Genomic DNA, 40,712 nt, shown 5'->3' on the forward strand with positions numbered 1-40,712 from the left:
TTCCACATCGGTCATGGTGGCTTGAAGCCATTGAAAAGTTAGCACAATTTACAAAGCTGAGCGCCAAGTCAACACACTATTTGGTTAGTCTCGTTTCACATACAGAGGAGCTACAATCTTCACAGAAAGAAGAAGCGTTCATCACCTATCATAAAAAGTTTTTCGGTATATTCCTTTACATACACCGAATAACAAACAATAATGGCGTCGCTCTGTTGTTCAGAGTTATTAAATGAAAAATAAAGTTTTAAAGTAAAACCCTCAGAATTCCTTTGTTGTTTTCCTCAGTGTTTCCCTTAGCTTCATCGATACATTAAATAATTCAAGCTGCAAGCGCATCGCATTTTTCGCGATTAAATTTTTATTAATTATATAAGGGACACAACATGTCTAAAACAACTGGTTCAGTAAAATGGTTTAACGAAACTAAAGGCTTCGGTTTTCTTACTCAAGACAACGGCGGCGATGACGTATTCGTACACTTCCGTGCTATCGCTTCTGAAGGTTTCAAGACTCTAGCTGAAGGCCAAAAAGTGTCTTTTGAAGTAGAGCAAGGCCAAAAAGGTCTTCAAGCTGCAAACGTTGTAGCTATCTAAGTTTAAAGTCGGCGTAGATGAACTCGTTTATCTACGCCAACCTTCTCAAGTCTATTTTTTTATAAACCCCATATAAAGCATCCAACACTTCCTAATAGCTCTTCCGTATTTATCGTTACGTTACCCATTCAATTCGTTCCATACTAAAAAAAATCACTAATTATCCGTTTCAAGAAGTATTTAAACTTCTGTATTCGATAAAAACACCGATATTTCTTGAGTAATGTGCACATCCCCTATTAGTCATACCTTGAAGTACGCCTCCGCTTTCTTTCCAAACGAAAAAAGCCACTCCCAATTTCTCAGAAGTGGCGTCGAAGTACGACAAAGTATTTAACTAAACGTAATGGACATAAGTAAAAACTTTACGCGGTTTCTGCAACCTTAACAGGTGCAGGGTTGCGGATGAGGTAATCAAAGGCACCCAAACTCGCTTTCGCCCCTTCGCCCATCGCAATGATGATTTGCTTGTAAGGAACGGTGGTAACATCACCCGCCGCAAACACGCCGTTCATTGAGGTTGCACCATTAGCGTTGATTTCAATCTCACCACGTGGTGACAGCTCAACTTTGGTGCCTTTTAACCATTCGCTGTTCGGCATTAAACCGATTTGTACGAAGATGCCCGCAAGTTCGATTTGTTTTAGCTCATCCGTGTTGCGATCTTTGTATTCCAAACCGATTACTCGGTTACCATCACCCAGCACTTGAGTTGTCTGAGCCATCTTGATGATTTCGATGTTTGGCGTTGCGTTCGCTTTGTCGATAAGCACTTGGTCAGCGCGCAATGTGTCGGCAAATTCAAGAACGGTGACGTGTTCTACAATACCCGCTAGGTCAATCGCCGCTTCAATACCCGAGTTACCACCACCGATAACTGCTGTTTTCTTGCCTTTGAACAGTGGGCCGTCACAGTGTGGGCAGTACGCAACACCTTTGTTACGGTACTCTTGCTCACCTGGTACGTTCATTTCACGCCAGCGAGCACCAGTACTGGTAATCACAGTGCGAGCACGCAATACCGCGCCGCTTTCTAATTCAACATGAATGTAGCCATCTTTCGTGTCTTCCGCAGCAATGATGTTTGCAGCGCGCTGCTCGGTCATCACCTCTACACCATATTCTTTTACGTGCTCTTCAAGGCTCGCCACCAATTTAGGGCCTGTGGTCGCTTTCACTGAGATAAAGTTCTCAATCGCCATGGTATCCATCACCTGACCACCGAATCGGTCAGCAACTACGCCTGTACGAATGCCTTTACGTGCTGCATAAATCGCCGCTGAAGAACCGGCTGGGCCGCCACCAACCACTAGAACATCGAAAGGTGCTTGTTGGTTTAGGTTCGCCGCTTTCTTTTCTGCTGCACCTGAATCGACTTTGTTCAAGATTTCAGCCAATGACATACGGCCTTGACCAAATAGCTCACCATTAATGTAGACACTTGGTACTGCCATGATATCGCGAGACTTCACTTCATCTTGGAAGGCTGCGCCGTCGATCATCGTTGTTTTGATCAGCGGGTTAATCGCCGACATCATGTTGAATGCCTGAACCACTTCTGGACAGTTCTGACAAGATAGAGAAATGAAGATTTCAACGTTTAATTCGCTATCTAATTCTTTGATTTGTTCAATCACATCCGATTCAAGCTTGATTGGGTGACCACCACTATGAAGCAGAGCAAGAACAAGAGAGGTAAACTCGTGACCCATTGGTAAACCAGCAAAGCCAATCGCCGTGCCTTTTTCTTGATTGACCACCTGCATAATCGGGCTGCGAGTACTCGCGTTGTCATCGCGAACAACGGACACTTTATCGTTTAACGAGGCAATATCATTCGCGAGATCTTGAAGTTTGTTCGCCGTTTCGCTGCTATCAAGGCTCAGCACTAGCTGAACGTCTGTTTTAAGGTTGTCTAAATATGCTTTTAGCTGCTGCTTCATCGCTTGATCTAACATAATACTTTACTCTCACTTCTTATTCGGGAACCGCTCAATTGCGTTGTTGAGGTAATTTTGCCCCAGCCCTCTACCTAGGTAAATTCGGACGTTTCTATCACTTTGGTAGATAAAACCTATCAACTAAAACTCGTCATTATACGTCGAGATGTAAAAGGCAATTCACATCAAAAAAAGCCACATCACATTGTGATACGGCTTTATCAATGAGGGTGGCACGCTCCTGCTTTTTAGGAGAGAACGGAAGCGTGCCTGTAGAAACGTTTGGCGTTTTCTAATCAGTTATTATTGATTAGATTTTACCTACTAGGTCTAGAGATGGTGCTAGTGTCTCTTCGCCTTCTTTCCATTTAGCTGGGCAAACTTCACCAGGGTTAGCCGCTACGTATTGAGCTGCTTTCACTTTACGTAGTAGGTCTTCAGCGTCACGGCCGATGCCTTCTGCAGTGATTTCCATAGCTTGGATAACACCTTCTGGGTCGATTAGGAAAGTGGCACGGTCTGCAAGACCTTGACCTTCACGCATTACGTTGAAGTTGTTAGTGATAGTGCCTGTTTGGTCGCCTACCATGAAGTACTCGATAGTACCGATTTTGTCTGAAGTATCGTGCCACGCTTTGTGAGAGAAGTGAGTGTCAGTCGATACTGAGTAAACTTCTACGCCGCGAGACTGTAGGTCTGCGTATTTTTCTTGTAGGTCAACTAACTCAGTTGGACATACGAAAGTGAAATCTGCTGGGTAGAAGAAGAAGACAGCCCACTTGCCTTTAACGTCTTGCTCTGTGATTTCTACAAACTCGCCGTTTTTGAATGCCGTTGCGTTGAATGGTTTGATTTCTGTGTTGATCATGATTTTACTCTCTTTCTAATTAATCGTTGTTGACGCTCCGTTGCGTCGATGGAGCTATATTGCATCCACAGCGTAAATTTTAGAAATCGAACATTTCTATCGATTTGATAGGCAAAATCTATTTTTAAAAGAAACCATTCATAGGTAGCGGCAATTAACGGTTAATTAGTAGTCGGACAGCATCTCAGAGGAAGTTTAGATGTGATCACATTGAATAAGAGAGCAATTGGATAAAAGAGCTATCCAAATCAAAAAAAGCATCGTAAACGGGTAAATATAAGGAGCCCGTAAATAGTAAGATAACAAAGTAGACCCTGCCCAATCCAATTTATGATCTATTTCCAAGGTCTTCGGGTTCAATATAAAAAACAGTAGAGATTATTCTATCTCTACTGTTTCATGGTTCATATGCCGCAATAAGTAAATCAAAGCACAATAGCGGCGGGAATTTTAGCGAAATTGTGGCATGTAATCTAAGTTAGCTTCAATTGTTTCATTCAGGGCAGTTTCTAAAACGGTACCTGTAGTGACAAGTGGGTTCAAAATTAGCGCTCGGTGGGCTGTATTTCGATCTCCAGTAATCGCGGCTTCAACCGTCAATGATTCAAATTCTTTCAATACCTGAATCAGACGCAACGTATCTTTCGGGAATGGTGCAACGTTGAGAGGAAGTGGCCCTGATTTAGTGATCATGCTACTCACCTCTACGGTACAGTCATTTGGGAGACCTTCAATTGCGCCATTGTTTCTAGTATTCACATGCATGATGGTGCGTTTGTCATTGAAGATAGAGCTCATTAGTTCACAAGCGGCTTCTGAATAATATTGACCGCCACGTTTTTCCAATTCCTTCGGCTTTTCGTTTAATTCTGGATTTCGATAGATATCAAATAATCGATTTTCCATCGCTTTAACGACTTCACCGCGTGTCCCTTCCCCACTCGCTTCTTCCAACTCTTGACCCATAATGTCTTCGCTGGTGTAGTAGTAACGTAAATACGCACAAGGAATCATGCCCATATTTCGCAAGAGTTCCTCTGGCCATTTAAATTTTGGGATATTCTGCGGCACAAGTGGATCATTGCCTGAGAGTATCTCTTCAACCACTTCTTGCAGTTTGTCACGCCCCTCATGCAGCACTTGACGAGCCCAGATGAAATGGTTTAACCCTGCAACTTGCAAGATGAAGTCTTCTTCATTGGCATCAAGCATTTTTGCTATGCCTTTTTGCATAATGACGGGAACATTACACAAACCGACAGCTTTCACTTTTGAATGCTTCAAAATAGCTTCTGTCACCATACCTGATGGATTGGTAAAGTTAAGTAACCAAGCTTCAGGACACAGCTCTTCCATCTCTTTTGCTATTTCCAAGGCAATAGGTATCGTGCGACATGCGTTGGCAAACCCACCTAATCCATTGGTTTCTTGACCAATCATTCCATATTTAAGAGAAATACGTTCATCACGAATTCGACCTTCCAAACAGCCAGCTCGGAATTGCGAACAAACAAAGTCAGCCCCTTCAAGTGCTAGTCTTCGATCTAAGGTCACATGAACATCAATATGCGACATATTATTCTTGGCCAACATTCGGCGAGTTAAGTCGCCAATTATGCTCACTTTTTCTGCGCCATCTTCAATATCAACCAACCACAACTCGCCAATCGGAAGTTCATTGTTGCGCTTAATTAGACCTTCAATCAGCTCTGGTGTGTAACTTGAGCCTGCGCCAATAATGGTAATTTTTAAATTTTTGTTCATCGTGAAGCCTCACATGGATAAGATGAATTAATTTAAAAGCAGAATAGACTGGTTTACAAACCAGAATTTAATTGCTATGAATTAGCTTAACTAATCCATATAAAAGTATTTACCATGAATCAAAAACAGCTCATGCTATCTAACATGTACACCTTTGCTATCGCAGGAAAAACCTTAAGTTTTACCAAGGCAGGCGAAGAGCTGTTTATCACACAAGGGGCCGTGAGCCAGCGTATTAAGTCTTTGGAAAAGCAACTTGGTTTTAACTTATTTGTAAGGTTGACTCGTAGACTTGAACTGACTAGAGAAGGAGAACGCTTACTCCATGCATTGAATCAATCTTTCGATGTCATATTCTCAGAACTAGACGATATTAAATTTAATGAATTACGAGGGGAACTGTACATTGGCGCAGCGCCAACTTTCGCACAAAGGTGGATTCTAGAAAGGCTTCCAGATTTTCAACAACGCTATCCCAACCTTAATATCAAATTAAGGGTCAAGGCGAGTCGATTAGACTTTCAACATGAACCTGTCGATATTGCCATTTATTACAGTAATAATGAGCACCCGGGGTTCTACCACCAACGTTTATTTGATGAAGTATTGGTACCCATATGTAGCCCTGATTATTTCGATGAGTATTTTACTACTGATGAGTCTGCAGCAACGCAACTATCCAACTCAACATTCATCCATTGTACCGAGTCATTAGAGGGTCATGAACCAAGTACAGAATGGTCCGTATGGTTAGCAGAACAAGGGGATGAAGACATTCAATCTCTAGATGTAATGAAAAAAACGTTCCTCATTAATCACTCTGATATGGCTATGAATGCCGCTAGAAATGGTATTGGTATAGGTATTGCGAGAAAATCATTAGTGCAAGAATATTTGAAAAACGGCGATTTAATGGTGCCATTTTCCGAAGTACCTTCAGGCCTAGGGTACGATTTAATATGTATGCCAGGACAAAAAAATAGGCCTAAAATATCGGCGTTTATTAACTGGATTTCATCACAGGTAAGATTGTCAAATACTTAGGGAACTCGCTAATCACCATTTCTTAACGTGTTTTGTTCGGCTAACGTTTAGTAGGGCAGCTTACACGGACTAATCATATAATACTTCTTTCTTATACTTTTTCACATTACACCTTTAGTGGTTAAGAATACTCTGAAAATGTGTCACTGTTTTAATGGCTACCGTCAATACAACTGCGCTAGTCAGCATTAATAACACATGACCTATCCACAAAAGATCAAGACTATAGGTTGCAGTAGTGAATGCGGCCAGCGGAAAGGTAAAGGCCCACGTCGCAACTCCAAAACTCACCTTCATAAATTCATTTCTATACATTGCTAGAGCGAAAAATACGAAGAATGCCCAAGCGTACATAAATATGACACCTACTCCAATCTCACTAGTTATCTTGAGATAACCCAATAAAAACATTGATGGAGTAGCAAGGCCAATAAAGAACGTTGGGTACAAAGGAGTTGGGGGAGTTTTCCTTTGTCGCGTTTTCAATAATATTGTGATGTAAATTACAATACCAATTGCAGCCCCAGTAAAATACATCAGGAGACTTAGATGAAGGTATTCCGCTGGGGAAAGTATGGAGCAAACGACGCAGGCCAATGGTGGAATCAAAAAAGTGGGATTGAGCTCTTTCATGACTTTGTCAATATCAGAAATCCAGCACAATGCGATGACGACCAAAAGTGGTATCTGAATCGCCACGCCCACTTTCCATATAGTGACAGAGTAGGATTCATACCCAGACATGAGCCCTGAGAGTAGAAACATTGTAATCGTGAGGCACGCAAGAAAGTTCCTTTTAGTCGCAACTCGAACCTCGTCAATTATGTCACTCGGTTTAATCACGATTCTTACCAACACGCTGATGAGCATGCCGATTAGTATCAGAGCAGCTATAGAGGCAATAGGCACAATCAACGGCTCTATAATACTAATCTGAGACGCTTGTATTGCAGTTGCGAGACCAGCAACACCCATAGAAGAAGACAGCAGTGCAATTGGTAATCTAATAAGTGTGTTGCTGGACATAGTCAACTCTTATACCGTTTTCATCAATAAGCTGATAGATTCAGCTTCAGTGCCAATAATGATCTGCATATTGCTCTCACCAACATGGACGATGCCAAGTGACCCTAATGCTCTGATTTTCTTATCGCAAACAATTGATTTATCTTTCACTGTTAATCGCAGTCGAGTGATACAGGCGTTAATTTCAGTCAGGTTCTCTTTTCCACCTAACGCATCTACGTATGATCGAGCTAAGTCGAGAGCTTCTGTTGGCACAGGTGCAGCATCCACATCTACCGTATCATTAGCATCTTCACGACCTAGAGTTTTAAGGTTGAACTTAAGAATCGCCCAACGGAAAGTGAAGAAGTAAAGTAGCGCAAATACCGCCCCCTGAGGGATCAACATGTACCATTGAGTCGCTAATGGATTGTGAGATTGCAACACTAAATCAACCAATCCTGCCGAGAAACCAAAGCCTGAAATCCACTGCATGGAAGAGGCGATATATAGCGATAACCCCATAAATACTGAGTGAAGAATAAATAACGCAGGAGCCGCAAACATGAACGCAAACTCAAGAGGCTCACTCACACCAGTAAAGAACGAAGCAAACGACGCTGCAATCACCAAAGAAGCAACACGTGGCTTGTTTTCTTTCTTAGCGGTTACGTACATTGCTAACCCTGCAGCAGGTAAACCAAACATAAGAACAGGGAAGAAACCCGCCATGTAACGACCTGTTACGCCAATCTCAGCTCGGCCTTCTGCCAGTGATTGTGCACCACCCAGAAAGTTAGGCATATCATTAATTCCGGCCACGTCGTACCAGAAAACAGGGTTAATTGCATGGTGTAATCCCGTTGGTATTAACAGTCGGTTGAAGAAACCAAATAAACCCGAACCAATTGCACCTTGGTTGTACATCCAAGTACCGAAATTGGTCATGCCGGAAAATAGGCCGTCCCAAATCTCCATGAACACTCCCGCAATCACAATGCCAGCCACTGAAGCTAGGATTGGTACCAGACGCTTACCGCTAAAGAACGATAGGGCTTTAGGAAGCTGTGTTTCTGAATATCGGTTATAAATCACAGAGGCAACAATACCGACAACGATCGCAACAAACTGGTTATCCGCTTTGTTGAAGGCAGGGGGTACCTCGCTTACATCAATACCTTTGATAACGGCGATCGCGGCAGGATCAAGTAGCGCCATCACCACGAGCCAACAAACAAGACCAGACAAAGCAGCGGCACCGTCTCTGTCTTTAGACATGCCAAAGGCTATTCCCACGGCAAACAGTAGCGGGATGTTTTTTAAGATGGCACCACCAGCTTTTATTAAAAAAGCGGCGATTTGACTATCATTTCCCCATCCTACAGGGTCAACCCAATAGCCAACGCCCATTAAAATAGCGGCAGCGGGTAAACACGCGACTGGTATCATTAAGGCTTGACCTACCTTTTGTAGATACCCAAATACGTTAATATTCTTCATTGTGATTCCTAGTAATATCATTAAAGCTGATAAGTCCTACACCTTGGCTGTCGAGCCACTCTCGTAGGGTTGGTGATAACAGAACATTCAATTCAAGCTCACGCTGAGCTGTGTACGAGGACACGGCATCAAGCTCTGAATCGTAATACGCAGGATGCGCCATGATTTCTGCCGTTCCGTTGGGAGCTATCTCTTTAAGTTCCAAAATTGTCTGTTTAAACCCTGCTTCAGTTGCGCGACCTGCGTAAAAATGACTGCTAAATTGGTCGGTAGTGGGCACATTCAATGTGGTTAAATCTTGATCGTAATAGTCAGGTCGCCTTGTTGGTAAACCAACTTCATTGGCAAACTGAACAAAACCGTTTATTAGGTTCGGTAAAAAAGCGGCAAAATGATGAGAGTCAACATGGGCAAGCTTAACTCCTTTGCTTATCGCTGCCTTGTATTGGTTCATTGCCTCCAAGTAAACCTGAGACGATGGAATGGATTCGCACTCGAGCACCAAATGACTACGGCCCAAGAACCTCCCATTTTCATCAACGAGATCAGGGATATCCTTTGGATCCGACACCGCTTTGCCTGACGTAATATTCACGTGCAGACCGATGTTTTCTAATTCGTGCTGGTGCATCAACTCAATGGCATCATCGGTACCCTCTTGATTCACCATCAACGTTGTGCTGGTGACTAGCCCGCTTTGCATTGCCTCTACTATGGCGGAGTTGATTCCTGCCGTAAGACCAAAATCGTCGGCATTTATAATGAGCTGCATGAGAAATCCCCTTTTAATAGGTCGATATCTTGACGCTGAAACGTCGGCAACATATCTAGGTTTTGCAGTAAGATATCTTTAAGCGCAAGTTCTAGCTTTTCGCCTGTTCCAACCAGTGGATTCATCACGAGCGCACGAAGTGCCGTTCCGACTTCACCATTAATTGCTGCTTTAATTGTTAAGCTTTCAAATGATTTCATTGTTTGGATCAAGCGAAGTGCATCTTCTGGGAAGGATTCAACACTTAATGGGTAAGCACCTGATGATTTTATGATGGCACTGACTTCTACGGCACAGTCATCAGGCAGCCCTTGAATAGCCCCCTTGTTAAGGGTATTAACGTGCATGATTTCACCGGTATTGTTATGGATAGCATTCATCATGCGACAAGCCGACTCTGAGTAATATTGACCGCCTCGCAACTCAAGTTCTTTTGGCTTTTCAGCAAGATTTGGGTCGCGATAAACCTCGAACAGTTTCGTCTCAATGTCTTTAACAACATCAGCTCGATTGACACCATCGCATTCTGTAGGCGCTGACTTAGCCAATACATCGTCACTTGCGTAGAAGTAACGAAGATACGAGCATGGAAGCATTCCCATATCTTTAATCAGAGCGCTAGACCACTCAAATGGAGCGATGTTTTGCGGTCTCATTTTGTCGTTACCTGCCAACACTTCATCAATAATGAACTGCATCTTGTCTTCATTTTTGTACAGGATTTGACGAGCCCAAACTAGGTGATTGAGGCCTGCTATTTGAATGAAAAAGTCTTTTGGATCGGCTTCTAGCAACTCCATAGCGCCACGTTCCATGTTAACGGGAACATTGCATAGACCAATAGTTTTGGTTGAGCTGTTTTTAAGAATGGCTTCGGTAACCATGCCCGATGGATTGGTAAAATTGAGGAGCCAGGCATCAGGGCAAAGGGTTTCCATCTCGTGGGCAATATCAAGTGCAACAGGGATGGTACGACATGCGTTTGCCAAGCCAACAATGCCGTTCGTTTCTTGGGCAAGCATTCCGTATTTCGCGGCAATACCTTCATCACGGATACGGCTCTCTAGGCAACCTGCACGAAATTGAGAACAAACGTAATCCGCATGTTTCAGCGCCACAGTTCGGTCTTCGGTCATGATCACTTTCATGTCGCTGCCAGATTTCTCGACCATACGCTTAGTCAGTTTAAAAATAATCTCGGCTTTCCAACGACTCTCTTCGATATCAACCAACCAAAGCTCACCAATTGGTAAAGATTCCGTTCTACGCAATAGCCCTTCGACTAGCTCGGGCGTGTAGCTTGAACCTGCTCCAATGACAACCACTTTTAATGCGTTCTGCACTGTATCCACCTTAGAAATTAATACACTTAACTTGATTGACATTAGAATTACAGGGTCTAATGGGGTTTACAAATGGTGTATATTGGTGGAATCATTAATATAAGTAATCCATAGAGCTGATATGTCATGATAAGAACACCCATTAATCATAGTAATGTTTACTTATTTTTAAGTGCTGCGAGAACGCTGAGTTTTACGAAAACGGGTGAGATATTCGGGATAACGCAAGGCGCAGTAAGCCATAGAATCAAAAGTCTGGAAGAGGAGGTCGGCTGTAAGTTGTTTGTAAGAAGACCAAGAAACATAGCGCTGACTCCTGAAGGAAGCCTGCTTTTCTCGTCCGTCTCTCAGTCATTTGAGCTCGTTGATAATGTGATCTCAGACTTAAAAAATCCAAACCCCACAGGTGAATTGCGTATTGGGGCCTCCCCATCTTTTGCATCTCAAGTCCTTATCCCCAATTTGCCAAAGTTTTTAAGTAAATACCCAGACTTAGATGTTCGTATTATTACGTCGAGGGAATCAAAAAGATTTGACGACGAATCGATGGACCTTGCGATTGTTTATGATGAAGCAATTGCCAATCTACATAGTGAAGCAATTGTGCGTGAAAGTATCATTCCAGTATGCAGCCATGAATATGCACACAAGAACAATTTGTTGAATGGTCGTTCGACGATTGAGGGGTTAACACTGATAGACAATGTAACTTCTACCAACTGGAAGCAATGGAGCTCGCAAGAGTGTTACGAGATCAAAGATAATCGTACGATAAAGGTTGATGATTTTCACTCATCCACCTCCGCTGCAATAAGCGGTGTTGGTATTGCGATCGCCCGTTGGATCTTAGTTAAAGACCTATTGAAATCAGGCGCACTTGTTTCACCATTTAATGCGATCCTAACGGACAAGCACTACTGGTTGGTGACCGTCAAAGGAATGGAGCACCGGCCTAAATATCGCTTATTCTCCAATTGGATATGTGAAGAAATCTTTGGTAAAAAACCATAAGGGTATGCTAAAAGATCTATCGACCAGCTAATATCAGAAAAAGTATATTGAAGCCTTAAAGCTGAGAGGTTTATACGGTAATGTTGAACAAGGAGTCTTAGATCTCTAATCAGTCACGTTAGTATGAGTGAAGCCTTAAAGTGATAGGCACAGAAAAGCGTATTAAAAATAACCAACAAAAGTCTAGTAACTGTGTTACCTTGGTTTTATCCCCTCCGCTTAGTGGGGACTTCTTTTCTTTTCCGAACTCGCATCTCGGCATTCCTTAGTTGCCCTCCTAAGCCTCACAGCAGGCTTTAGTTATGTCCATTTCGGTCAATAAATTAAGAAGCATCTTCAAACTCACTAGAATTGAAAATGTAGAAACTAATAACGACGTACCCCATTTCGCACCTTGGTTACCACTTGCCCAGAAAGTACAACCTGTCATCCCTTCAGCGATTATATATTGCGAAGGTAATTTTGGTAAAATTGATGGTAAAACCGCTAATGGGTTAGTGAGGCATTCGTTAAGCTATCGTATTCTATCGGTTATTGATAGTGAGTCTGCTGGCTTAGATGCTGGTGAACTTCTTGATAACAAAGCCAATGGAATACCGATCCTTGCCAATGCTGAAGAAGCTATCATTCACGCGGAAAGCATTCCCGATTACTTCATTTTTGGCATTGCGCCATCAAGTGGTTTTTTATCTGACTTAGATAAAAGCATCATTTTAAATGCCATGTCATTAGGAATGAACATCGTAAATGGCTTACATGAATTCCTAACTGATGATCCTCTATTTTTAGAAGCTAGCTTAAAGAATAACGTTCGAATATTCGATACTCGCAAACCCAAAAGTAAAGGCGATCTGAAAACGTTTAGCGGGAAAATACACAACGTTAAATGTCCAAGAATTGCTGTGTTGGGGACGGATTGCGCGCTTGGCAAACGAACAACAGCAACAATATTGGCGAATGAACTGACTAGAAAAGGCCTTAACGTCATTCTAATTGCCACTGGTCAAACAGGTATTATGCAAGGCGCACAATACTGCGTTGCACTCGATGCTGTCCCTTCACAATTTTGTGCCGGTGAGTTGGAATCTGTCATTGTACAGGCCTATGAAAAAGAAAATCCAGATCTGATAATTATTGAAGGGCAAGGAGCCTTGAGTCACCCTGCGTTTTCAACCAGCGCTTTTATCTTACGTGGCAGCTGTCCAACGGGTGTGATATTGCAACATGCCCCTAAACGTTTACATCGTAGTGACTTCCCTGATTGCGCAATGCCTTCGATTGCCTCAGAAATCAACCTTATCGAAACATTTTCTAATACCGATATTATTGGGGTAACACTGAATCATGAAGGAATGTCTTTGGATGAAACACGTTGTGCGATAGACGCTTACACTACCGAATTTGGTGTACCTGTTACTGATGCCTTGTCACAACCAGTCGAACATCTACTGCACATCGTAACGTCAGCCTTCCCTGTGATAGCAAGTAAACTGGCCGCAAAAGGGTGAACTACCCTAGATTAGACATTGATTGTGGGAAGATTCACCATAACGCTCAGTTCCTGATTACTCAGCTCTCACTAAAGAATATATCCGTCACGCCTGTAACAAAAGCCTTCCTCGGCCACCCTATCATCGCACAAGTTCTTATTGATGCTGGCGCAAAAATGTTAGCCGATTCAAGAATCGAAAATCTTCAAAAGATGACTGAATCTGGCATTGCTATCCCTAAAATGCTGATACGTACACCCATGCTCAGTCAAGTGGCGAGCGTAATAAAATACAGTGATATGAGTTTAAACTCTGAAGTTGAAGTGATTCAGGGGCTTTCACATGCAGCGGAACAACAAAATTGCTGTCACGATATTATTATTATGGTTGAGCTTGGCGATCTAAGAGAAGGTGTGATGCCTAATCATGTGATTGATTTTATCCGTGAGATTGTTTCTTTACCGAACATCACGATAAAAGGAATTGGTACGAATTTAGCCTGTCGGTATGGTGTCGCTCCAGATGAGCAAAATATGAATGTTCTTTCTGATCTTGCCGATGGAATTGAAGCTACATTTGGGATCAGTCTAGAAATTATTTCAGGGGGTAATTCTGCTTCAGTTAACTGGGCTCTTCAGAGAACAGGCTTAACTCGAGTAAATAACCTTCGTATAGGAGAAGCCAATTTTTTGGGCTGTGAGCCTTTAGAGCATGAAAATATCAAAGGCTTACATACGGATGCGGTTTCTTTGACCGCTGAAGTGATTGAATCCAAGATTAAACCGACTTTGCCTTGGGGAAGTCGGGGGTTAAATGCTTTTGGTGAAAAAGAAAGCCTTCAAGATAGAGGGAAGGTCTCACAAGCTATTGTAGCATTAGGCCGCCAAGATGTTTGTGTCAGTGGGCTTAAGGCTCCGAATGGGATTAAGATAATGTCTTCAACCAGTGATCATCTTGTCCTTGAATCCTCACAAAAACCACTATTTGTAGGGGAAAAAGTCACATTCAGTTTAGATTACAGTGCGCTCTTATCTTCTATGTCTTCACGTTATATCTATAAATATTTTAAGGCACCTAAAGGGAGAAGAAAGGAAGAAGGAGCGCATAATGCTACGAACAACTGTAATTATATTCGTCAGTGTCATGCTTAACGGTTGTCAGATAAGCCCAATAAAATCTAATGGGCTTGCCGATTATAGAGCGACAGTTATCTCAAGCCAACTGCCACAAGAGTTAGGTCCACTAACACTTGTTGATGCAAAGTCGAAATCCAATATTGTCACTCTTGTTTTTGTAAAAAAGAAAACGTTGAATATGGACAGCTTAGTAGAAAAAATCGTCGTTAGTTTTTGTGGCAACATCGAAATAAGACCACTATTAGAGAGTGGGATCTCTTATCGAATCATTACCTTAGGAAAGAATGAGAAAGTAGAAAGCCTTAACGTCATATCTCTAGCTAAGTGCTCTAATTGAATGCTTAGCAGGCGAATGGATAAAAGCCAATACGAGTTGTTCAATGTACTCAATGACATTATTTTATTGAAGTTTGACCGTCTTACGCCTTGGGAAAAAAACTTTATCACAGGGTTACACCATAAGGTCTTAACTAGACAACTCATTTCAATTAAACAAAAACAGCTTGCTTTAAAAATTTCAATGAAAGCCTATAAATCAAAGAAGAAAAACGCGCGTTCCAACGTTTAATTTAAGCTTGTGTATACCTAATCTGTTCAAGGTCATCTAAACCTTGGACAGATTAGTAGTATTTACTTAAATGCATTAACGTATTGAAAACAATCAAGTGTAGCGTTGAATGGGTAACAACTTTCAAAGTAATGGCAATTGAAATACCTAAGTATTTAGGTTTCTTTTCGATTAACACTCAGTACCTTCTGAAAGCAACAATGCATCTTCTAATTCAACCCCAAGATAGCGGATTGTATTATCTACCTTGGTATGACCAAGTAGTAGCTGCACCGCTCGGATATTTTTCGTTTTTGCGTAGACTAACGTCGCTTTTGTTCGCCTCATCGAGTGTAATGTAACCTTACGTATGTTACTCCCTTCTGAGCGCTGTACTTCATTATCGTTTCGCCTTTGGCTTGGGAAAATAAAATTGCTGTCATGTAGCGAAGCCATCAAAATCCATTTCATTAGACTCTGCTGAGTTCTTGTCGTTATCTCAAATTGAACTTCAATATCTGTTTTGCGCTGAATATGCTTAACGCGGTTAAATATCCTATCTTGCGAAGATACATCGAAAATCCTGAGGGAAAGCAAATCACTCGCTCTAAGCTTGCTATCGATGGCTAAGTTGAGCAAGGTAAGTTGCATTAAATTATTTTCAATTTCTAATCTGGTTCTGATCCGCCAAATTTCCTCAAGCCGAAAAGGCTTTTTGACTCCACTTCGTTTCGTTTTGTAGAAAACCACCATAATGACCTCCTTATTGATTGGTCATCACATGGTCATCACAGTCGGACAGCATCTCAGAGGAGGTTTAGATGTGATCACATTGAATAAGAGAGCAATTGGATAAAAGAGCTATCCAAATCGAAACTGGACAAAACTATTTTACAGGTCTTACTAAATTTGCACTTAACGGATTAGCTAATGTATAGCAAAGCCGATAAACGGTAGGTCGAAATCAGTCCCCCACCACAGAACGACTGCAACATCTTCTTTATCAAAGTGAAATATTAATATAACGATTGCATATTAATTTAACGCATGAATTTTTATTTTATATATAGAAGGACTTATGAATAAAACTAGGATCTTTGTCACAATTGGCGCTCTGGCTATCTTCGCTTTACCAACTCACGCAAGCAATGTCTCTGAAGGAGATGTTATTAACGTTGGTCTCCATCAGTTAAAACCAACTCAACCATCTGTGGGTTATGATCAAATTATGTACAAGTTAGGTCGTTACCAATTTGACCAAGAAAAGATGTTTGATGAAATCTGTGAAGCCAACGGCCAAAAAGGCGTAGCGAGCATCAAAGACCAAGCACACCCTAATATTCCATCGACTTTCGTCTGTGAAATGGAAATAGGTGCACGTAAAAAAGACATGAAGACAGCAGTTATCGCACCCAACGGTGAATACTACCTGACTGACGGTCACCATACGTTCAATGTGTTCTACCGCATGCCGCAAGGTGGCGCATCGTTCAATGTAAATGTGGTGGTTGATAAAGATTACCGCAATCTCAAAAACATGGATGCATTCTGGAACCAAATGGCAAAAGACGGCAATACATGGCTATTTGACAACAACGGCGAAGTGATTAGCTATCAACAACTTCCAACCTCTCTTGGGCTAACCAACTTCGCTAACGATCAATACCGCTCACTGATGTACTTTTCTCGTGATGTGGGCTGGAACAAGCCAAATCAGCCAGTTCCGTTCTTAGAGTTCTACTGGTCTAAAGAAGTACGCAAAGCGATTGATGCAGCAGACTTTGATCTAAATTCTACTGAAGGTTACGCAAAGGCAGTCAATACGGTGAGCAACCATATCCTATCTATGGATATCAACAACGTTGGTGGCTCAAAGCTTTCGGTTAAGCAGATGGGTCAGTTTAGTGCATACAACCAAAAAGGCTTCGATAAACTGTTCAAAGAGCGCGGTAAGGTTGACTACATGCTGCGTTACAAAACAACATCTACTGCCAATGGTTTAAGCTATGACTTAGCAGCGGCGTCAGCTCCTGTACTAAAACAATTAGACCAATTCACCCTTGAAGCAAACTCAAGCTTTAATGATTACCTAGCAGCTTCTACTAATGGCATCGTCAATGCAATTGTAGAGATCCCAACAGGAACTTCCGCTAAGTGGGAACTAAGCAAAGACAATGACAAGCAAGTTATCTGGGAACACAAAAAAGGCGCACCACGCGTGGTTAACTACCTTGGCTACCCAGGTAACTACGGCTCTATCCCACGTACAGCACTACCAAAAGAGTTTGGTGGTGATGGCGACCCGTTAGATGTGATTGTTCTTGGACAGTCTGTACCACGTGGTGAGGTTGTTCCTGTTCGACTAATCGGTGTGATAAAAATGCTAGATGATGGCGAGCAAGACGACAAACTCGTTGGCGTTCTCACTAACGACTCACCATTTAAAGATGTTACTTCTCTCAACGAGCTAAACACTACCTACCCAGGTGTTCAAGACATTGTTGGTCTATGGTTTGTAAACTACAAAGGCCCAGACGGTGGCATGGAACTGAAAGGCTGGGGTGACGAAGTGGAAGCCACCAAGATCCTTAATGCAGCAAGAAAACACTACGCTATGAATTAAACTGCGGTTAGATTATTGGAATTTGATTTAAGCCCTCGTTGCGTTGCAATGAGGTTTTTTTCTTGGAGCTGTGGAAATGTAGCTACATATACTGGGAGCTACAAATACCGGGTTTATGAAGATTTTGGACATTTCCAAGTTAGCGATTCTGCTAATTTAGCAAATCATGAATTACTTCATGTATGGCTAAGTTGGCTATTAGATTTTCAATATTGATAGTGAAACTTACTTAGGGTGCTGAGCTTTACTTTTACGGTATTCACTTGGGGTCATTCCCACGACTCTTGAAAACTCACGATTAAAGTTAGACTTGGTCTGAAAACCAGAATTCATGAATATTTGTGTAATAGTATCTTGTGACGTATCCAAGGAGTGCTTGGCATGCTCTATGCGATACCCATTTATGATCTTAGAAATATTCTTTTCGTGTACCTGATTAACTGCAATTGAAATTTGTTTTGCTGGTATACCTAACTTTCGTGTCAGTTTTGAAAGGGTTAGCTCAGGGTCTAAGTAAAGTCTGTCTTGTCGGATTTTGGAGTCTAACAGAGAAGTGATCTCGTGAGCCCTCTCAATGGTCATTACCTGGGAACTGCTTGTCTCGTCATTGGAGCTGATTTGTTTAGATTCTAACTCATCTGAAACAGGTGTATTAATACCAACTACAACTACAGCTATCGATAACACGGGTAGAAGAATCAAATGTGCTGCAGTAAGGATATACAGTGAAAATCCACCTTGATTAAAAGTGAAATCTAACGACATGAGCGTGTCTACACACGCTGAAAACATCAACATCCATCCCGCAATATTCTCCGCTTTCTTTACTCCTTCCCAATTCCCTAATGAGACATTAATCAGTGCTGTTTCTTTTGACGAAAAGCGGATTAGTGCCACTCCATAGCAAGCGTAAATTAAAGTAAGTAGGACATCTAGTGGAAGTGCTAACCAAGGTTGAGATACCGCGCTAATAACGACGAATAATGGCGCAACAAAATGCTTAATAGGCAAGGTGCCCAAATCACGATTGGCATGTGCAAACGCATACCACGCAGCAACAGGAATTATGGAGGCCAGAATAGGTTGCGCGATGCTGAAAATGCTAAGTCCAAATGTCCATCGTAAACCAACAATTGAGGTGGTCACAGCACATAACCCTAAAAACATGCTAGCGACTTTACCCTGCAGGGAAAGCTGAGCATAAAGTGATATCGCAAGTAGTCCAAGTAACATGGAAACAACGAACGGAACAGGTATCGCAAGCATAGCAAGTCCTAGATTGATAAATGAGTTCTCACTTTCGGTGAATATCAAGGATAACTCGATGAAATACAATTGAAAACGCAACATAGACCAAAACAGGTTTAAGAACGACCTAAAACCTGTTTTGAGACGTATATACCACTTGTTCCGAGGCAAAATATCACCATCAGTAAAATATTGAGGTGGCATTTATGAAATACTATTTTTTAGCTTGGAAGCGAAGTTTAGACTTTTCTGGTTGTTCGTCCCGCAAAGAATGTTGGATGTTTCTTTTAGTACACACATTGGTAGCGATAGGCTGCATTACGGCAGATATTTCTATGAATATGACAACATGGTTCGACACTATTTATAGCGTTGTAAGTTTCATCCCTATGCTTTCAGTAATTGTTCGTAGACTGCACGATATCAACAAATCTGGCTATTGGGGACTAGTCTTTTTCATACCGATAGTAGGACCGTTCTGGTTGATATATTTGTTATCTCAATCGACCAATACTCACCTCGACGGGGAGGCTTTAGTATGAAAAAAGTAATCATTCTGCATATTTTTTTATCAGTTTTTGTTTCTGCATATAGCTGGGCCGCAACTATATCACCCACAGGTAGTTTTGGAACTCTGTCTGTCGACAACATGACTCAAGGACAACTCCTTTGGCTTAATGGTCGAGTTGGGGTTGCAACCTACTCATTTACTCGTCAAGGTGAGAAGGCATGCACTTTAAAGGTACCAGTTGCTGTAGGTCGTATTTCTGAGCCAGGTTTGGGTATCAGTGAAACAAAAGGCCTAGCTATCGTCATTAAGAGCCAACTCCTCAATGACGCTCTTCTTCAAGGGAAACGGATAAGTAGTGAAGAATGGAATTTCACCACGAAAGCGTATGATGAAAATATTGACGGATTGATTACCAATGGAATTAGCCTTGGGGAGGGCTTCGTTTTAAACTCCAAACGAAAGTGGATTTCTTGGTTTCTAAGAGATGATCAAAACGTTGTTTGTCATTAATCTATAGCTTAGTGAATGAATACGAGCTCATTCAGCGACTCAATGGGCTCACCTTAAGACAGGGCATTTTCGTGTTTCATACCCCGTCAGCACACATCTGGACATTTCCAAGTTAGCGATTTTTCTAAATTAGCTGCATGCAGATAACTTCAAATATCGCAAAGCTGATTTGGCTTAGTCCAAGTTAATCCTTTTTATAAACCAGAAAAGATCTCATTTTGATGTATTACCAAAATGGGAAATGAAAATCATATTAATTACTAACCATTAATTTCGCGCCTAACACTCCAATGACAGAGGCGGATAGATAGTCAAACAGTTTTTTAAACCTCAAATACGTACAGCGTGGTCCCTTGACAGACAGAATTAAAGCTACAGCAAGATACCAACCTGTGTTGCTCAAAAATGTACAGATCGGAATAGCAATATAAAAAGATGTGGGGATATTTTGAGGAAGCAATGTTGTAAAAACCCTGGCAAACACTATCATCGTTTTGGCATTGCTGAGCTGAGTTCCTAAACCCAGAAAATATGAACGAAATAAAGAGGCGTTATTACTTCCCTTAGTATCTATGGTTTGTAACTGAATACTTGCCGATTTCACTATCCCAAATGCAAGAAAAATAAGATAGCATCCTCCACAGACTTTAAACAATATAAAGCTAATCGGCATCACACTGAAGATAGTTTGTAATCCTAGTAAAGCTGCAATAGAAAGAATCAAAGCACCTGTCCCCATACCTATCGCTGTTGAAATACCATGCCATCGGGAAAGAGAAACTGCACATCTGACAACAAAGATGAAACTTGGCCCTGGACTCATGGCTCCAAGAGTAAGGGTTCCTATAATTGTCAGAACAGGCATATACACGTGAAAATCTACATCCATAATTATTCCGTACGTAGCATATAAATGCGGCTACGCAGATCCGAACATTCGTTGATGAAACAATGAAAAACCACTTAGTGCTTTGATTTATAGTAACTTTCTAACTTATCTAAAAACTCATGTAATTTCTGATTCATTTCATCGTAATCATGATTAATCAATACATCTGGATCCTCGACGAATCGGGATTTAGCGTCTTCAGGCTGTTCATCATTTTCAATGAGCATTGCTACAACAGTTTTCGTCAATTCCATGTGGCATTGAAAGCCAAAGACTAAGTCTCCATAAGCAACTATTTGCCTCGGACAACCTTCGCTATACGCAAGAATTTGAGCATCACTTGTCAGCCCTGGCATATCATTATGCCAATGACCCACATCCAAGGTTTTACCAAAGTGGCAAAATAAAGGATGCTTTAGACCTATATCAGTAAGCGTGACAGGAAACTTACCTATTTCACGCTCTGGGCTATGGTCATAGCGTGCACCTAACGCTTCACCTATCAGTTGCGAACCCAAGCAGATACCGAGCACTGCCTTACCGGCTTCAATAGCTTTTGAAATGATGACTTGCTCTGCCCTCGTATCAAAATAAGGACATTGTTCAGTTGTCGTCGAAGGGTCTTGAGGGCCTCCCATCACAATCAGAAAATCTATTTCTTCAATGTCTTGGGGGACAGGCTCTCCTAGGTATACTCGAGAGTAGGTTATGGTATGACAATGTTTCCTCGCCCAAGCTTCATAAGCTCCAGGAGGCTCAAAATGTTCATGGATAATGAAATGGATGCGCATCTTTAGACCTTTTACTTAACAATAGACTGAAGATGTTATACCAAATCTTAGTGGCGTAATTTACACTAACTGACATTCAATGTAGACAAGTCGCCAAATATGCAAGCTAATGACATAATCAAAGACTTCCCTGATAAACAGCTCATAACTAAAATGACCAACATGGCCTCTGGATATATTGATGATTTCCACTCACATCCATGGCACCAAATCGTATTTCCACGTCAGGGATTGTTACAATCAGACATTGGTGATAAAAGTGGGATCGTCCCTCATAATGGCATGCTTTTCATACCTGCAAATACAGTTCATAAATCCGTTGCTATTACAGATACCCAATTTTTAGCGATTTACCTCAACCCAAGAAAAAATGTTCAGTATGGAAGCGAGCCTAAATCCTGCCAGGTAAACTCCTTCATCAAAGAGTTGATACAGCTTCTGTTTGAAACTAATACACTCGCACAATCAGAATCCAATATCACACATTTGCTGATGGTGTTGCGAGATCAAATCGAGGTAGCAGAAAGTTATGAGATACCACTACTAATTCCTACTGATAAGCGCCTTTTCTCTATTTTTGTACAGCTTAAACAACAACCAGATTTACCGTTTACTTTAAAAGAATGGGCAAAAAAAGTCGGCGCGTCTGAGCGCACATTATCCAGACTCTGCTCGAAAGAGTTCTCTCAATCGTTTGCACTATGGCGGCAAAACATACGACTAGTTTTATCTTTGCAATTGTTAGATTCCAAAATGACCATTCAGGAGATCGCTCTTGAGTTGGGGTACGCTTCTGATTCTGCCTTTGTTCAGGCTTTCAAAAAGCTGTTCAAGCAAACACCAAGAAAATACCGCACAGCAAACTTATAACATGAGAACACACTCATTAAATACGATAAATTATATTACTTTTGGAATTATCTTTTGTAAGGGAAACACCCGAAGATTCGCATATGATGAGCTTGTACTCTAAATGATAAAGGGGCGTGCGACGTGAAGTCGTATGAAGCGCTGTTCACCGCTTAACGTGTGAACCATCTGTATCACCAGATGAACCTAGGGCTCTGAATAAAGTAGCGAGCCTGACAATGTAATGAAGAATGGTCTTGGCCATTCGGGATTTGAATCGTGAGAGGACGATCCTCCTGATAACCACAACATCGGGTGAGTGCTAGGTAGTCAGCATGATGAACATAAGTGAATCCGCGTAAGGTGCGTTATGTTATGAAACAGCGGAAGTGGTTAATACGCTGTAGCCAAAAGGCGCGAGAGTCGGAAAGAGATTGCCCCATGCTCTTTCGTGATCGTTGAGCTCTCCGCACTATAGCGGGCATCTACACTGACATTGCGCGACATACGGAACACGGTAAGCCTGTCTCCCTCTGGGAAAGCCCCTGTGGCCGATAGTGATGCAGGTATAGGAGGTTGGAAAAAGCAAAGGCTGCATTGTAATGACGCAGATACAGACTTATGTCTGATCACGAAAGTGAGCCCACTTCCAACTGGTCTCTCGTTGCGAGAGAGTTTGAAGAACTTTATTCAAGGAGAAATGCAAATGATGATTTCTAAAGAGATTAGTGCCTCTCCTGACAGCGCACAATGGCAGTCAATAGACTGGAAATCCGTTGAATCGCATGTATTAAAGCTTCAGATGCGTATCGCAAAGGCAACTCGAGAAGGTAAACACGGCAAAGCAAAAGCCTTACAGTGGCTACTGACTCACTCTCGCTCAGCAAAACTTCTTGCTATTAAGCGAGTATCTCAAAACAAAGGCAGTAAAACGCCAGGAATAGACGGTGTCATCTGGAACACGGATGCGCGCCGTATGAAAGCAGTCAATCAATTGAGTAGAAAGGCATATCAAGCCAAACCACTCAAGCGTATCTATATCCCTAAAAAGAATGGCAAACTTCGACCTCTGGGTATCCCGTGCATGATAGATAGAGCACAGCAAGCGCTTTATCTTACAGCACTAGAGCCTATATCGGAGATGCTTGCCGATCCAAATAGCTATGGATTTAGACCCAACCGCGGCACTGCCGACGCAGTCGATCAGTGCTTCAAATGTTTGGCTCTAAAGAAGTCCTATAAATGGGTTCTTGAAGGCGATATAAAAGCCTGTTTTGACACGATCGGACATCAATGGCTTATGGATAACATCTCCGTTGATAAACGAATGTTAGAACAATGACTAAAGTCTGGCTTTATGGATAAAGGGCTGTTTTATCGCACTGATGAGGGCACACCACAAGGTGGGATTATATCTCCGACCTTGATGCTAATGACTCTCGCAGGCCTTGAACAGCAGATAAAGTCCACCGCCCTCAAAAAGGGCGCTAGAGCTAACTTTATTGGTTACGCCGACGATTTCGTCGTCACTTGCGCTTCAAAGGAAGTGCTAGAGAGCGATATCAAACCGTTGATTGCTGATTTCTTAGCAGAACGAGGCTTAACATTATCTGAAGAGAAAACGCACATTACTCATATCAACGATGGCTTTGACTTCTTAGGTTTTAACCATAGGAAGTACAAAGGAAAACTACTCATTAAACCGAGTAAATCCAACACGTTGATGTTCTTAAGCAATCTGCGAGAACTCATCAAAAAGCACGTGACCCTTCCAGTGAACGATCTTATCAAGCTGATAAATCCGAAACTCAGGGGTTGGTCGAACTACTATCGACACAGCGTTGCAAAACAGGTATTCGGATATGTGGGTCACAAGCTATTCCATACGTTATGGCACTGGGCTAAAAGGCGTCATCCAACAAAGTCTAAAACTTGGATCGCCCTAAAATACTTCATCAACCGAAAAGGCCAATGGCAGTTTCACGGTTGGCAGAAGATCATGAATATGGATTGTCAGTTCAATCTGTTTCAAATAGCCAAAGTGCCGATTCAAAGACATGTAAAAATCAGGAGTTCCGCAACACCTTTTGATCCTCAGTACCAAGAATACTTGGCGAAGAGAAAACTCAAAAGGTTAGCTCGTAATTCTTGGAAGGAACCTGTTTTCACTGCTTTATAAGTTGCTGGGTATCATTTGGTGCCTTTGTGGAGGCTTGAGCCTAGCGCAGTGAAAGTTGCACGCTGGGTTCTTAGGGAGACGGCACTTGGTAACAAGTGTCGTCCACCCGACAGCTTTGAGTTAAGGGCCCCAGATACGCTAATGCCAAGTAAACTTTGTCCAGCATCGCCCGATGCCGAAACATCGTTGGACATTTCCGAGTTATCGACACTCCTAAATTAGCACTTCATAGATTATTCAAACTATTGAAAATACCTTTATCTTTACGACCAAGGAGTACTAATGTAGCTCATAGCAGCAACCCAACCACACCGGTAATTGAATTCATATAACCTTTCTTCGTTAAAAGAGTCGTAAGCTCTTTACCTATTAAAATGCATGATAAAAATACTACATGACAAAAATGTCATCTCAACACCCTCATTCCTGACAGAAAGAACAAGTTAAAATCGATACCAGTTAAGAAAACTCTTATTTGAGGAAATGATATGGATTCTAATAACAAGAAAGGCAGTTGTCACACAAGTAAAGGTGGTCATAAAGGTCACGGTTGGATGATGATTTTATGTGCTTTAATCATGATAGGTATTCCTATCTTAATGCTATCCCCGTCAATAAACCTTTTCAGTTTTTCATTTCTTAGCTCGGCACTACTCCCAATTATTTTATGTTTGGTGATGCACGGAGTTATGATGAAATTTATGATGTCCCAGTACGATAAAGGCACAAAACATCAAGCTGATAATGCACCCTCTGCCGATACCAGCCTAGATAATGAAAAAAAAGACGAACAGTTCAAAGCTTAATGCCTTTTTGAAATCAAAGGTAGAAAGATTAGTCACCTATCTACCTCCCCCCCCCTATGAAAAACAAAGAGCGGATCTGAATCTATTCAGATCCGCTCTTTGTTTTTCATCTACACACCACAGCATTAAGAAAAATCCTAACGGCTATCTGACACAAAGCTAAATGACAAAAATGTCATGCGACAGTCGGTAAATCGTCACTACTAGCACGCTAAGATTACCTCAAGTTCAAAACATCATGTAAACAAAAGGAATCACTGATGAAATTGATTAAAACAGCGTTAATGGCGACTTCACTCACTGTATTAAGTGCGAACGTTTTTGCAGGCCAATACTTCTCAACCTCTGGAAACCTTGTCGAAAGATCAGGCACACGAACCATTCAAACTGAACCAGTGGGAACAGCGCAAGAGGCATATAAACTTGGATTGGAACAACTTCAATCATTAAATAACAGCACGCCACAAGAACTGATCAGGGATTTAAGAATTGCCAGCATAGATATCGATAGACGTAAAGTACACCTAAATGAAAATGGCTACATTACAGTCAAAGAGTTAATGAATGCTGACGGAGAGCTTCTCTATAAAGGTCAAGTAAACGTCAGTTACCACTACGCAGAACGCGTTTCTAATAATTAGTTACTTGATTACGCTCCTATTGAACCGTAGGAGCGTTACTTAGGGGGCATCATGATCAACAAAATTTCCGCCATTTTCATAGAGCAGTTACTCGTTCAAATTGAAGATATGTTAACAAACGAGGGCGTTCGTCGCTTTACTGTCTTTAAAGTTCAAGGCCGCGGTGAATTCGCGAATATGATCGATAGCCATAGTATGAATGCCTATTATCAAATGGATATCTATATTGGTGAAAGCAAAACTAATCACATCGTAGAAAAGTTGCTCAATGAACTGCATAACGTTGGAGAAGATGAAGGAATCATCACAGTCATACCCGTTAAAAACTTGTTTAATACCAATACAAAAAAAGAGATAAAAGACTCTAATTATAACCATCTAGGATAAAATACCCGTTATATGAGTTTCTATCTTCCAAACTATGGTACCTAGAAAATGAAGTTGTTAATTGTAGAAGACGAAGCAAAAACGGGAAGTTATTTAAAGAAGGGGTTTACAGAATCAGGTTATATCGTCGACCTCGCCTCTGATGGTGTCGATGGTTTGTACCAAGCGACCAGTCAACATTATGATCTCGTTATTTTGGACATCATGCTGCCGAATCTAAACGGCTGGCAAGTATTACAAACCATGAGAAGTAGCGGATTACATACCCCCATCATTATACTCTCTGCCAAAGATCAAGTGGAAGACAGAGTCAAAGGGTTGGAGCTGGGCGCGAATGATTATGTCGTTAAACCTTTTGCCTTCGTCGAGTTACTCGCTAGAGTCAAAAATGCGTTAAGAGTTCAAAATGGACATACTAAATCGGACACTACCCTGGCCATTGCCGATTTATCCCTCAACTTATTAAAGCGTACTGCCCACAGAAATGGCGATAACATAACACTCACCTCAAAGGAGTTTTCACTACTTGAGCTCTTTATGAAAAAGCGTGGAGAGGTGATGTCTCGTTCTCTTATTGCTTCATTAATTTGGGATATGAACTTTGATAGTGATACTAACGTTATTGATGTCGCAGTAAAAAGACTAAGATCCAAAATCGACAAACCCTATGAAATCAAACTTATCCATACCGTCAGAGGAATGGGTTATAAACTCGATGATATCCAAGAATGAAAATAATGCGACAGCAATCAATGGCCTCTAGGCTTATTCTAATGTGCTTTACTTCTTCATTTGTTGTACTCGCCTCCTTTTCGTTAATCGTTCAGTATTCAATAGAGCACCACTTCTATGAGCAGGACTACCAACTTCTACAAGGAAAAGCACATGCAATCTCTAGGGCCATTGAGCAGCAAGACACCTCTGCAGTATCGAACCCTCCACTCAACTCGACCTATTATTGGCTACTTAACAAAGACAATGTCATAACGTTTGCAAATAGTGAGCTTTCTTTACCTGAAGGGGCTAGCAAAGAAAGTACGATTGAATGGACAGCTAATGGGCAGCATTACAGAGGTTTTCAATTTGGGCTTGAATCACCGTTACATAACTCAATGGTTCTAGCTCTTAATATCAACCACCACACGAACTTTATCAATAAATTCAACATAGTCTTACTGTGGACGTTTGTACTGACCAGCTCAGTTGCCGGGTTGTATTCTATTTTCACGGTACGTAGGGGGTTAAAACCTTTACAAGATTTGCAGGAATATCTAGTTAAAGTGAGCGCCAATCGGCTTGATATTAGAGTTCCACTAGAAGGGCTTCCTAAAGAGCTCTCCCAATTGGTGAGGACTCAAAATGAGATGCTCGACCGTTTGCAACAAGGTTTTCATCGGCTTAGTGAGTTCTCTTCCGATATTGCTCATGAGCTAAGAACACCATTAACCAATATCATGACTCAAACTCAAGTCACTCTTTCATCGACAAGAAGCGAGAAAGAGTATCAAAACATACTCGTGTCCAATGCTGAGGAGCTAGAAAGATTAAACAAAACCATTAGTGACACCCTTTATTTAGCAAAAACAGAAAACCAACTTCTACATAGCAATAAAGAAGAGTTAAACTTAAAAAGTCTTATTTTGCCATTAGTTGAGTATTACCAAATCGTCGCTGATGAAAAAGATGTAACCATTGAGGTGAATGGAATCGAGGTAAACCAATTTGGCGACAAAGATATGCTTAAGCGAGCCATAGGCAATATCCTTTCCAATGCTTTAAGGCACTGCGATGCTCACTCTTGTATCACGATATTGATTGCTGAAGATGGCGACTACAACTCTATAAAAATCAAAAATATCGGAGAGCCTATCCTTGAAGAGTCTCTTCCGTACCTTTTTGAACGTTTCTACAGAGCAGACAAATCAAGACAACATAACAGCACAGTAGGTGCTGGGCTCGGGTTAGCGATCACAAAATCTATTGTTCTTGCACATGAGGGAGACATCTCCGTATCCTCATTCGAGCGCACTAGTGAGTTTCATTTACGCTTTAGGAGAAAGTGATTTAATCTTTGCTAATAGAATAAACTAAACCTTGGCCCATTGTTGAATAAACGTTTCTCCTTTAAGAGGTTTTGACAAAAAATAACCTTGAACTTGATGGCAACCAATGTGCTGAACATAGTCAAACTGTCGCCGAGTTTCCACCCCTTCTGCAACAACTTTTAAATCATAAAGACGAGCCATCTCTACAATAATATCAATTAGTGGCTTTCCAGTAGTATCTTCATCTATTGCCTCAACAAACATTCTATCAACCTTAAGTGTATCTATTGGGTAATCGATTAGTTGACTAAATGCAGTATAACCCGTACCAAAGTCATCAAGCGATATCTTCACACCTAAATCATGTAATTCCGACAATATAGCTATATTTTTATTCACCCCCGGCACAAAACAGGTCTCTGTAATTTCAAATTCAACCAGGTGTGGAGCAACACCATATTTTTTGATCAACCCTTCAACTTTATTAACAAATTCGACATTAGACAATTGCCATGAAGAGAAGTTAATCGCCAAAACCCCATTAAAACCCCATTCTTCGATCCATATAGACAATTGCTCTAATGCATGTTCAATTACCCAGTAATCGATGTCTTTGATTTTCCCTGATGATTCTGCAACAGGAATAAATTCAGCCGGTCCAATATCAGACAAACAAGGAGAATCAACCCGAAGTAATACCTCTGCCCCTATCATTGAACCGTTCACACAGTCATAAATTGGCATATAAACGAGGTTGAAGTCATTATTTTCTAGTGACGAGCCAATCAAGCCATTTATTTCATCATATCTTTTTATTTCCAAATCCAATTTTTCTGAATAAAATCTATATGTATTTTTTTCATTTGAACTTTTAGCTGAATACATAGCTGCATCGGCATTTTTTAATAGCTCAGTCTCATTAGTTGCATCATTAGGATAAACTGATATCCCAATACTCACACCAATATCATAACTTATATCATCAAGTGTAAACCCCTGATTAAACTGATCAATTATTCTCTGTGAGAATAAAGATAGTACATCTAATTCCTCAATACCACCAACCACAATAGCAAATTCATCTCCAGCTAAGCGAGAAAACTCAAACTCGCTAACTTTAATATTATCCCAATCAAAATCGACAAAGCTATCCACCAAGTTACTAGAAAAGGTCTTTAGCAGCATATCACCTGTCTGGTGGCCATATTGGTCGTTAACATGCTTAAAGTTATCGAGGTCAAAAAATATAACAGCACACATCTCATTATATTTTCTACTATTCGAGTAAATTCTACCAAGATCCGATGTAAATCTATTTCTATTAGGTAACCCTGTTAATTTATCATATTTTGCCAGATTATTAAGATCAGAAATGAGGGCAATATATTTATTGGTTAATATCGATACTTCGTCATTACCAGAAGCTCCTTCAATAAAGAAAGAATCATTAGATGATGCTGATTCCACTTGTTTAGTAAGCTTTACAACAGGATCTATAATTTGACTAATAATCAACATCTTAAGCATAATAAAGGTTATACAGGTAACCACTATAACAATGACAATAAACATCCACTGATAAGGCTTAAACAATTTTTCAACATCGCCACTGTTCAAGTTGATTTTTATACCCCAAAGTTCATTATTAAGATGAACGCTTAAAGAGTGCCCTGAAGACTGTTTATTAGTTATCTCATTCTCTACCTTTAGTGAATTTGAATAATTACTAGGGATTATTTCAACACTAACTGGTATTTTTATTTTATCCTCAATATGATGATATATCTCATAAAGACTATCTAATTTAAAAACCATTACAAATGAGTATATTTTATGACCTTTAGAAAAAGTATTTAAAGACAAGCTTTGATCTGGAGAAAAGGACTTAATCAATGATAGCTCAAAATCAGCTTCACCTACTTTTGATAGTTGGTACGAAGTGGTTTTTACAGACTTTATTCCCTTCTTACCTACAGAATTTAAAAACTCTGGGATATGTTTAGAAACAATACTGATATCAGATACTTCTGAAAATGGGTCTATACCATCATAATACACAACCTCCTCTCCCGTTGAATCTAATAATGCGAAGGATCGGAGGCTGCTATACTGTAACTCAAGCTGTTCCGCATACGCTATCAATTCTTTCTTTAGGTAATAGTGACTAGAATCTATGGACTGATTTCTAAAATAATTCTGGAGGTGTCGATTCTCTAGCATCATATAAGTTTTTGATTCTAATTCATGAAATGCGATTATCAACGCTTGAGACGTATGTTCAAGTTCGTTCTCCACCGTATCTGATAGAGAAGATACTAGCTGTATTCTTTGGCTATTATAAGAAAATGCACCTGCAGCCGAAAAAACCACCACCATAACGGGTAACAAAATAATATTAATTTTGGATGACAATTTCAATTTTCATTACCTACATGATTCTTCATCAACACCGACAAAATATTACTTCTTATATTTTTTGACTCATTACTCAATTGCTCATATAAATAACTATTTTTCGTATTCAATCCCGATGGAAAGAGTTCATTATCATTTTTATAATCTGGAGAAGCCAGCTCTTCTACAGCCAAACTCGTTGTTGCGAACCACATATTTTCAGCATTTCTTACTACATTATAAGGTTGGTTGAGGTAGTTTAAAAAATCTATTGTCGCCTGACTCAGTCCCTTATCTCTATGGCTAGAAAGACACTCATACCAAATAATGGTGCCATCACTGGGAATCATATAGTGCCAATCCTCCTGCTTCGTAGCATTCGATATCAGTAATTTCTCTCCAGAATAAAAAACAGCTACATCCATTTGTGAATCTTTTTTCTTATCTAGTGCATAACCCGCTGCATTTCTTAAGTCCAATAGATCATCACTTACTTTCTTTAAAAGTGAATACGCTTGTTTTAATTCGAACGCATCATCGGTCATTGGATGAAAGCCAAGAGCAAGGAGTGCAATTGCGACGGTATCGATGTCATCCGCTGGAAATACAACCGTTTGAGGATGTTCCATCACGTAATCAAAAACATCCATCCAAGTTATAATTGGATTCTTTACTTTAGTTGTTCGAATACCCACTCCCATCGAACCAAACGCGTAAGGAATCCCTAGTGTTGTACATGCTTCATTTGACCCCGCACTAAATGAAGTACTATTAGGTAGAAGTACTGTAGATATATCTGTTAGAAGTCCATGTTCCTCTAAACTTTGAAGTGTACCTGCATCTAATATAAAAAGATCGTATGCTGTCGCTTTCCCAGAAAACACAACAAGATCACGTACGATTTCACTATCAAAATACACCAGTGAAACGGTATGCCCTGATTGTGTTTCAAAGTCAGCAATCACTTCACTCGAAAAATACTCCTCCCAAGTGAAAATTTTTATCTCTGCAGCATCAATAGATAAGCTCATTAAGCTCAATATTACACATAGGCTCGAATACAACTGTTTCAATTGAATGCCTCCCTACATCAAAATTTAGAACCGACGTATTCAATGATAAAGTCAATTCTGTCAATACACCACTAATCAAACAAAAAGGGATGATATTACGAACCCATAGACTATATTAGAGTTTCCTTAAGGATAAAGTGATGGTTATCTCGCAACGTACATCAAACTCCAAGTTACAAGCACATGTAACAGCTAATCTAAGCCTATTACATCCTATCAGTTTGTCACGTATCGCTTTGAAAATTGAAAAACCTTCGAGATTGAGCTTATTCTGTTTTTAATTAGGGCAATTGGTCCTCAATGAAGAAATTAACGGAGATTTTCGTAGTAAAAACCCTTACAATGGTAAGCATTGTAAGGGGCGGCTTAATTATAGAACCCGCTTCATCTCCGCGTAATCACCATTCGTTCTCAAGATAACCATAACAACTTTGTCATTTCGGTTACGGAAAAACCAACCGTGGTTTCCAGTGAAAGCCGCTACCAATTCTCCTTCGTCATTGGGAACTCCGCGCCCTTTTTCATAGCTGATCGAATTTCCATTGCCATCACCATAAGTATCGTAGTTAACAGGACCACCTTTCGATGTCCATTTGAATTGGGCAACTTGGCCTTTTTCCATAACCAATTTAACTTCCGCACCTTGGCCCGGCTTTAGTGAAAGCATAATTTTGTCTTTCCAAACAGGCTCCACTGCAATCGCAACTTCAGGCTTTGGAGAAGTTACCTCAAATTGTTGAGGCGCTACTTCAGGTTCACCTATAACAGCCTCATTTTGGAGAGTTTTTGTGGCGGCCACACTTACGTTGTTAGCTTGATCTTCTTCCGCCTCTTGGGCTAATTGGGCTTTAATCTCACCCATTTCAGTTAATCCCAGTACTTTGCCCACTCCAGTTGGATCAAGAGAGTACTCTGCAGGCAGAATGACTGTGATGAGCAGTACAATAGCGGTTGCTAGTGCGATAAAGGTTGAGTGAACAAGCTGTTTGGTTGTCGGTAACTCGGCACGATTTGGTATATCTGTGTTGTACATAATTGATTCCTTTTCTGTTTACTGAGCGACAACGTAGCCCGTTAATTGATAGCCGATCAGCATGAAACCTAAGCTCATCATAACGACATTAACTGAGTAGGCTTGACGATAGAAACTGGTCTGTCGCCTCCAGAAGCCCATAACAATCAAAATACCGCCAAGAGCCAGCAGTTGCCCTATTTCTACACCTATATTGAATGCAAGTAGATTTGGAATTAACCCATCAGGAGAAATGTCATATTCAATGATTTTTGACGACAACCCGAAACCGTGACAGAAACCGAATAACAACGTTGCTAACTTAGGATTTGGCTGTACATCAAACCAACGTTGAAATGCCCCTAAATTATCCATTGCCTTATAGACGACAGATAAGCCAATGATCGCATCGATTATGTAGCTATTGATACCTATATTAAAGTACACGCCAAGTAGCATGGTAGATGAATGCCCCAGAGCAAATAGGCTCACATACAGAGCAATATGTTTCATTTTGTATAGGAAGAAAATGACACCAAATAGAAACAGAATATGGTCATACCCTGTCACCATGTGCTTCGCCCCTAAATACATGAACGAGATGATATTGGTACCTGTAATTTCTTGGATATAGCCCTTATCGCCTTGCGCTACAGCATGCGCAAAAACATCAGTACTTACTACTAAAAGTAAGGCTAGGATAAGATAAACAATCCCCTTCCGAAGCAGAGTAGCCCAACAGATAGGCACTGCTTTCACTTCGTGTAAAACGAATAAATTCATAGTTAAAACCATTGTTTGTTAAATGTTCATTTACCGCTTATTGCGGCCGTTTCAAGTAATTAACAAGATCTTAGGAGGACGTTCTATTTTGAAAGGATTATAATTTGGCGTTCCATCAGTTTGTCTCACGTAAGATGTAGTCATCAACTCAGATAATGAGGCAATACTAAACACCCTAAGAGAAGCGCTATCGTAACTATGGTTGTGATTACTTGCATCATGTTGAAACAAGTGTTCACTATCCACACTATGTGAGTGAGTCAATGAATGATCATGGTGATTTTTGATCGTGTGTGCAACAGACAAGCCATGTGATCGAAACTCGCCGATGGCAGATGAGGTCATACAAACTGAAACAATCAACAACAACAGCAAGCTAACAGATTGTCTTATTGCTTTAGAAACCATATACCATCGCCGAAAGTTGGATGAGAAGTAAAACTGAATAATGTTATATTATAACAAAACATATAGATTAACCGTGATTTATTCTAATTACGTAAGATCTACCCCAAAACTCTTAACCACCGTAGCCACTACCAAAAAACAGACAATTGAAATAATGGCGCAAAATCCTAAAGAAAGCCAAAATGAGTAACGTTGCAGTAATAATGGAAAAATCAAAAACATCGGCAATGTCGGTAGTACATACCAAAATGTATAGTACGCATGATCAGCTAGCTTTTGCTGACTTTGCCCTTCAATATACATCCAAATCAAAGCTAAAATAGTGACGCTAGGAAGAGCTGCAATCAGTGCTCCAGCCTTATCACTTCTTTTCGCCACCTCTGATATCAAAACAACAACGCCAGCAGTTAATGCGTATTTAGTAATAATCCATAACATGAAGCGGTTACCTTGTGTATTTTCGTGAGTAATGGGATAAATATAAAAAGCTTAGTTCATTAAAGACGTATAACCGTGCATGCCCATATATAAACCAACAGCACTAATCAAAATGCCGGATAGATAAGGAGCACGACGAGCTAAATCATTCAGCCCACTCCATTTCGATGTTGCTTTTTGTACACCGATGGCCGCAACAACACCCACCGTAACAAGTGTTAGAGCCAGGCCTATACTAAATGACACTACTAACGTAGCACCCAGTGTCATCGCCTTGAGTTGTAAACAGATTAGCAGCACCGTTACCGCGGCTGGACAAGGGATTAGCCCACCAGTCAAACCAAACAAAAGAATTTGCCCATTAGTGACATCTCTATTTTCAAAACGCTTCTGAATTTCCAAAGAATGCGCTAACTCGTGAGCGTCTTGGTACTCTGTATCCTCTTGGTTTGAGCTTGACTCCGAATGAAAATGCACTTCAAAATCATGAGTATGATCGTGGTGACCGATCATTAACATGACTGAAATATCATCTGCCTTCTCGATACAAAAGGCGGATTCAAGGTAACCGTCATACTCAATAAAATAGTAAACCTCAGACGGTTGTGAGCAAGGATCAAGAGTAACGAGTTTTACATTTTCCGCATTCAAAGGCTTACCGTTTAGTGTTTTCAACTGGAAACGGCGATGTAAATCCTCATTAACGATGGACAGAGACACATGGCCATGTCCGGTATTAACCACTTGAGTTGTCCAATCATGTGCATGGCGGTTCGCTTTATTCCAGGCTCGTTCATTACTCCAGGTTCTCCAGAACATCCAAAGACCCGTTAAAACGATGATTATTCCCGATATAAGTTGCATCCACGGCTCAGCTGCTTCCGCGGTGAACTTTTGACTGATATACATACCACCAACAGCGATCAACCATACAATTGCAGTGTGAGAAAATGTGGCTGCTAGCCCTAGCATAGCAGCCTGTCTAACTGTCCCTTTAACCGCGATAATGAAAGCGGCCATCATTGTTTTCGAATGTCCTGGCTCCAATCCATGCAAAGCGCCCAATAAAATGGCACTGGGAATAAAAAACCAGCCGTTTCCTTGCTGTAATAATGAGACAAAATCCATTACTGCCCTCTAGCGTCCTATCAAATTTGATTTAAACCATACTCCCCCCCCAGTATTAAATACTACCCCCCAGTATAAGGTGGGTGCTACATTATTGATAGAATCTGTCGGCCCTTACATAAAGAAGAAATGTCATGTCACATACAACTAGAGATCAAAAGAAGCTCAAGGCCCGTGTTAGTAAGATACAAGGTCAGGTCAACGGTCTAAAAAAGAAACTAGATGAAGAGCATGAATGCCAAGATGTGTTACAGCAGATCGCTGCAATTCGAGGCGCGGTAAATGGCTTGATGCGTGAGGTAATTAAGGGCCATCTACTAGAACACGTAGTACTTGAAGAAGACATAAAGCAGCGTGAAGCTGATATGGAAATCGTTTTGAAGGTTCTAGATTCATACATTAAGTAACGCAGTTAACCGCATTATTTACAATAAAACCTATTAGTTATTTTTATCTGTAGTAAATCTGCCATAACTTATAATGGGGCAAAGGTTAGTCAAGTTAGAACAACGCTCGCGTATACGGAAACGCCCAAAGTTATTAGCTTTGGGCGTTTCTTCTAACAAACTTGGTTACGACAAACCGAGCTTTAAAGTGTCATATGCAGAATTGGAAAAGGTTTTTCCATATCATCAAATGGCGAGCGCGAAACGACTTTGAAGCCCATATGCTCGTAGAAACCTACTGCCTGTGGGTTTTGTTCGTTTACATCGACTTTGGTTGCGCCTAACTGCTCTATTGCGTATTGCAGCAGCACCTTGCCAATTCCTTGCCCTCTGGCCTCGTTTAAGATGAAAAGCATTTCAACCTTAGAATCATGGATACCCACGAAGCCTAGAATTGAGCCATCATTACTTTTAATACATCTTAACGTGACAGCAGGAAAAGCCTTCTCAATGATAATTGGTATAAAAAACTCAATATCTTCTTCTGTTATGAAGTCATGAGTTGCTCGGACTGAGTTTTCCCAAACATTCAGCATTTCTGCGTAATCTTCAGGAAGCACACTTTCTACAATCATTGTGTTTTCTCTATAGTTGACTGAAATTCATGTGCAGCCGCGAGCGTGCATTCTATTCGCAATATCATTAAGTAGTCTAATGATGTAAGCAAAGAGTTCTGGCTTGGAATGAAGCATAAATGAGTAAGCTTAAGGCTACTCACCCGAACTAGGCACTTTCAAATTAGAAAGTGCATACTGTAAATGCACTAGACTAAAACGAGTCCCACTGTTTTAAATATTAGCAATGCATCAGTTATCACAAACATGGAAAAGCCTGTTGACCCTGAATACAATAATGTTGAGGCTGTTCAATCTAGCTCAACCTGATTTGATCAACAAAACCTCTCACTGGGAGCTCAATTTTTCTACGATCAATTTGGTGAGTGTAAACCTAATTTATTGCCTTCCGAATCAAGAAAAATGGCGAAGTATCCAATTTCATCCGCATGGGCCGTTTTGGGAACGATGATTTTTCCGCTATTTTTTGCGACTCTATCAAGAATGATTTGAAGGTTGTCTCCTCCATTCAGATATATCGTCACACCATTTTCCGAAGGCCGGAAACCTGCTCTCTTTACGATTACACCAGTAACCGCTTGTTCTTCATATGGAAGTAAGCCCATTTCCATATCTGGGAATTCCATCTTCTCAATATTAATCTCTAGAATAGCTTGGTAGAACTCGATTGCTCGTGAAATATCTGTTGCTGGAATTTCGAAAATTGAGATGTAATTATTCATATCTGCTTCACTTATATTTATGGTTGAATCGCTCTTTTGTTTTTCTATTTCAACTCTCTCTACGCTATAAACCGAATAGCTAAAGATGAATATTGCAACGGTAAGAATAAGCCTAAATGTTACGTTGCTCATGTGACCTCACAGCTACTAATCAAAATGTAGAGACAAAATTACCCTTACGAATCAAAACGAAATTGTAAAAATGCGACAGATTTAATTCACTTGTAAAAAATGGAAGAGAGGGCCATGTTTTCATTCCCTAAAAATTCTTTCGGGGCTACGCCAGTGAACGCTTTGAAATCTTTGATGAAATGCGCTTGGTCATAGTAATCATGTTCATAGGCAATGTTAGTCAAGTTTTCACCCTCTTCGTTGAGCAACATTTTTAAGGCACTTTGTAACCGGATCAATTTGCCTAATTGCTTCGGGCTAACACCTATTTTTTTTACGAACATCCTTTCAAGTTGCCGTCTTTTTGATAGGTCTTCTTTAAGAATCTCATTAATAGAAGAGCTGCCCTTTGTTGCTAAGAGCGCATCGACCGTTGTGCTAACGATGGTGTTTACCATCACCTGACTACTGAGTTTCTTCAGAAGAAATGATTCGATTATCTCGATTCTTTGTTTTGTATCGACGGCTTGAATGATGCCTTGTTCCAGTTCTTTTGCTGTTTTTTCGTCAAACAACGTATCGATTGGTGTTTCTTTGTTTGCCAATGTTCTAAGCGGTAAAGCGACAAAATTGGCAAAACCATAAGGATAGAAGCGAATGGAAAATGTATTGACGTACCCTGTTGGCTCTATATAAAAAGGGTCAATAGTTTGGCCTAGCACCATAGAGCGAGGCTGAATAATGAAGTTGTCTTCTGAAGTATATCGTTTTATGTCATCGCCAAGTATAAAGGCCATTTCAATGGTGCCATCAGGAATGATTCGCTGCCTTTGAGTGTCTTCTGCTGAAGGAACGTCCAACGTCCAATAGCAACTGATAAGCGATTCCAAATCTGGGTGGGGCTGAAAAGTCTGATAATTCATAAGCGGTTTGTTTCCCTAAGTTACACAAATTTCTAGGCCTGCTGCATAAATGTGCCAATGCGTCACCAAACTTGCAGTGATCGATGCTAGCACGCCGCGAGGCAAAACCTTATTTGCCCCACACCAATGAAACCCTCAGGAAGTTTTCGTTAACCTGTTCTAATCGATAGTGGACGCTTTAACTAGGATAGGAAACCTAATCCAAGCACTCAATATAGCTCTTCGATGACTTCCTGAACGGTATCAATGAGCCAACGTGTGTAAGATGTTTCCCTGAATTTGTAATTAACAAAACAGGCGATGGGCTTGTGCTCAATCCCTTCCCAATGGTTTATATTAATTAACGTCACCTCATCGAACAGGTCGGATTGAACAATTTCACAAACGCCCATCACGCTATGTACTTTTCGTACCGTATCTAAACAGATGTCCACTTTATCCGAGCGCAATAATATATTCGGTTCATAACCTCGTTTGTTGAAGTAACTGATTAATGTCCCACCTCTAAAGTCATGGTCAGGCATAATAGCCAATACGAAAGGGTATGAAGCAACGTCTTCAATAGATACGGATTTCAATCGAGTTAAAGGGCTATTTTTATGACAGCAAAGTCGAAACTCTGGGTAGTTTGTAGTGACAGAAGAGATCTCTTTTGAAAGCTCTGTCGATTTATAATTAATAGCGAGGTCAATGGTCCCTTGCTTGATTTTCGTCTCCGTTTTCACCGACCAATTTTCGAGACTAACCGTTGCATGAGGAGCCAGCTCGTGCAAACGAAGAAATAAGTGAGTCATTAATGGGCGACAAAGTGTGGTATTGATATTGATCGAGATGTCGCCCGTATAATCACCCGGCGTAAATTCTTCTTTTTGGGAATACAGGTCATCCAAAGCGCTGATAATATTAGGGAGTTTGTTGAGTAGCCTTTGACACTTCTCTGTCGGAATAAGCCCCGCTCCCGTTCGCTCAAAGAGCGGGTCTTCAAGCTGCTCCCTAAGCCGCTTTAAAGCTTTACTAACGGCTGATTGACTAAGATAAAGCCGATCAGCAGCAAGGCCAGTATTGCGCTCTTCATCTAGGACTTTAAGCAGTTTTAAACTGTTAAAGTCTAAACTTAGCATTTCATCATCTTTCATGGTTTTTATCCTCACCATCAACATCAACATCATCGATAGTTGGGTAAACATAGGCAAAGTCTGGGGTGCTATACATCACTATGATGTCATACATCACCTTGCAAACGGTATCGATCAACCATTGGGAATACGGACGCTCAATCACTCGACTCGACATGTAGTAGGCAATGGGGCTGTGAGTGACCTCATCAAGGTGATCGACATCTATCAGCATTAATTTCTCTTGCTCCATCAATGGGCGCACCACTTCGCTCACTGGCATGAGCGCGTCGGTCAGTTGAAGTACTTTGCTACAGATATCAATTTTGTCGGTACGTAAAATGACGTTAGGCAAGTGTCCACGCCTTATTAAGTAAGCCTCTAAGTAGTTTTGGTTGTCAAATGAGCCCGGCATTTTCGCTAATATAAGCGGTGAATTGGCGATATCTTCAACGGTAATGGGCAGCTTATGACGAAGAGGGTGATCCTGTCGGCAGCACAACTTAAATTGGGGGTAGCAAATGATTCGTTGATCAAGTTCGGGGGAAATTTCAATCGGGAAGAAATTAATCCCAATATCAACCTGACCAAAAATTAATTGCTGCTGAGTGTCATAAGACCAATCTTCCAGCTGTAATGTCGCTTTGGGCGCCAGTTTATTAAGCACTTCGATTAAAATACTGGACAACGGGTGATTGAGAGACGAATTAATGTGGATTTTGATCTCACCCTCATAGTTTTCAGGAGTAAATGAAGACTCATCTCGAAACAATTCGCCGATCTCACCGATAACTTGTGGGAGCCTCATTAACACTTGTTGGCATTTAGGTGTTGGCTCTAACCCGTTAGGAGATTGAGTAAATAACGGGTCAGAGAATTGAGCTTTGAGTTTAGTTAGGGCTTTACTGATCGCCGGCTGACCAATCCCCAATCTTTCGGCGGCCCCTTTGGCGCTTCTTTCTTCTCCAAGTATTTTTAATACCTTAAGGCTGTTGAAGTCGAGCCTAAACATATCCTCATCTTTCATTATGAATCCACCGCAAATGATTTCACCCCATTATGAATTAGTGGAATATTTTAAACAACTCC

40 protein-coding genes and 1 pseudogene are annotated in these 40,712 nt (G+C 40.9%); 18 read left to right on the plus strand and 23 right to left on the minus strand.

All coding sequences use genetic code 11. The annotated features are described in order from the left end of the window. The first annotated feature begins 386 nt into the window (after positions 1-386). Positions 387-596 (plus strand): transcription antiterminator/RNA stability regulator CspE, encoded by a 210-nt coding sequence (gene cspE, locus KP803_RS14420; RefSeq protein ID WP_248009545.1) that lies wholly within the window; start codon positions 387-389, stop codon positions 594-596. A gap of 365 nt (positions 597-961) precedes the next feature. Here cspE and ahpF read toward each other — a convergent pair whose 3' ends face one another. The 3 genes from ahpF to KP803_RS14435 form a co-directional block, all read right to left on the minus strand. Next, positions 962-2,554 carry an alkyl hydroperoxide reductase subunit F gene (ahpF, locus tag KP803_RS14425; RefSeq protein WP_248009546.1) on the minus strand — a complete coding sequence of 531 codons (1,593 nt, stop codon included), beginning with the start codon at positions 2,552-2,554 and terminating at the stop codon, positions 962-964. Between the two features lie 292 nt (positions 2,555-2,846). After that, entirely contained in the window at positions 2,847-3,404 is a 558-nt protein-coding gene (gene ahpC, locus KP803_RS14430) for an alkyl hydroperoxide reductase subunit C (protein ID WP_248009547.1), read from the minus strand. Positions 3,405-3,854: 450 nt separating this feature from the next. Continuing rightward, positions 3,855-5,168, minus strand: a complete 1,314-nt coding sequence (locus KP803_RS14435) for a 6-phospho-beta-glucosidase (RefSeq protein WP_248009548.1) — start codon at positions 5,166-5,168, stop codon at positions 3,855-3,857. A 114-nt stretch (positions 5,169-5,282) separates the two neighbouring features. Between KP803_RS14435 and KP803_RS14440 the strand changes: the two genes are divergently transcribed. Continuing rightward, a complete protein-coding gene (locus KP803_RS14440) occupies positions 5,283-6,212 on the plus strand; it encodes a LysR substrate-binding domain-containing protein (protein ID WP_248009549.1) in 930 nt (309 codons plus the stop codon). Between the two features lie 114 nt (positions 6,213-6,326). On the opposite strand, the gene KP803_RS14445 is transcribed toward KP803_RS14440, so the two are convergent. From KP803_RS14445 to KP803_RS14460, 4 genes are read right to left on the minus strand one after another with little or no spacing between them, the layout of a single operon-like run. Beyond that, positions 6,327-7,238, minus strand: coding sequence for an SLAC1 family transporter (locus KP803_RS14445; protein WP_248009550.1), 912 nt, complete (start codon positions 7,236-7,238; stop codon positions 6,327-6,329). Positions 7,239-7,247: 9 nt separating this feature from the next. Continuing rightward, positions 7,248-8,708 (minus strand): N-acetylglucosamine-specific PTS transporter subunit IIBC, encoded by a 1,461-nt coding sequence (gene nagE / locus KP803_RS14450; protein ID WP_248009596.1) that lies wholly within the window; start codon positions 8,706-8,708, stop codon positions 7,248-7,250. Then, the gene (locus tag KP803_RS14455) at positions 8,704-9,489 is read right to left on the minus strand and encodes a ChbG/HpnK family deacetylase (protein WP_248009551.1); all 786 of its coding nucleotides are present in this window, start codon (positions 9,487-9,489) and stop codon (positions 8,704-8,706) included. The genes nagE and KP803_RS14455 overlap by 5 nt, the downstream gene beginning before the upstream one ends. After that, positions 9,474-10,832 (minus strand): 6-phospho-beta-glucosidase, encoded by a 1,359-nt coding sequence (locus KP803_RS14460; RefSeq protein ID WP_248009552.1) that lies wholly within the window; start codon positions 10,830-10,832, stop codon positions 9,474-9,476. Before KP803_RS14460 ends, KP803_RS14455 begins: the two co-directional genes overlap by 16 nt. Before the next feature lie 126 nt (positions 10,833-10,958). Here KP803_RS14460 and KP803_RS14465 point away from each other — a divergent pair, with 126 nt between their 5' ends. The 5 genes from KP803_RS14465 to KP803_RS14485 all read left to right on the plus strand — a co-directional run bounded on the left by KP803_RS14465 (position 10,959) and on the right by KP803_RS14485 (position 15,037). Further along, on the plus strand, positions 10,959-11,843 hold the full coding sequence (locus tag KP803_RS14465) for a LysR substrate-binding domain-containing protein (protein WP_248009553.1): 885 nt from the start codon (positions 10,959-10,961) through the stop codon (positions 11,841-11,843). Positions 11,844-12,145: 302 nt separating this feature from the next. Then, positions 12,146-13,351, plus strand: a complete 1,206-nt coding sequence (locus KP803_RS14470; RefSeq protein ID WP_248009554.1) for an N-acetyltransferase DgcN family protein — start codon at positions 12,146-12,148, stop codon at positions 13,349-13,351. Next, positions 13,348-14,484 (plus strand): alanine/ornithine racemase family PLP-dependent enzyme, encoded by a 1,137-nt coding sequence (locus KP803_RS14475; RefSeq protein WP_248009555.1) that lies wholly within the window; start codon positions 13,348-13,350, stop codon positions 14,482-14,484. The genes KP803_RS14470 and KP803_RS14475 overlap by 4 nt, the downstream gene beginning before the upstream one ends. Continuing rightward, positions 14,441-14,806, plus strand: coding sequence for a type II secretion system pilot lipoprotein GspS-beta (gspS2, locus tag KP803_RS14480; protein WP_248009556.1), 366 nt, complete (start codon positions 14,441-14,443; stop codon positions 14,804-14,806). The genes KP803_RS14475 and gspS2 overlap by 44 nt, the downstream gene beginning before the upstream one ends. Beyond that, complete coding sequence (locus KP803_RS14485) at positions 14,807-15,037, plus strand: hypothetical protein (RefSeq protein ID WP_248009557.1); 231 nt, start codon at positions 14,807-14,809, stop codon at positions 15,035-15,037. A gap of 171 nt (positions 15,038-15,208) precedes the next feature. Here the strand turns inward: KP803_RS14485 and KP803_RS14490 are convergent, their stop codons facing one another. Then, positions 15,209-15,769, minus strand: coding sequence for a tyrosine-type recombinase/integrase (locus KP803_RS14490; RefSeq protein WP_248009558.1), 561 nt, complete (start codon positions 15,767-15,769; stop codon positions 15,209-15,211). Positions 15,770-16,094: 325 nt separating this feature from the next. On the opposite strand from KP803_RS14490, the gene KP803_RS14495 reads away from it, so the two are divergent. Next, entirely contained in the window at positions 16,095-17,639 is a 1,545-nt protein-coding gene (locus tag KP803_RS14495; protein ID WP_248009559.1) for a ParB-like protein, read from the plus strand. A 225-nt stretch (positions 17,640-17,864) separates the two neighbouring features. Here KP803_RS14495 and KP803_RS14500 read toward each other — a convergent pair whose 3' ends face one another. Beyond that, positions 17,865-18,905 (minus strand): helix-turn-helix domain-containing protein, encoded by a 1,041-nt coding sequence (locus KP803_RS14500; protein ID WP_248009560.1) that lies wholly within the window; start codon positions 18,903-18,905, stop codon positions 17,865-17,867. 188 nt (positions 18,906-19,093) lie between these two features. On the opposite strand from KP803_RS14500, the gene KP803_RS14505 reads away from it, so the two are divergent. Together KP803_RS14505 and KP803_RS14510 are read left to right on the plus strand one after the other, a co-directional pair. Then, positions 19,094-19,429 carry a DUF805 domain-containing protein gene (locus tag KP803_RS14505; RefSeq protein WP_282437288.1) on the plus strand — a complete coding sequence of 112 codons (336 nt, stop codon included), beginning with the start codon at positions 19,094-19,096 and terminating at the stop codon, positions 19,427-19,429. After that, on the plus strand, positions 19,426-19,908 hold the full coding sequence (locus tag KP803_RS14510) for a hypothetical protein (protein WP_248009561.1): 483 nt from the start codon (positions 19,426-19,428) through the stop codon (positions 19,906-19,908). Before KP803_RS14505 ends, KP803_RS14510 begins: the two co-directional genes overlap by 4 nt. Positions 19,909-20,161: 253 nt before the next feature. Here the strand turns inward: KP803_RS14510 and KP803_RS14515 are convergent, their stop codons facing one another. Beyond that, positions 20,162-20,797 (minus strand): LysE family translocator, encoded by a 636-nt coding sequence (locus tag KP803_RS14515; protein WP_248009562.1) that lies wholly within the window; start codon positions 20,795-20,797, stop codon positions 20,162-20,164. 74 nt (positions 20,798-20,871) lie between these two features. Continuing rightward, the gene (locus tag KP803_RS14520; protein WP_248009563.1) at positions 20,872-21,588 is read right to left on the minus strand and encodes a type 1 glutamine amidotransferase; all 717 of its coding nucleotides are present in this window, start codon (positions 21,586-21,588) and stop codon (positions 20,872-20,874) included. 99 nt (positions 21,589-21,687) lie between these two features. On the opposite strand from KP803_RS14520, the gene KP803_RS14525 reads away from it, so the two are divergent. Continuing rightward, complete coding sequence (locus KP803_RS14525; RefSeq protein ID WP_248009564.1) at positions 21,688-22,458, plus strand: helix-turn-helix transcriptional regulator; 771 nt, start codon at positions 21,688-21,690, stop codon at positions 22,456-22,458. A 685-nt stretch (positions 22,459-23,143) separates the two neighbouring features. Further along, positions 23,144-24,616 (plus strand): annotated as a pseudogene (gene ltrA, locus KP803_RS14530) (group II intron reverse transcriptase/maturase). An 11-nt stretch (positions 24,617-24,627) separates the two neighbouring features. Here the strand turns inward: ltrA and KP803_RS14535 are convergent. Beyond that, complete coding sequence (locus KP803_RS14535) at positions 24,628-24,810, minus strand: hypothetical protein (RefSeq protein ID WP_248009565.1); 183 nt, start codon at positions 24,808-24,810, stop codon at positions 24,628-24,630. Between the two features lie 294 nt (positions 24,811-25,104). Between KP803_RS14535 and KP803_RS14540 the strand changes: the two genes are divergently transcribed. The 5 genes from KP803_RS14540 to KP803_RS14560 all read left to right on the plus strand — a co-directional run bounded on the left by KP803_RS14540 (position 25,105) and on the right by KP803_RS14560 (position 28,513). After that, positions 25,105-25,422, plus strand: coding sequence for a hypothetical protein (locus KP803_RS14540; RefSeq protein ID WP_248009566.1), 318 nt, complete (start codon positions 25,105-25,107; stop codon positions 25,420-25,422). Positions 25,423-25,682: 260 nt separating this feature from the next. Further along, entirely contained in the window at positions 25,683-26,063 is a 381-nt protein-coding gene (locus KP803_RS14545; RefSeq protein ID WP_248009567.1) for a DUF3316 domain-containing protein, read from the plus strand. A 51-nt stretch (positions 26,064-26,114) separates the two neighbouring features. Next, positions 26,115-26,450, plus strand: a complete 336-nt coding sequence (locus KP803_RS14550) for a P-II family nitrogen regulator (protein ID WP_248009568.1) — start codon at positions 26,115-26,117, stop codon at positions 26,448-26,450. Positions 26,451-26,498: 48 nt separating this feature from the next. Further along, a complete protein-coding gene (locus KP803_RS14555; RefSeq protein WP_248009569.1) occupies positions 26,499-27,182 on the plus strand; it encodes a heavy metal response regulator transcription factor in 684 nt (227 codons plus the stop codon). 5 nt (positions 27,183-27,187) lie between these two features. Beyond that, the gene (locus tag KP803_RS14560; protein ID WP_248009570.1) at positions 27,188-28,513 is read left to right on the plus strand and encodes a heavy metal sensor histidine kinase; all 1,326 of its coding nucleotides are present in this window, start codon (positions 27,188-27,190) and stop codon (positions 28,511-28,513) included. Between the two features lie 24 nt (positions 28,514-28,537). Here KP803_RS14560 and KP803_RS14565 read toward each other — a convergent pair whose 3' ends face one another. The 6 genes from KP803_RS14565 to KP803_RS14590 all read right to left on the minus strand — a co-directional run bounded on the left by KP803_RS14565 (position 28,538) and on the right by KP803_RS14590 (position 35,731). Beyond that, on the minus strand, positions 28,538-30,913 hold the full coding sequence (locus tag KP803_RS14565; RefSeq protein WP_248009571.1) for a putative bifunctional diguanylate cyclase/phosphodiesterase: 2,376 nt from the start codon (positions 30,911-30,913) through the stop codon (positions 28,538-28,540). After that, positions 30,910-31,920 (minus strand): extracellular solute-binding protein, encoded by a 1,011-nt coding sequence (locus KP803_RS14570; RefSeq protein ID WP_248009572.1) that lies wholly within the window; start codon positions 31,918-31,920, stop codon positions 30,910-30,912. Before KP803_RS14570 ends, KP803_RS14565 begins: the two co-directional genes overlap by 4 nt. A 412-nt stretch (positions 31,921-32,332) precedes the next feature. Continuing rightward, positions 32,333-32,995 carry a transmembrane anchor protein gene (locus tag KP803_RS14575; RefSeq protein WP_248009573.1) on the minus strand — a complete coding sequence of 221 codons (663 nt, stop codon included), beginning with the start codon at positions 32,993-32,995 and terminating at the stop codon, positions 32,333-32,335. An 18-nt stretch (positions 32,996-33,013) separates the two neighbouring features. Then, on the minus strand, positions 33,014-33,757 hold the full coding sequence (locus tag KP803_RS14580; protein WP_248009574.1) for a HupE/UreJ family protein: 744 nt from the start codon (positions 33,755-33,757) through the stop codon (positions 33,014-33,016). 495 nt (positions 33,758-34,252) lie between these two features. Beyond that, complete coding sequence (locus KP803_RS14585; protein ID WP_248009575.1) at positions 34,253-34,603, minus strand: DUF3147 family protein; 351 nt, start codon at positions 34,601-34,603, stop codon at positions 34,253-34,255. Positions 34,604-34,654: 51 nt separating this feature from the next. Next, positions 34,655-35,731, minus strand: a complete 1,077-nt coding sequence (locus KP803_RS14590) for a nickel/cobalt efflux protein RcnA (protein ID WP_248009576.1) — start codon at positions 35,729-35,731, stop codon at positions 34,655-34,657. 134 nt (positions 35,732-35,865) lie between these two features. Here KP803_RS14590 and rcnR point away from each other — a divergent pair, with 134 nt between their 5' ends. Then, positions 35,866-36,138 carry a Ni(II)/Co(II)-binding transcriptional repressor RcnR gene (gene rcnR / locus KP803_RS14595; protein ID WP_248009577.1) on the plus strand — a complete coding sequence of 91 codons (273 nt, stop codon included), beginning with the start codon at positions 35,866-35,868 and terminating at the stop codon, positions 36,136-36,138. A gap of 182 nt (positions 36,139-36,320) precedes the next feature. On the opposite strand, the gene KP803_RS14600 is transcribed toward rcnR, so the two are convergent. The 5 genes from KP803_RS14600 to KP803_RS14620 form a co-directional block, all read right to left on the minus strand. Further along, the gene (locus KP803_RS14600; protein WP_248009578.1) at positions 36,321-36,752 is read right to left on the minus strand and encodes a GNAT family N-acetyltransferase; all 432 of its coding nucleotides are present in this window, start codon (positions 36,750-36,752) and stop codon (positions 36,321-36,323) included. A gap of 353 nt (positions 36,753-37,105) precedes the next feature. Then, positions 37,106-37,606 carry a VOC family protein gene (locus KP803_RS14605; protein ID WP_248009579.1) on the minus strand — a complete coding sequence of 167 codons (501 nt, stop codon included), beginning with the start codon at positions 37,604-37,606 and terminating at the stop codon, positions 37,106-37,108. Between the two features lie 86 nt (positions 37,607-37,692). Further along, positions 37,693-38,508 (minus strand): AraC family transcriptional regulator, encoded by an 816-nt coding sequence (locus KP803_RS14610; protein ID WP_248009580.1) that lies wholly within the window; start codon positions 38,506-38,508, stop codon positions 37,693-37,695. A 209-nt stretch (positions 38,509-38,717) separates the two neighbouring features. Next, complete coding sequence (locus KP803_RS14615; protein WP_248009581.1) at positions 38,718-39,644, minus strand: LysR family transcriptional regulator; 927 nt, start codon at positions 39,642-39,644, stop codon at positions 38,718-38,720. Next, complete coding sequence (locus KP803_RS14620) at positions 39,634-40,650, minus strand: LysR family transcriptional regulator (protein ID WP_248009582.1); 1,017 nt, start codon at positions 40,648-40,650, stop codon at positions 39,634-39,636. Before KP803_RS14620 ends, KP803_RS14615 begins: the two co-directional genes overlap by 11 nt. Between the last annotated feature and the right edge of the window lie 62 nt (positions 40,651-40,712).

The organism is Vibrio amylolyticus (assembly GCF_023145695.1).
Classification (GTDB): Bacteria; Pseudomonadota; Gammaproteobacteria; order Enterobacterales; family Vibrionaceae; genus Vibrio; species Vibrio amylolyticus.

Excerpts from the sequence above, each read along its gene's own strand:
- cspE (WP_248009545.1), top strand. The coding sequence starts at position 387 with ATGTCTAAAACAACTGGTTCAGTAAAATGGTTTAACGAAACTAAAGGC.
- ahpF (WP_248009546.1), bottom strand. The coding sequence starts at position 2,554 with ATGTTAGATCAAGCGATGAAGCAGCAGCTAAAAGCATATTTAGACAAC.
- ahpC (WP_248009547.1), bottom strand. The coding sequence starts at position 3,404 with ATGATCAACACAGAAATCAAACCATTCAACGCAACGGCATTCAAAAAC.
- KP803_RS14435 (WP_248009548.1), bottom strand. The coding sequence starts at position 5,168 with ATGAACAAAAATTTAAAAATTACCATTATTGGCGCAGGCTCAAGTTAC.
- KP803_RS14440 (WP_248009549.1), top strand. The coding sequence starts at position 5,283 with ATGAATCAAAAACAGCTCATGCTATCTAACATGTACACCTTTGCTATC.
- KP803_RS14445 (WP_248009550.1), bottom strand. The coding sequence starts at position 7,238 with ATGTCCAGCAACACACTTATTAGATTACCAATTGCACTGCTGTCTTCT.
- KP803_RS14455 (WP_248009551.1), bottom strand. The coding sequence starts at position 9,489 with ATGCAGCTCATTATAAATGCCGACGATTTTGGTCTTACGGCAGGAATC.
- KP803_RS14465 (WP_248009553.1), top strand. The coding sequence starts at position 10,959 with ATGATAAGAACACCCATTAATCATAGTAATGTTTACTTATTTTTAAGT.
- KP803_RS14470 (WP_248009554.1), top strand. The coding sequence starts at position 12,146 with ATGTCCATTTCGGTCAATAAATTAAGAAGCATCTTCAAACTCACTAGA.
- gspS2 (WP_248009556.1), top strand. The coding sequence starts at position 14,441 with ATGCTACGAACAACTGTAATTATATTCGTCAGTGTCATGCTTAACGGT.
- KP803_RS14485 (WP_248009557.1), top strand. The coding sequence starts at position 14,807 with ATGCTTAGCAGGCGAATGGATAAAAGCCAATACGAGTTGTTCAATGTA.
- KP803_RS14490 (WP_248009558.1), bottom strand. The coding sequence starts at position 15,769 with ATGGTGGTTTTCTACAAAACGAAACGAAGTGGAGTCAAAAAGCCTTTT.
- KP803_RS14495 (WP_248009559.1), top strand. The coding sequence starts at position 16,095 with ATGAATAAAACTAGGATCTTTGTCACAATTGGCGCTCTGGCTATCTTC.
- KP803_RS14500 (WP_248009560.1), bottom strand. The coding sequence starts at position 18,905 with ATGCTTGCGATACCTGTTCCGTTCGTTGTTTCCATGTTACTTGGACTA.
- KP803_RS14505 (WP_282437288.1), top strand. The coding sequence starts at position 19,094 with ATGAAATACTATTTTTTAGCTTGGAAGCGAAGTTTAGACTTTTCTGGT.
- KP803_RS14510 (WP_248009561.1), top strand. The coding sequence starts at position 19,426 with ATGAAAAAAGTAATCATTCTGCATATTTTTTTATCAGTTTTTGTTTCT.
- KP803_RS14515 (WP_248009562.1), bottom strand. The coding sequence starts at position 20,797 with ATGGATGTAGATTTTCACGTGTATATGCCTGTTCTGACAATTATAGGA.
- KP803_RS14520 (WP_248009563.1), bottom strand. The coding sequence starts at position 21,588 with ATGCGCATCCATTTCATTATCCATGAACATTTTGAGCCTCCTGGAGCT.
- KP803_RS14525 (WP_248009564.1), top strand. The coding sequence starts at position 21,688 with ATGCAAGCTAATGACATAATCAAAGACTTCCCTGATAAACAGCTCATA.
- KP803_RS14535 (WP_248009565.1), bottom strand. The coding sequence starts at position 24,810 with ATGTCCAACGATGTTTCGGCATCGGGCGATGCTGGACAAAGTTTACTT.
- KP803_RS14540 (WP_248009566.1), top strand. The coding sequence starts at position 25,105 with ATGGATTCTAATAACAAGAAAGGCAGTTGTCACACAAGTAAAGGTGGT.
- KP803_RS14545 (WP_248009567.1), top strand. The coding sequence starts at position 25,683 with ATGAAATTGATTAAAACAGCGTTAATGGCGACTTCACTCACTGTATTA.
- KP803_RS14550 (WP_248009568.1), top strand. The coding sequence starts at position 26,115 with ATGATCAACAAAATTTCCGCCATTTTCATAGAGCAGTTACTCGTTCAA.
- KP803_RS14555 (WP_248009569.1), top strand. The coding sequence starts at position 26,499 with ATGAAGTTGTTAATTGTAGAAGACGAAGCAAAAACGGGAAGTTATTTA.
- KP803_RS14560 (WP_248009570.1), top strand. The coding sequence starts at position 27,188 with ATGCGACAGCAATCAATGGCCTCTAGGCTTATTCTAATGTGCTTTACT.
- KP803_RS14570 (WP_248009572.1), bottom strand. The coding sequence starts at position 31,920 with ATGAGCTTATCTATTGATGCTGCAGAGATAAAAATTTTCACTTGGGAG.
- KP803_RS14575 (WP_248009573.1), bottom strand. The coding sequence starts at position 32,995 with ATGTACAACACAGATATACCAAATCGTGCCGAGTTACCGACAACCAAA.
- KP803_RS14580 (WP_248009574.1), bottom strand. The coding sequence starts at position 33,757 with ATGAATTTATTCGTTTTACACGAAGTGAAAGCAGTGCCTATCTGTTGG.
- KP803_RS14585 (WP_248009575.1), bottom strand. The coding sequence starts at position 34,603 with ATGTTATGGATTATTACTAAATACGCATTAACTGCTGGCGTTGTTGTT.
- KP803_RS14590 (WP_248009576.1), bottom strand. The coding sequence starts at position 35,731 with ATGGATTTTGTCTCATTATTACAGCAAGGAAACGGCTGGTTTTTTATT.
- rcnR (WP_248009577.1), top strand. The coding sequence starts at position 35,866 with ATGTCACATACAACTAGAGATCAAAAGAAGCTCAAGGCCCGTGTTAGT.
- KP803_RS14600 (WP_248009578.1), bottom strand. The coding sequence starts at position 36,752 with ATGATTGTAGAAAGTGTGCTTCCTGAAGATTACGCAGAAATGCTGAAT.
- KP803_RS14605 (WP_248009579.1), bottom strand. The coding sequence starts at position 37,606 with ATGAGCAACGTAACATTTAGGCTTATTCTTACCGTTGCAATATTCATC.
- KP803_RS14610 (WP_248009580.1), bottom strand. The coding sequence starts at position 38,508 with ATGAATTATCAGACTTTTCAGCCCCACCCAGATTTGGAATCGCTTATC.
- KP803_RS14615 (WP_248009581.1), bottom strand. The coding sequence starts at position 39,644 with ATGAAAGATGATGAAATGCTAAGTTTAGACTTTAACAGTTTAAAACTG.
- KP803_RS14620 (WP_248009582.1), bottom strand. The coding sequence starts at position 40,650 with ATGAAAGATGAGGATATGTTTAGGCTCGACTTCAACAGCCTTAAGGTA.